Origin of the sequence: Streptomyces albireticuli, from assembly GCF_021228125.1 — a bacterium.
Lineage (GTDB): Bacteria > Actinomycetota > Actinomycetes > Streptomycetales > Streptomycetaceae > Streptomyces > Streptomyces albireticuli.
In genome coordinates, this window is sequence record NZ_JAJQQS010000028.1 from 1 (window position 1) to 53,662 (window position 53,662).

Sequence of the window (53,662 nt, forward strand, 5' to 3'; positions counted from 1 at the left end):
TCCAGGCCGGTCACGGATCCGCCGGAGGACTCCACGGCCGTGGTGATCTGACCGACCGAGGTCCCGCTCGCGGGAACCTCCAGCCGGACCGTCATCGAGTACGAGACGCTTGGCGCCGTTGCCATGGGAGAACTTCTTCTTTCCTGTGTCGCTGAGTGGCGCGGGACCGCCGGATCCGCTGGATCCGGCGGTCCCGCACTGCTGATGGGCTGATGTGCCGATGCGCCGACGAGGCCGGTCAGGCGTCGACGGCCGCGGCGGCCCGGCCGTGGGGGCGGGCGAGGTTGTCCGGGTGGAGGATCTCCTGGAGCCGCTCCTGGGTGAGCAGGCCCTTGGCCAGCACGAGGTCGTGCACCGAGGCACCCGTGGTGAGCGCCTCCTGGGCGACGGCGGTGGCCTGCTCGTAGCCGATGTGCGGGTTGAGCGCGGTGGCCAGGCCGATGGACCGGGCCACGAGGTGGGCCAGGTGCTCGCGGTTGGCGGTGATGCCGGTGACACAGCGCTCGGCCAGGGTCAGACAGCCGGCCCGGAGGTGGGTGAGGCTCTTGAGGAGGCTGTGGGCGATGACCGGCTCGAAGGCGTTGAGCTGCAACTGCCCGCCCTCGGCGGCGAACGTGACGGTCACGTCGTTGCCGATGACCTCGAAGGCGATCTGGTTGACGACCTCCGGGATCACCGGGTTCACCTTGCCGGGCATGATGCTCGAACCCGCCTGGACCGGCGGCAGGTTGATCTCGGCGAGCCCGGCACGCGGACCGCAGGACAGCAGCCGCAGGTCGTTGCAGGTCTTGGAGAGCTTGACGGCGATCCGCTTCAGCACGCCGGAGAGCTGGACGAACGCGCCCATGTCCTGCGTGGCCTCCACCAGGTCACCGGCGACGGTGACCGGGATGCCGGTGAGCGAGCCGAGGTGGCGGCAGGCGAGCTCCGGGTACGCGGGGTGGGCGTTGAGGCCGGTGCCGATCGCGGTGCCGCCCAGGTTGATCTCGCGGAGCAGCGCGCACGCCTCGGCCAGGCGCGCCCGGTCCTCGTCCAGCATGACGGCGTAGGCGGCGAACTCCTGGCCCAGCGTCATGGGCACGGCGTCCTGGAGCTGGGTGCGGCCCATCTTGAGGACGTCCGCGAACTCCAGCGCCTTGGCGGCGAACGCCTCGCGCAGTACCTCCATGGCCTCCAGCAGGCGGACGGCGGCGAGCTGGAGCGCGAGGCGGACGGCCGTCGGGTAGACGTCGTTGGTGCTCTGCCCGGCGTTGACGTCCTCCAGCGGGTGGAGGTGCTTGTAGTCGCCCTTGTCGTGGCCGAGGAGTTCGAGCGCCCGGTTGGCGACGACCTCGTTGGCGTTCATGTTGGTGGAGGTGCCGGCGCCGCCCTGGATGACGTCCACGACGAACTGGTCGTGCCACCGCCCGGCACGGATCTCCTCGCAGGCCCCCACGATCGCGTCCACCTTGGGGCCGTCCAGCAGGCCGAGGTCGCGGTTGGCGAGGGCGGCGGCCTGCTTGACCGCCGCGAGGGCGGTCACCAGGTCGGGGTAGGCGGAGATGGGCGTCCCGGTGATGGGGAAGTTCTCCACGGCGCGCAGGGTGTGGACGCCGTAGTACGCGGCGGCGGGGACGTCGCGGTCGCCGAGGAGGTCGTGCTCGGAGCGGGTGGGGCCGGGGACGGAGGCCGACATGGGGGGATCCGATCGGGTTGAGTGGGGGCGTTCAGGCGGCGGGCGGGGCGGGGGAGGGCGTTCAGGCGGCGGCGGGCACGCTGACGGCGGGGGCGCCGACGAGGTCGCGCAGCACGCGCGTCCGCCGGTCCGTCTCGTCCGTGCCGTCCGTGCCGTCCGCGCCGGGGGCGGTGAGGGCGGCGGCGAGTACGGCGATACGGGCCTGGCCCGCGCGGAGGGTGCCGGTCAGCACGGCTCCGGCGGCCGCGAGGTCCACGGCGCCGCCCTGGGTGTAGATCTCGGCGACCGCCCCGGCGGGGACGCGGGTGGTGAGGGCGACGAGCACGCCGCGCGAGACCGCCGCCGCGACGGCGTCGACGACCTCGGGAGTAGCGTTGCCCGCGCCCGTCGCGACCAGGACGATGCCCTGGGCGCCGGCCCCGACCGCGGCGTTCAGCAGCAGCGGGTCCGCGTCGCAGTGGTGCGTGACGACGTCGACCCGGGGGAGGGCACCGGCGTCGGCCGGCAGGGGCAGCGGCGCCGGGCGCTCGGGCCGCCGCCGGACGAGGACGCGGCCGTCCTCGACGTCGGCGACGGGGCTGCCGGACGGGTCCGCGAACGCGTCGGCCGCCAGGGTCTGCACCTTGATCGTGCCGCGGGCGGCGTGTATCCGCCCGTCGAAGGCGACCAGGACGCCATAGCCGCGCAGCTCGGGCGAGCCCGCCGCCAGCAGGGCGTCGTGGAGATTGCGCGGGCCGTCGCCGTCCACCGCTTCGAGCGGGAGCTGGGCGCCGGTGAGGACGACCGGGCGGGGATCGTCGTGGTGGAGGTCGAGCAGGAAGGCCGATTCCTCCAGGGTGTCCGTGCCGTGCGTGACCACGATGCCGTCGACGCCGGGATCGGCCAGCACCTCGTGCACGGTGCGCAGCAGGGCGAGCTGGTCGCGGGTGGTGAGCCGGGCGCTGTTCACGCTCATCAGGTCGACGACCCGCACCCGGACGCCCTCGGGCACCGCGGCCGTGGCCAGCACGTCCCCGCCGCGCGCGTCGGCGGCGAACCCCGACCCCTGCCAGCGGCTGGCGATCGTTCCGCCCGTGCTGATGACGACGACCTGTCCCACGTCTGCCCGCCCTTTCCCGAGATCAATACGGCCGTCCACGGGGGAGTGGCGGCCAGGCAGGGGAAGAATAGGATGAATCGCGCGCAATTGGATCGCTGATCGGAGCGCGATCGCGCCGATATGTGGTGGATAATCGCGCGGTGGACAGCATTGACAGAAATATCTTGCGTGAGCTCCAGAACGACGGCCGCCTGACCATCCAGGAACTCGCCCACCGGGTCGGTCTGACCTCCTCCCCGTGCATGCGCCGCGTCCGTCAGCTCGAGCAGGACGGCGTGATCCAGGGCTATCGGGCGATCGTCGACCCCGAGGCCGTCGGCCGGGGCTTCGAGGTCCTCGTCTCCGTCGAGGTCAAGCGCGACCGCGAGGCGGTGGAGGCGTTCGAGGCCGCCCTCCAGGACATCCCCGACGTCATCGAGGCGTACCGCCTCTTCGGCAGCCCCGGCTGCATGCTCCGCATCGCGGTCGCCGACCTCACCGCGTACGAGCGGCTGTGGATCGAGCGGCTCACCGCGCTGTCCGGGATCACCGAGGTGAACTCGCAGATCGTCATGAAGCGCGTCAAGCAGTCGAAGGGCCTTCCGGTCGGACCGTGAGTCGAAGGGCCTCCTGGCCGTACCGCTCCGTACCGCGAGCCGGGGCCGCCGCCTTGCCGCCCGTACCGCTTCCGTGTGCATCCGTCCGCGTCCGTCACGGGGAGAAAGCCCTGTTCATCCTCCCCGTGTGAAGCTCCGCTGTTGCCGCGCTTAAGAAAACCTCGATGGACTTGAGGGCCGTGAATTGGGCACATTGGTGCGCGCAAAGGATCACCACGGCGGCCGTCCGCCCTGGCGGCAACCCGTCGGCGCCGCCGTACCCGGTCAGCGCCCCACCACGCCTGGAGCGGCATTCATGAAGGCACTCGTCAAGCACAAGGCCGAGCCCGGGCTGTGGCTCATGGACGTTCCCGAGCCCGAGACCGGCCCCGACGACGTCCTGATCAAGGTGCTGCGTACCGGAATCTGCGGCACCGACCTGCACATCCGCTCCTGGGACGGCTGGGCGCAGGGCGCGGTCAGCACCCCGCGGATCCTCGGTCACGAGTTCGTCGGCGAGGTCGCGGCCGTGGGCGCGGACGTCCGTGACATCGCGGTCGGCGACCTGGTCAGCGGCGAGGGCCACCTGGTGTGCGGGAAGTGCCGCAACTGTCTGGCCGGCCGCCGTCACCTCTGCCGCAGCACGGTCGGCCTCGGTGTGGGCCGTGACGGCGCGTTCGCCGAGTACGTCGCCCTGCCCGCCTCCAACGTCTGGGTGCACCGCACGCACGTCGACCTCGACGTCGCCGCGATCTTCGACCCGTTCGGCAACGCCGTCCACACGGCCCTGTCCTTCCCGCTGGTCGGCGAGGACGTCCTGATCACGGGCGCGGGCCCGATCGGCATCATGGCGGTGGCCGTGGCCCGCCACGCCGGCGCTCGTAACGTCGTCATCACCGATGTCAGCGAGCCCCGCCTGGAGCTGGCCCGCAAGGCCGGCGCGACCATCGCCCTCAATGTCGCCGAGGCGAAGATCGCCGATGCCCAGCGCGAGCTGGGCCTGCGCGAGGGCTTCGACATCGGCCTGGAGATGTCCGGCCGTCCCGAGGCCATGCGCGACATGATCGACAACATGACGCACGGTGGCCGGATCGCGATGCTGGGCCTGCCGGCCCAGGAGTTCCCCGTCGACTGGGCGAAGATCGTCACCTCGATGATCACCGTCAAGGGCATCTACGGCCGTGAGATGTACGAGACGTGGTACGCGATGACCGTCCTCCTCGAGAGCGGCCTCGACCTCAGCCCCGTGATCACCGGCAGGTACTCCTACAAGGACTTCGACAAGGCCTTCGACGAGGCCGCTACCGCGCGCAGTGGCAAGATCATCCTCGACTGGACCGCCTGACCGCCTGACCGCCTGACCAGCGGCGCCAGCGGCACCGGCAGGGCTTTCAGAGCCCCGCCCGGTTCACCGGGCCGCCGGCCGGCAGCCCGTCAGTCGGCCGGCCGGCGGCACCGCCGCCCCACTTCCTTCCTCCTCAAAGGAGCCCCCGCATGTACACGTCCGTCCGTGACGACCTCCGCGCCACCCTCGACGAGATCCGCGAGGCAGGCCTCTTCAAGCCCGAGCGCGTCATCGGCACCCCGCAGAGCGCCTCCGTCAACGTCACGGCCGGCGGCGCCCCCGGCGAGGTGCTGAACTTCTGCGCCAACAACTACCTCGGTCTCGCCGACCACCCCGAGATCATCGGCGCCGCCAAGGAAGCCCTCGACCGCTGGGGCTACGGTCTGGCCTCCGTCCGCTTCATCTGCGGCACGCAGGACGTCCACAAGGAGCTCGAGGCCCGCCTGTCGGCCTTCCTCGGCCAGGAGGACACGATCCTCTACTCCTCCTGCTTCGACGCCAACGGCGGTGTCTTCGAGACCCTGCTCGGCGCCGAGGACGCCGTCATCTCCGACGCCCTCAACCACGCCAGCATCATCGACGGTATCCGCCTCTCCAAGGCCCGCCGCTTCCGCTACGCCAACCGCGACCTGACCGACCTCGAGAAGCAGCTCCAGGCGGCCGACGAGGGCGGCGCGCGCCGCAAGCTGATCGTCACCGACGGCGTCTTCTCCATGGACGGCTACGTCGCCCCGCTGCGCGAGATCTGCGACCTCGCCGACCGCTACGACGCCATGGTGATGGTCGACGACTCCCACGCCGTCGGCTTCGTCGGCCCCGGTGGCCGCGGCACCCCCGAGCTGCACGGCGTCATGGACCGCGTCGACATCATCACCGGCACCCTCGGCAAGGCCCTCGGCGGCGCCTCCGGCGGCTACGTCGCCGCCCGCGCCGAGATCGTCGCCCTGCTGCGCCAGCGCTCGCGCCCGTACCTCTTCTCCAACTCCCTCGCGCCCGTCATCGCGGCCGCCTCCCTGAAGGTCCTCGACCTCCTGGAGTCCGCCGGGGACCTGCGCGACCGCCTGAACGCCAACACGGCGCTCTTCCGTACCAAGATGGCCGAGGCGGGCTTCGAGATCCTGCCGGGCGACCACGCCATCGCCCCCGTCATGATCGGCGACGCCGCCGAGGCCGCCCGGATGGCCGAACTCCTCCTGGAGCGCGGGGTGTACGTCATCGGCTTCTCGTACCCCGTCGTCCCCATGGGTGCCGCCCGTATCCGCGTCCAGCTCTCCGCGGCGCACTCCACGGCCGACGTCGAGCGGGCCGTGGCCGCGTTCGTCGACGCCCGCGAAGCCCTCAAGGGCTGACGTGGGTGGTCCCAGGCGCGGCGCTCCGCGCCCGGGACCACGACCGTGTACGGACCCGTTCCCGGGTCAGGGTTCGGCCCGGGGACGGGTCCGGCGCGCTGTGCGCACCTGTTCCGGCGCGGCCGCCGGCCTGCGTGATTGCTGGCAAAATGGCCGGGTGATCGACCCCCGACGGCTGCGCATCCTGCGTGCCGTGGCGGACCACCGCACGGTGACCGCCGCGGCCGCGGCCCTGTACCTGACCCCCTCGGCCGTCTCCCAGCAGCTCGCGGCGCTGGAACAGGAGACCGGCCACGCCCTGCTGACCCGCAGCGGCCGCGGCGTACGTCTGACAGCGCCCGGTGAGATCCTCCTCACCCACGCGCACGAGGTCCTCGCCCAGCTGGAACGCGCAGAGGCGGAACTGGCCGCGTACGCCGGGGGCGCCGCCGGCGAGCTCACCGTCGCCGCCTTCGCCACCGGTATCGCCGAGGTGCTGGCGCCGGTCGTCACCCTCCTCGCCGACCGCCACCCCGGCATCCGCCTGCGCGTGCGGGACGCCGAGGGCGACGAGAGCCTGCGCCTGGTCCTCGACGGCGGGGCCGACGTGGCCCTCGCCGTCGAATACCGCGGGGCGCCCCGCGAGGACGACCAGCGCCTGGCCCGGGTCCCCCTCTACGCCGAACCCTTCGACGCCGTCCTGCGCGCCTCCCATCCCCTCGCGGGGGAACCCCACATCCGCCTGGAGGCCCTCGCCGACAGCGACTGGGTGGGCCCTTACCCCGGCAACCCGTGCCATGACGTCATGGTCCTGGCCTGCGAACTCGCCGGGTTCCAGCCCCGCTTGGCGCACTCCTCCGACGACTTCCGCGCCGTGGTCGCCCTGGCCGGCGCGGGGGCGGGCGTGGCTCTCGTACCCCGCTCGGCCCTGCGCGGCATCGAGCTCAAGGACACGGTCGTCCGTCCCGTCGAAGGCCGGACCGCCACGCGCCGTGTCTTCGCCGCGGTCCGCCGGGGCTCCGAGGAGCACCCCCTCATCCGGCCGGTCCTCGACGCCCTCAAGGAAGCGGCCGGTCGCCTACCCACGGACTGAAGCTCACCGTTCGCCCTTCCGTGGACGGAGCGCATTCCTCGATGAGGAGGATGTTCCCCCACGCTGGAACTTTCGACGTGCCACGTCGACACCACGGAATCGCTCTGTCCGTCGGACCGCGGGCGGCTCATCCGGCCGCCCGGACGGCCCGCCGGCGGGTGGTCAGGGGCCGGCGACGAGCCGGCTGAGGCGCGGCGCGAGCCAGGGCTTGCGGCCGCCCGCCCGGATCCCGCCGCGCGCGATCACTTTCCAGAGCGGCGTGCGCCGGAACGCGACGAGGAGGAACGCGGCCGGCGCCGCCGAGATCCGGCAGTCGTAGCTCCGGGGCGGCGCGTCGCGGGTCACCGTGGCGGTGCCGTCGCCGATGACGACGGCCAGGCGGGGCCCGCCTCGCACGGCGAGGTTCCTGCGCCCGTCGGCGTCGAACAGGCCGATCGACTCGGCGTTCACGCGCGTGATCCGCTCGATGAACGGGCCGTCGCCGGGCGGCAGGACGCCGTCCCATTCTTCTAACTCATGGGTGAAGGCGGAGCAGTACGCGAGGTAGACGGTGCCCACATGCGCACCGACGTCCCCCACCGTCCACACCGGCACCCCCGAGGGCGCCCCGAGGTCAGGCACGTCGCGCAGCAGCCGGGTCAGGCGCGGGAGAGCGGCCCGCAGCGCGGCGCGGGTCCTCTCGTGCTCGGCGAACGGATTCGAGCGGCTCTCGGCAACGCGCACGTCGCACTCTCCTCGCTGCGGGCGGGCGCACAGATTACCGCTGGGTACCGAAGGGTGATACGGCTCGGGCGGACAAGTGAATCTTCATCCTTTGTCGTGAATCGGGGGATAACGAGGGTCGGTGCGTGCGGGTCGGGCAGGCGGATGATAAAGCCGTCTGCCGCCCAGGCTCACGGCCATGACCCCCGAGGTCATAGGTGCGCACCACGCGCCCCGGGCGACGTGGTCCGGAACGAGGAGATGAAGGGGTATGGCGACGGACCCCTCGGCAGGACTGCAAGGGATCGACCCAGGAGTCTGGGAGGAACTGGCCCGGGCCGTCAACGAACGGAAGTCGGGCGGCGAACCCGATACGACGGCCGAGGAGCTGAAGCGGCACTACATCGCGGAAGCCCAGAAATTCGAGGACCGGGGGGTGGAACTTCCGCAGGTCACCCGGAGCCTCTCCGGCGCGGTCGGCAAGTGGGACCCCTGGGAGATCACCGTCATCGGCCCTCTCAGTGTGTACGGGGGCATCGAGTTCTCCGGCGGCGAGGACTGGGTGGCGCGCGCGGAAGTGGGAATCAAGCTCTCCGGCAAGGTCATCTGGTCGGAGGGCTTCAACCTCAACTCCAAGATGCACAGCGTCAGCTGGGAGAAGAGCTTCGGAGTGGTCTGGGGCAAGCTCACCGTGGGCATTTACGGCGACAGGAAATGCCTGAAGGTCAGCGGCGAAGGATGCTACTGGTGGGGCAGGTGGCACTGCGCGGGTTTCGAAGAAACACCCGGCTGCTTCGTCTGACACCGCACGCGCCGACGGTTCACCGGCCCGTGTCGGACCCGCGAAAGCGGTCCGGTACGGGCCGATGAAGCGTCACCCCGCGCCCTCAGGCCCCGCTCCCCGCTGACGGCTGCCGGTCCGCGGAGAGGATTTCCGCCAGGACGCGCCAGATCTCCGCCGCCAGGTCGATGTTGGATCCCGGGTGGGTCCGGTCGCCCAGTGCGCGGAGGTTCTCCGCGGCCTCGTCGACGCGGCCCTCGTGGGCGAGGAGGCGGTTGTACAGGACGTCCAGTTTGATGCGGTCGCGGAAGGTCAGGCGCAGCTGTGTGCCCTGGAGGGTGTCGTGCAGGGCGCGCGCGTCCTCGAAGCGGCCCTCGTGGAAGGCGAGGTGGGCCTGGAGGGTGCCCAGTTCCTGGCAGCGCAGGGCGGTGCCGATCAGGCCGAGCACGGGCTCGACCTCCTCCAGGCGTTCGCGGGCCGCCTCCGTGGCGGGCGGGGTGAGCTGGAGGTAGAGGGAGGCCGCGGCGAGCCGCAGGCGCATCCACAGCAGGAGGTCGTCGTGGCTGCTCATGCGATCCAGGGCCGTTTCGAGCAGCTCGCGGGCGGTCGTGTGGTCGCCCTGCCGGAAGCGCACGGTCGAGGCGGTCCACATGGCCTCGATGGGTAGGGTGCCGGTCAACTCGTGTGTCAGTTCGCACAGTTCGTCCGCGTGGGCCCGCGCGTCCGGCAGGCGCCCGGCCTCGGCCTCCACGGACACCAGCGCCAGCAGGGCGCCCGCGGTGTCGCGTACGGACGACGCGTTGTCGCGTGCGATGCGGTACGCGGTCGCCGCGGCCTCGCCGGCGCGGGTGATGTCGCCCATGGAGCGCAGGCACTGGGCGAGCTTGGTGCGGGCGCGGGTGCGCAGTTCGGGGAGGCCGAGCTCGTCACCGAGTTCGACGAGCTCCTCCAGGTGGCCGAGCTCCTCCGCCCGTTCGCCCTGCTTGTGCTTGGTCCTGGCCAGCAGCCACAGGGCCTGCCAGCGCAGGGCCCGGTCCCCTTCGCGGCCCCGGCCCAGGGTTCCGGCGAGCTCCAGGATGGCGTCGTCCGTCTCGGCGGACGTCGCGACGGTCAGCGCCTGGGCCAGGGAGTCGGCCTTGGGTTCCGCGAAGTCGGCGGGCCGTACGCCGAGCCGTCCGGCCAGGAAGGCGACGGCTCGTTCGGTCGGCTGCCGGGCGCCGGACTCCAGCCGGGACAGATAGCCGGTGGACATTCCGTCACCGACGAGCGCCGCCTGGGACAGGCCGCGCTCGGTCCTCAGTTGCCTGAGCCGTCGTCCGAAGGACGGCTGTTCGAGCATGTGATCAATCCCCAGCGGTGGTCCGGACCGGCCGCGGCCCCGGCCCACGGCGATCGTTGAGATCGCAGGCTAGCCGACGGCCGACATTTGACAAAATGTTGCCTGGTGTCAGGTCGACGCCATCTGCCTGGTCGGTGCCGATCGAGGGCGTCGACGGTCCTTGATGTTCGGGGGGTTGAGAAATGCCCCGGTGGGGGTTGCGTGGTCAACGGAGGGGATTCATTGAACTCGCTTGCCAAGGACTTGGCAAGATCTTGCCTGCCGTTCAGGGAATCCACTAGCTTGCTGGGCGGTTGGAGGCGACAGCCTGGCAATCCCGGGGGCGTCTCTTGGATGCTCCACAATCCCAGGGGGAAGCAGTGCAGAAGATCCTGCGGTACGCCCGTGTGCCCGTCGCCGTGTCCACGGCCGTCGGCGCGGCCGCCCTCGCCGCCGCTCTCAGCGGACCCGCCGGGCCCGGCATCGACTGGCCCGGCCCCGGCCGTTCCACCGTGGCCATCGACTGGCCGGTGGCCGGTTCCGGACAGCCCGGTCAGTCCGGACCGGCCGTCGTCCACCCGCCGGCCACCGCCTGAGCGGTGTGAGCCGGCCGCTCCCGGGCCCTTCCCACTCCTCTCTCCCCTGACGACTCGGCCGGGGGCGGGGCGGGGCCCCGGCGGCGCGGCTCCGCGGGCCTCACACCCGCGGACCCGCGCGCCCCGCCCGTACCCGTGACGCTCCGGCGGAGAAGTCACGACGGGCCCACGCGTCATGACGGGACGCGCCTCGACAAGCCGGACGCCGTGACGGGTACGGATACCGAGGCACCCCGGAACACCTCACCGCCCCGCGCCGAAGCCATCCCCTCCGGTGGCCCGCACGGCGGCGCCCGAAGGGGGCCCGCGCGTACCCGCGCGTACGGACACCCACCACGGGACACCCCTCCGGCATCCCTTCCCTTTCGTCGATTCCTTTCGCCGATTTCCTTTCGCCGATGAAGGCGGCGGCCCCCGTCGCGCCCCTCCCTCGGACTTCGACCGACCTTCTTCGCCGGTCCGCGCCGGCATTCGCGAGGAGCATCGAACACCGTGCCCATCAAAGTCCTGATCTGTGACCAGCTCCCCCTCATGCGCGACGGATTGCGCACCCTGCTCGGCTCCCTGCCCGACATCGACGTGGTCGCGACGACCGACAGCGCCATGGAGACGGTGGTGCTCACCCGCACCCAGCGCCCGGACGTCGTACTGATCGGCTTCGCCGAGCTCGAACCCGCCCTGGACCTGATCCGCCGCCTCGGTGTGGAGGACCACCCCCGCGACAACCCCCCGCACGCCGTCGTCTTCCACTCCGACTACACCGACGCCATGGTCGCCGACCTGCTGTGCGCCGGCGCCAAGGGACTCGTCAACCGCGACGCCACCAGCGACGAAGTGATCGCCGCCACCCGGACCGCCGCCCGCGGCCGCACCGTGCTCGGCCCCGAGCTCGTCGACCGCCTCGTCGACTGGTTCCGCGAGCGCGGCGCCGCGCCGCGCGCCGACGAGCGGCCCGAGGTCGGCGGACTGACCCGGCGCGAGCGCGAGGTGCTCCAGCTCATCGGCCGCGGCATGTCCATCGACGACGTGGCGGGGGAGCTGTACATCGGCATCAGCACCGTACGCACCCACCTGCACCGCATCCGCCACAAGCTCGACCTCAAGGACCGCGCACAACTCGTCGCCTTCGCCTACCAGACCGGCCTCATGCGCGAGGCGGCCTGAGCCCGCCCCCGCACCCGTACAGGAGACCCCGCCCATGCCCGTAGCGCCCCCCGACGACGACGCCACCGTCACCTTCACCGTCCCGTCCCGCTTCAACGGCCCGGCCGACTCCGCGAACGGTGGCTACGCCTGCGGCCTCTTCGCCGGCCTCGGCGCCGCCCGGCACGGGCGGGACGTCGCCGTCACCCTGCTCGCCCCGCCACCGCTCGACACGGACCTGGAGTTCCGTCCCGGGGGGCGCCGCTCCCGGATCCAGCACGGCGACCGGCTGATCGCCACCGTCACCGCGGACACCGGCGAGCCGCCCGTGATCGAACCGGTGTCCGCCACGGCGGCGGCCGAGGCGTCCCTGCGGTTCGCCGGAGAGCCGGGCCACCCCTTCCGCACCTGCTTCGTCTGCGGCGTCGACCGCGAGGAAGGGGACGGGCTGCTGCTCACCCCCGGCCCGGTGCCGGGCCTGCCCGGCACCGTGGCCTGCCCGTGGACACCCGGCCCCTCCGTCACCGACGACGAGGGATACGCCGAACCACCCGTCCTCTGGGGCGCACTGGACTGCCCCGGAGGCTGGACGGACGACCCCGCCAGGGAACCCATGGTGCTCAGCCGGATGACCGCGCGGATCACCGAACGGCCACGGCTGGGCCACCCGTACGTCGTCGTGGGCCGGCGGGTAAGGCGCGCCGGCCGCACCGCCGTCAACGCCACCGCCCTGTACACCGAGGACGGACGGCTCCTCGCCCACGCCTCCGCCGTATGGGCCGCCGTCAACGACACGACTACCTCCGGTGCGTTGCGCGTCCACAGCTGAACCCTCCCGGAATCCATCACCGCGTGGACGCGGTACCGCCTTCCCGGCACATAGCTTTTCCGCGAAACGTGCCGTGGAAGGCGGATACCCGCAGCAGAGAGGGAATCGCGATGACAACAGCCGAGGAAGCTGATTCCACCACCTGCGCCGTCGTCGTCAACGACGAGGAGCAGTACTCCATCTGGCCCGCCGGGAATCCCGTTCCCGCCGGCTGGCGCCCCACCGGATTCCAGGGCGGAAAAGCCGAATGCCTCGCCCACGTGGCGGAGATCTGGCTCGACATGCGTCCGCTGAGCCTGCGCCGGGCGTCCGCCGACGCCGCCTGACCGGGCACTCGGCCCCCGGTATCCGAATTCCCGCGGAGAAGGATTCCCCGATGACCACCACCGCAGACGCCGGCGCACCCGCCCGCAGCGGGAACGCACAGACCGTCCACGAGCTCTTCGAGAGGCGGGTGGCGCTGACCCCGGACGCCACCGCGCTCAGCCGCGGCGCCGAGCGGATCGGCTACGCCGAACTCAACGCCAGGGCCAACCGGCTCGCCCACCTGCTGCGCGAGCGCGGCGTCGCCCCCGGCAGCAACGTCGCCGTCTGCGCCGAGCGCTCGCCCGAGGTGATCGTCGCCCTGCTCGCCGTGCTCAAGGCGGGCGGCGCCTACGTCGCCCTCGACCCCAAGCAGCCCTACGAACGCCACCGCACCCTCCTCGCCGACTCCGGCGCCAACGTCCTGCTCACCCAGGAACACCTCCTCGCCGGACTGGACGGGTTGCCGGAGCCGGTCGGGCACCCCGTGCTCCTCGACCGCCCCGACCCCTCCCTCGCCGACCGGCCCGCCACCGACCCCGGCCTGCCCGGCGATCCCGAGCGCCCCGCCTACATCGCCTACACCTCCGGCTCGACCGGCACGCCCAAGGGCGTCGTCGTCCCGCACCGTGCGGTGCTGCGCCTGGTCACCGAGCCGAACTTCCTCACCATCGGCCCCGAGGACGCGGTCCTGCAGTTCGCGCCGGTCGCCTTCGACGCCTCCACCCTGGAGATCTGGGCCCCGCTCCTCAACGGCGCCCGCCTCGCGGTCGTCCCGCCCGGCGAGCCCGGCCTCGACCAGCTCGCCGAAACGGCAGAGAACGAGGGCGTCACCATCATGTGGCTGACCGCCGGACTCTTCCACCAGATGGTCGACGGCCCCCTGCACCGCCTCTCCGGCGTCCGCCAGCTCGTGGCCGGCGGCGACGTGCTCTCCGTCACCCATGTGAACAAGGCCCTGGCCATGCTCCCCGGCATCCGCGTCGTCAACGGCTACGGCCCCACCGAGAACACCACCTTCACCTGCTGCCATGTGATGACCGAGCCCGTCGAATCCGACACCGTGCCGATCGGCGTGCCCGTCACCGGCACCCGGATCCAGATCCTCGACGAGCAGGGGCGACCGGTCACCGGCGAGGAGCCCGGCGAGCTCTACACGGGCGGCGACGGCGTGGCCCTCGGCTACCTCGGCCGCCCCGAGCAGACCGCCGAGCGCTTCGTCCCCGACCCCACCGCCCCGGGCCGCCTGCTCTACCGCACCGGCGACCTCGTACGCCGCCGCGCCGACGGGGTCGTGGAATTCCTCGGCCGCGCCGACCACCAGGTCAAGATCCGCGGCTTCCGCGTCGAACCGGGCGAGATCGAGGCCGCGCTGCTCGCCCGGCCCGAGATCACCGACGCCGCCGTCGTCGCCCAGGAGCACACGCGCACGGGCCGCCGGCTCGTCGCCTTCTACGTCGCCGACCACGGCCTGTCCGTACCCGAACTGCGTCGCGGCCTCGCCCGGACCCTGCCGCCCTACATGGTCCCCGCGGCCTTCGTCCGGCTCATGGCCATGCCGCTGACCCTCAACGGCAAGGTCGACCGCGCCGAACTCCGCAAGGACGTCAACCGCGACCGCCCCGACCTGGGCAGCGACTACCGCGCCCCCGAGGGTGAGGTGGCGGAGGCACTCGCGCTGATGTGGGGCGACCTCATGGAGATCGACGGGATCGGCGCCGACGACGACTTCTTCGAGCTGGGCGGCCACTCCCTGATGGCCACCCAGATCACGGCGGACATCGCCACCCTGTGGGGCGTCGAGGTCCCGCCCCGCGCCTTCTACGAGAACCCCACCGTGGCCGAACTGGCCCAGGTCGTCGAGGAGCTGAAGCGGTGAGGATCAGCGTTCCCGTCGAGGGCCAGGACATCGACCTGGACACCGTCGACCTCTTCGACCCCCGGCTCTACGCCACCGGCGACCCGCACCCCGTCTGGCACGCCCTGCGGCGGCGGGCCCCCGTCCACCGGCAGACCCTGCCCGACGGGCGCGCGTTCTGGTCGGTGACCAAATACCACGACGTCAACGACGTACTGCGGGACCACACCCGCTTCACCTCCACCAAGGGCACCCTGCTGAGCATCCTCGGCGCCCAGGACCCGGCCGGCGGCAAGATGATGGCCGCCAGCGACCCGCCCACGCACACCGCGATGCGCGAACCGCTGATGAAGGTCATGTCCCACCGTGCCCTGAAGGACCGGCAGCCGCAGATCCGCCGGATCGTGCACCGCCGCATGCTCGCGCACCTGCTGGACGGCGGCGTCTGGGACATCGCGACCACGGCCGCGGACTTCCCCATGGCCTTCACCGGCTCCCTCATGGGCCTGCCCGAACGGGACTGGCCGCGGCTGACCAAGCTCACCACCATGGCCGTCGCCCCCACCGACTCCGAGTTCCAGGAGGGCAGCGGCCACGGCACCCTCGTCGCCGCCCACCACGAACTCTTCGACTACTTCTCCCGGTTCGTCCGCCGGCACCCCGGCGGGGACGACGACCTCGTGGGCTTCCTCACCGGCATGGAGGCCGGCGGCCGCCGGCTGCGTCACGACGAGATCGTCTACAACTGCTACAGCCTGCTCCTGGGCGCCAACGTCACCACCCCGCACGCCATCGCCTCGACCGTTCTCGCCCTCATCGAGCACCCCGAGGAGTACCGGCGGCTGCTCGCCGACCCCTCCCTGGTGCCCGGCGCCGTCGACGAGGGACTGCGCTGGTCCTCACCCGCCAACCACTTCATGCGCTACGCCGTCCACGACCTCGAACTGCGCGGCGTGTCCATCAAACAGGGCGACGCGCTCGTCACCTGGCTCGGCTCGGCCAACCGCGACGAGGACGTCTTCCCCGACCCGTACCGCTTCGACATCACCCGCCGCCCCAACCGCCACGTGGCCTTCGGCTTCGGCCCGCACTACTGCGTCGGCGCGCCCCTGGCGAAGATCGCCCTGAACCTCCTCTTCGAGGAGATCGTGCGCGTGGTGGAGCGCTTCGAGGTCGCCGGCCCCGTCGAGCACCTGGAGTCCAACTTCGTGGCAGGCATCAAGCACCTGCCGCTCACCGCCCGGCTGCGCGACGGGGCGGAAGAACTGCTGCGGGACGCCGCCCGGGACGGACTGGTCGAAGCATGAGCGCCGACACGAAGCACCCCACCGCCTTCCCCTCCGACCCGGTCGGCATCGCCCAGCGGCTCATCCGGTTCGAGACCGTCAACCCACCCGGCGCGGAAGCCGCCTGCGTGCACTGGGTACGCGACCTCCTCGACGCCGCCGGACTCGACACCCGGCTGCTGGCCAAGGACCCCGCCCGGCCCAACCTGATCGCCCGGCTGCCCGGCCGGGGCCTCGTGCCGCCGCTGCTGCTCCACGCCCATGTGGACGTCGTCCCGGTGGCCGGGCAGGACTGGACCAGGGACCCCTTCGGCGGCGACGTCGTCGACGGCGAGCTGTGGGGGCGCGGCGCGGTCGACATGAAGGGCCACCTGGCCATGATGCTGGCCGCCCTCCTCCGGCTCGCCGCCGCCGGGACCCCGCCGGCCGGGGACGTCATCCTCGCGGTCGTCGCCGACGAGGAGGCGGGCAGTGCCACCGGGGCCCGCTTCCTCGTCGAGGAACACCCCGGGCTCTTCGCCGGTGTGCGCCACGCCATCGGTGAGGACGGTGGCGCCGAACTCGGCCTCGGCCGCCAGGCGCGGCTGCACCCCGTCGTGGTCGCCGAGAAGCGCGCCGTATGGGTCCGCGCGACCCTCTACGGCACACCCGGCCACGCCTCCCGCGCCGCCGGTCCCACCGGCGCCGCGCACAAGCTCCAGCGGCTGCTCACCGCCATCGACGGCGGCGGCCTGGGCACCCTCATGACACCCGCCGTCGACCGCATGCTCCAGGAACTGGCGGCGGCCCTGCCACAGCCCTTCGGCGGCCGCGTCGCCGCCTTCCGGGCCGACCCCGGCGACCCCGCCGCCCTCGCCGGCATGGACGAGACCGACGCCCGGTACCTGCGCTCCCTCGTCCAGCACACCGTCAACGCCACCGTCGTCCACGGCGGCACCGCCACCAACGTCCTGCCCGCCCGGATCGACGTCGAGCTCGACGGCCGGCTGCTGCCCGGCGACTTCGGCCGCGAGGACTTCCTCCGGCAACTGCGCGAACGCGTCGGCTGCGACATGGACCTGGAGGTCCTCGTCGAGGGCGACAAGATGCCCGCGCCACGGCTCGACGGGTTCTACGAACGGCTCGCCGGCATCCTCAAGGCCAAGGACCCCGAAGGCGTCCCCTTCCCCATGGTGACGACCGCCTCCACCGACGCCCGCCTCTTCCCCCGGCTCGGCATCCAGTGCTACGGGTGGTTCCCCCTCCTGCACGACCTCGACCGTTCCTACCGAGGCCGCCTGCACTGCCCGGACGAGCGGATCGCCGTCGGCGCCCTGGAGTTCGGGGCGGACTGCTTCCACGAATTGCTGATCGGCCATGACTGAACGGGCCCCGCGGCCGGACCCGGCGACCGGCCTGAGTGTGGTCGCCCTGACCGCCGGGCAGGTCCTCGCCGCCGGCCGCTCGGACCGCATCGCCGCCCTCACCAGAGCCGCCTACCACGGCTCCGACCCGCTGCCCGGCCTGCCCGTCCCCGACGGCGCCGCCGAGACCGGGGCCCGGGTCCGCGCCGACGTGGCCCGCGGCGCGACCGTCTGGCTCGCGCGCGACCGCGCCGGCGAACCCGCCGGAACCCTGCGTGTCCACGCCCGGCCCGACGGCGCCTGGGAGATCGGCCGGGTCTCGGTCGGCCCGGCCGCCCGCGGCGGGGGAGTGGCCCGGGCCCTGCTGCGCGCCGTCGAGAACACGGCCGCCGCACACGGCGTGCCCGTGCTACGCCTGGACGCGGTCGTCGAACGGTGCCTGCCCCCGCTCTACGCGCGCCTGGGCTTCACACCCGTACACCACTGGCCGAGCGGCGACAAACCCCTCACCGAGGTCACCATGGAACGCCGCCCGGGCGCGCCCGCGGACCCGCGCACACCACCCTGGGCCGCGCCGGACCCGGACGCCCTGTGCGTCCACTGGCTGACCACCCCGGCGGCCCTCGTCGCCGTCGTCGGCGACGACCCGGCCACCGTCCCCGGCGCCCGCCTCGCCGGTCTCGACGTCTGGCACGGCGCGACCTCACCGGAGCGGGCCCGCCTCACCGAACGGCTCGCCGCGCTCGGCCGCCGCGTCGGCGACACGGTCATCGCCTTCCCGTCCGCACGCGCCGCGACGCGCGCCCACCTCATGCCCCGCACCGTGGAACCACGCCTGCACGCCTGGTGCCGCTTCCGGCCCGGCGCGGAGCCGCCCCTGCGGGCCCTGCCCGCCGTCCCTACTGCCGCAGTCAGGTGCACTTGATGGATCGACTTCCCGACCGGGCCGACCGCCGACAGACCGAGGCCGTCCCGGTGAACCTCGCGGAACACGCCGACAACACCGGCATCACCCGCGCCGACACTCTCTCCGCGGGCGCCTTCAACATCTGGGGCAACACCTTCCCCGCCGACGAACTGCCCGCCGGCGGCCCCGTCGTCGTCGACGGCGTGCCCTTCCTGTTCCCCGAGGCCGCCCCCGGCCGGCCCGACAACATACGCTGCGCGGGCCAGCTGATCGAGGTGCCCACCGGGCGCTACGACTGGATCCAGCTGCTCACCGCCGCCGAGCGCCGCACCGAGGACCAGGTGCTGCTGCACTACGCCGACGGCTCGGTCGACCCCGAGTGGCTGCGCGTGCCCGACTTCTGGCCGGAGACCGGCTCCCGCGTAGGCGGCAGCCCCGCCTTCACCTGCACACGCATGCACTACCCGCGCCACGTCGAGCGCAAGATGGGCCCCGTCATCTGGCGCCACCGGGTGCCCGTGCCCCGCGAGAGCGACCTCGGCGCCCTGCGACTGCCCGACAACCCCGCCGTCCACGTCTTCGCGATGACCCTGCTGCCCGGCGCCCCGCTGGAGGTGGCCGCGTGAAGGCCCTGCTGGAGAACGTCCGCCCCTGGCGCCATGACCTCGGCGGCTGCCTGCACGGCTGCCTGGCCACCCTCCTGGAACACCGCGGCGTCCCCGCGCTCCCCGTCCTCGGCGCGGCCTGGACCTTCCGCCACTTCCCCGGCGGCGTCCGCCGCGAGGAGTACTACTACCCGTGCGCCGACGGCGAATCGCTGCTGACCGCGCTCGCCCCCCACCACCCCGTACGCTCCGTCTGGCACGAGCCCGCCGACGCGGCGACCGGCTGGGAGCAGGTCAGGGACGCGGTGGCCGCCGGCACACCCGTCGCCGTCGCCGTCGACAACTACCACCTGCCGTTCCGCCCCGCCTACCGGGACGTGCACTCCAACCATTTGGTCGTCGTGCACGGCTACGACGAGGAACGCGGCACCGTCCGCGTCCTGGACGCGGTGCCCCCCGCCTTCCACGGCGACATCACCCTCGCCGAACTCACCGCCTCGCGCGACTCCGGCAACGAGCTGGTCCACGAGCGCGACATGTTCTTCACCGGCGTCCACATCGACAACCGCTGGCTCTCCCTCGAACTGGACGCCGCCCCCGGGGACTTCCCCGCACTCGACCGCGCCGAGGTCGCCCGGGTCCTCGCCCTCAACCTCGCGCACTTCGCCGCCCCGCCCGACGGCGACGCCTGCACCGGCCTGGCCGGCCAGCAGGCCTTCCTGGAGGGCACCGTCAAACGGCTGACCGCCGGCGAGGACATCCGCGACGAACTGTTCGTCGCCGCGGGTGCCGCCCTCGCCTGCACCGCGGTCCACGCCGACTGGCTGGCCCTCGCCGGGCGCACCCTGGACCTCCCCGGCCTCGTCGAACAGGCCCGGTCGGTGGAGCGCGTCGCCCACCACTGGTCCGCCGTCCGCATCATGGCGGCGCTCACCCGGGACGGCGGACTCACCCCCCGGCGCCTGGCCGGCCGCGTCCACGCACTCCTGAAGGACCACGAGAGCGCCCTCACCGCGCTCGACGACGAGAGGGCAGAACTGTGACAGCACAGCGGCCGACCGACCCCGCGAGCCGCCTCGCGATGCTCGGCGGCACCCGGGCCGTACCCAAGGACCTGCGCATCGCCGCCTGGCCACGGGTCACGGAGCAGGACGAGGAGGCCGTACGCCTGGCCCTCGCCTCCGGCCGGTACACCACCGCCTCCTCCGGCGAGCGGGAGATCCCCGGCCTGGAGGAGGAATGGGCGCGCCACACCGGCACCCGCCACGCCATCGCCGTCAGCAACGGCACCGCCGCGATCACCGTCGCCCTCGGCGCCCTCGGCATCGAACCGGGCGACGAGGTCATCGTGCCCGCCCTGAGCTTCGTCGCCACCGCGGCCGCACCCCTGCACCTGCTCGCCGTGCCGGTCTTCGTCGACATCGACCCGCGCACCTACAACATGACCCCCGAGGCGATCGAGGCCGCGATCACCCCGCGCACCAAGGCGATCGTCGTCGTCCACCTGCACGGCCTGCCCGCCGAGATGGACGAGATCACCGCACTCGCCGCCCGCCACGGCATCGCCGTCGTCGAGGACGCCGCCCAGGCGCACGGCGCCGAATACCGGGGCCGCCGGGCCGGCTCCATCGGCGCGATCAACACCTTCAGCCTCAACGTCAGCAAGAACCTCGCCACCTGCGGCGAAGGCGGTCTGATCACCACCGACGACGACCGGCTGGCCACCCGCGCCACCATGCTGCGCCAGTTCGGCGAGCTGATCCCCGAGCGCGGCGAACGCTCCTACGTCGCCCACTTCCTCGGCTGGAACAACAAGCCGAGCTCCCTCCAGGCCGCCTTCACCCGCAGTCAGCTCACCCGCCTGCCCGAGGAGTCCGAGCGGCGCGACGAGAACGTACGGCGGCTCCTGGAGCGCGTCGCCGCACTGCCCGGCTTCCTGCCGCCGGTCGTCCCCGACGACCGTACCCACGCCTGGCACATCCTGCGCTTCCGTGTCGACCCGGCCGCCTTCGGCCTCGCCGACCACCTCGCCGGACCGTTGCGCGCCACCGTCCAGCGCGCCCTGCGCGCCGAGGGCGTGCCCGCCGCCCCTTACCAGCTGATGCCCCTGCCCGCCCAGCGCGTCTTCCGCGAGCGCCTGGGCCTCGGCGGCTACCCCTGGGCCCTGCCCGGCGTCCCCGAACGCCCCTACCGCGAGGAGGACTTCCCGGTCACCCACCGCGTCATCGACGACTCCTTCGCCCTTCAGAAGGCCCATCTGCACCCGGACGCCGGCCCGCTGCTCCAGCGGTACGCCGACGCCTTCGAGAAGGTCTGGGAGCACCGCGACAAGCTCACCAGGATCGCCGCGTCCATGCCCTACACCCACCCCTGGGAACAGGCCGAGAAGATCGCGGAAGCCGAGTGGGACGCCGCGTTCGGCACACCGGAGGGACGGGCATGAGCACCGGCGCACAGCTCCGCCAGGAGCTCACCGACATGTGGCAGGACATCTTCGCCGTCCCCGACGAGGAGTTCGACAGCGAGGAGAGCCTCTTCGAGGCCGGCGGAACCTCCCTGCAGGCCGTCCAGCTCATGACGCGCATCGAGGAGTCCTACGGCGTCCAGATCCCGCTGCCCGTCGTCTTCGCCGAGGGCAGCGTCGACCGGCTCGTCGAACTGGTCGAGGAGGGGCTGCTCGCCTCCCTCGGCGAGCTCTCCGAGGAGGAGGCCCTGCGCATGCTCCAGGAGGAGACCGAGCGGGCCGCGCGCGATGCCTGAGCGGCTGGCGGTCGTCTACGACAACGGGGCGGTCAGCCCCGTGGAGATCGCCCACGCCGCGACCGGCCTGTGCGACATCGTGCTGGTCGTGAACCCCGGCTCCCCGGCGGTGGCGGCCTCGCTGCCCGTACTGGAACGCGCCGGCACCCTGGTGGAGCACACCGACGACACCCCGCCGGACGCCACGGCGCGGCGGCTGAGGGAACTCGGCACCGTCGGCGTCACCACCTTCACCGACGCCCGCCTCGAACTCACCGCCCACCTCGCCCAGGCCCTGGGCCTGCGCTTCCACACCCCCGAGGTGGCCGCGGCCCTGGGCGACAAGCTGCGCCAGCGCACCCGGCTGGCCGCGGCCGGCGCCCCGGTGGTGAGGTTCGCCGAACTGTCCCGCTCCGAGGACACCGAGGAGGCGCTGGCGGCCGTCGGACTGCCCGCCGTCCTCAAGCCCCGGCGGGGCGCGGGCAGCCGGGCCACGTTCCCCGTCGGCTCCGTCGCCGAGTTCCACCGGGTGGCCGCCGAACTGCTGGCGGCCGGCGAAGGCCCGCTGATCGCCGAGGAACGCCTTCTCGGCGACCCCACCGTCGCCGGCCCCCGCTGGGGCGATTACGTCTCCGTCGAATCGGTCGTCGACGGGGACCACGTCACCCATCTCGGCATCACCGGCAAGCTCCCCCTCGTCGAACCCTTCCGCGAGAGCGGGGTGTTCTTCCCCAGCACCCTGGACGAGCCCGCCGCCGCACGCGTCCTGGCACGCGCCGAGGAGGCGCTGAGGGCGCTCGGCGTGACCTCCGGCGTTACCCACACCGAGTTCAAGCTCACCCCGGACGGCCCGCGGCTCATCGAGGTCAACGGCCGCCTCGGCGGCTTCGTCAACGACCTCGTCGGCCGCGCCACCGGTGTGAACGTGCTCCGCCTCGCCCTGGAGAACGCCCTGGCCACGGGCGCCCCCGTACCGAGCCGGCTCGACGCGCCCGCCGCGACCCGGCGCGTCACCTTCCAGCGCTTCGCCCCGCCCCCCGTCACGGCGACCACCGTGACCGGCCTCAGCGGCCGCAAGGAGGCCCGGCGCCTCCCCGGCGTCGCCCGCGTCGAGATCGTCCGGCGGCCCGGCGACCCCGTCGACTGGCGGCAGGGCACCCAGGCGTTCACCGCCATCGTCTACGGGGAGGCCCCCGGCCACGAGGCCCTCGGCGAGACCCTCGCGGCACTCGACGACACCCTCCGCGTCGACTACGACGCCTGACCGCCGCACGACGGCGGGCCCGGTCGGTCAGCACGGTGTCCACAAAGCGGGGACGGCGGCTCCACACCCGTGTGGACGCGCCGTCCCCGGCCTTCTCACTAGCGTCTGGATCCAGGGTCGTCCTGCCACGACCGGATCGGCAGAACCGGTTCGCGGGACCGGCGGAACAAGGTTCGAAGGGATCGAGGATGAGCATGACGGGACCGGGCGAGACCTCCACCGGGACGGCCAGTCTTTCCGACATCAAACGCGCGCTCCTGGACGCCAAACTCACCAGGCAGCGCGCCGAGGCCGCGGAACGCAACCGCATCGCCCCCGTGCCCCGCACCGGCCGGCTCCAGGTATCCGACCAGCAGCGCCACCTGTGGACGCTGCACCAGCTGGCGCCCGGACAGCCCGTCTACAACGTGCCCTTCGTCCTGCGCCTGCGCGGCACCCTGGACACCACCGCCCTGGCCGGCGCCCTGCGCGGCCTCGTCGCCCGCCACGAGGCGCTCCGCACCCGCTTCGGCTCCGAACACGGCGTGCCTTACCAGAGCGTCGACGACACGCCCGCCTCCTGGCCGCTGCCCGTGACCGACCTCTCCGGCCTCCCCGACGGCGAACGCGACGACCGCTCCCGGGCCCTCGTGGAATCCCGCGCCCGCGCCCCGTTCGACCTCGAGAACGGCCCGGTCTTCCGCACCGACCTGCTCCGCCTCGCCGCCGACGACCACCTCCTCGTGCTCTGCCTGCACCACATCGTCACCGACGGCTGGTCGGTGGGCATCGTCACCCGGGAGCTGGCGGCCCTCTACGGATCAGGGGACGCCTCCCTGCCCGAACTCGCCGTGCAGCCCGCCGACCACGCCGCCTGGCAGCGGCGCCGGCTGTCCGGCGACGGCCTGCGGAACCAGATCGACTACTGGCGCACCACCCTCGCGGGCGTCCCCGCCATAGACTTCCCCACGGACCGCCCCCGCCCCACCCAGCCCACCTGGAACGGCGCCGAACTCGAACTGGACCTGCCCGCCGAACTCGGCACGGCCCTGCGCACCTGGGTGCGCGAGGAGCGCGTCTCACTGCTCGCAGTCCTCCACGCCGCCTTCCTGACCGTCCTCTCCCGCTACACCGGCGAGGACGACCTGGCGGTCGGCTCGGTGTTCTCCGGCCGCACCCGCACCGAGGTGGAACCGCTGGTCGGCTTCTTCGCCAACACCCTGGTCCTGCGCACGAGCACGGCCGGCGACCCCACGTTCCGCGAACTGGTCGACCGCTGCCAGCGCACCGTCCTGGGCGCGATGGAACACCAGGACGTCCCCTTCGGCACTCTCGTCGAGGAACTCCGCCCCGAGCGCACCCCCGGCCGCAACCCGCTGTTCCAGATCAGCTTCACCCTGCTCACCGGCGCCATGGTCGGCGAGTTCGGCCTCGGCGACCTGGCCGTCGAGCCGGTACCCGTGGAGAACGGCACCGCGCGCTTCGACCTCGCCTTCCAGGTCGACGAGGCCACCGACGGACGACTGCGCGTATGGATCGAGTACTCGACGGAGCTGTTCGACCGGGCCCGGATGGAGCGGCTGGTCGGGCATTTCCGGACGGTGCTCGAACAGGCCGTGGTGGACCCGGACCTGCGGGTGGGCGCGCTGGGCCTGCTGGACGCGGACGAGCGCGAGCAGCTGCTGTCGGGCCGGAACCCGTCCCCCGTGGCGCGGGAAGAGGACGGGGCGCTGCTACATGAGCTGGTGGAGCGCTGGGCGGCGGCGGACGTTTCGGCGCCCGCGATGCGCTTCGAGGGTGCCGAGCTGTCGTACGGGCAGTTGGACGCGGCGGCCAACCGGCTGGCCCACGTCCTGCGCGCGGACTTCGGTGCGGGCCCGGACGTGGTGGTCGGCGTGCTGCTGGAGCGGGGCCTCGACCTGCCGGTCGGCCAGCTCGCGGCACTCAAGGCCGGCGGCGCGTGGCTGCCGCTGGACCCCCAGCACCCCACCGAACGCCTGGCGTCCTACCTCTCCGACGCCCGGGCCGCCGTCGTGGTGACCACAAGCGCCCTGGCACCGGCACTGCCCGCCGACGTACCACGGCTGATCCTGGATGACCCCGAGCAGCGCGAACGACTGGCCCGCACGGCGGATACACCGCTCACCGGCACCACCGGCCCCGACCACCTCGCGTACATCATCTACACGTCGGGGTCGACGGGTGTGCCGAAGGGGGTGATGGTGTCGCATCGGGCGGCGGTGAATTTCGTGCTGAACGCGCGGGAGTTGTTCGGTATCGGTCCGGGTGATCGGTTGTTGCAGTTCGCGAATCCGGCGTTCGATGTGTCGGTTTTTGATTTTTATGGTGCGTTGGGTTCGGGTGCGACGGTTGTGGGTGCGTCGCGTGAGGTGTTGTTGGATCCGGATGCGTTGCAGGGTCTTCTGGTGCGGGAGCGAGTGTCGGTGGCGGATGTGCCGCCGGCGGTGTTGAGGTTGCTGGATCCGGGGCCGTTGTCGGATTTGCGGGCGTTGTTCGTGGGTCTCGAAGCGTTCCCGGCGGAGCTGGTGAACCGGTGGGCGAACGAGAGGCGTGAGTTCCACAACGGTTATGGTCCGACCGAGGCGACGGTGGCCTGTGTGGATTATCGGTGTCCGCCGGGTGGTCTGACGGCGTCGCCGCCGATCGGTCGCGCGATGGCGAATCACCGCGCGTACGTCCTGAATGCCGCCACTTTCGAGCCGGTGCCCGTGGGTGTTCCCGGTGAGTTGTTCGTGGCGGGTGCGGGGTTGGCCCGTGGTTATCTGAATCGTCCGGATCTGACGGCGGAGCGCTTCGTCCCGGATCCGTTCGCGGGGGCCGGTGAGCGGATGTACCGCACCGGAGATGTGGTGCGGTGGCGTGAGGACGGCAACCTCGAATTCCTCGGTCGCGCGGACCGGCAGATCAAGATCCGTGGGCTGCGCATCGAACCCGGCGAGATCGAACACGCGCTGACCACCAGCCCCGGCGTCGCCCAGGCCGTCGTCACCGTCGACCGCCCCGGCACACCCGAGGCACGCCTCATCGCCTACGCCGTCGCCGAGGCGGGCGAGGCGCTGGACGCCGACGCCCTGCGCACCGCGCTCATGGACCGCCTTCCCCAGCACATGGTCCCCGCCCGGCTGATGGTCCTCGACGCCTTGCCGCTGACCCCCAACGGCAAGGTCGACCACACCAGGCTCCCGGCGCCTCAGGAGGGAGCGGCTCGCGTCCACGTCGCACCGCGCGACGCCACCGAGCGGGACCTCGCCGCGATCTGGCACGGGCTGCTCGACGTGCCCCTGGAATCCATCGGCGCGTACGACAGCTTCTTCGACCTGGGCGGCAACTCCCTCCAGGCCACCCGCCTCATCTCCCGCATCCGCGACACCTTCCACACCACGCTCGAACCACGCCTCCTCTTCGCCCACCCGGTGCTCAAGGACCTCGCCGTCCGCATCGGCGAGGAGCTCACGACGGCCGCCGCGGAGGAGACGGACCTCGAAGCGGAGATCGCTGGGCTGTCCGAGGAGGAGCTGGACCGACTGCTGAGCGAGGAATCCTGATGACCGACGCCATGTCCCGGCAGACGACGATCGAGGAGAAGCGGCGCGCCCTGCTGGCCCTGCGGCTGAGGCAGAAGCGCGCGGCGGAGGCCGGCGCCGACCGCATCCGCCCCGTTCCCCGCGACGGGCGGGCGCTCGTACCCTCCTACCAGCAGGAGGGCCTGTGGTTCCTGCACCAGATGGAGCCGGGATCCCCGGTCTACAACGTACCGTTCGCGCTGCGGCTGCGCGGCCCCTTGGACGTCGGCGCCTTGCGTGAGGCGTTCCGGCTGCTGGTGGCGCGGCACGAGGCGCTGCGCACCCGCTTCCCGGGCGACGGCGGCGAACCGCGGCTGGTCGTCGAGGACGCGCCCGCTTCCTGGCCGCTTCCGGTGACCGACTTGTCGGACCTGCCGGAGTCGGCCCGGGAGGAGTTCATACGGAACCGGGCGCAGGAAGAGGCCGTACGCCCCTTCGACCTGGCCACCGGGCCCCTGCTCCGGACGAGCCTGTTGCGGTTGTCCGGCACCGACCACGTCCTGCTGATGAGCCTGCACCACGTGATCACCGACGGCTGGTCGACGGGGATCATCGTCCAGGACCTCGCCACGCTCTACGACGGTGGGCAACTCCCGGCACTCGACCTCCGAACCGCCGACTTCGCGGCCTGGCAGCGCGAGCGGCTGACCGGGGAGGCCCTGGAAGGCCAGCTGTCCTACTGGCGCCGCACGCTGGCCGACCTGCCGGTCGTCGACTTCCCCTCCGACCGGCCCCGCCCCGTGGAACCGACGTCCTCCGGCGCCACCCTGGAGACGAGCCTGCCGCGGGAACTGGGGGAGGGGCTGCGTGCTCTGGCCCGTACGGAGGGGGCGTCGTTGCTGGCGGTGCTCCAGGCGGGGTTGCTGACGGTGTTGTCGCGGTACACGGGTCAGGAGGATCTGGCGATCGGGTCGGTGTTCTCCGGGCGCACACGCTCCGAGGTCGAATCGCTCGTCGGCCTGTTCGCCAACACGCTCGTTCTGCGGACGAGCACGGCGGGGGATCCGTCGTTCCGTGAGCTGGTGGGCCGTTGCAAGGAGACGGTCCTCGGTGCGCTGGATCATCAGGACGTGCCGTTCACGATGGTCGTCGACGCGCTCAAGCCCGAGCGTGTCCCCGGCCGTAACCCCCTCTTCCAGATCAGCCTCACCCTCCAGGCCGCCGGCACCAGCGGCCGCGGCTTCGCTCTGCCGGGCGTGGAGGCCGAACCCCTCGCCTCCCACGAGATCAGCTCCCGCTTCGACGTCGGCGTCACGGTGATCGAGACACCGGAAGGCGGCCTGGACGTCGTCATCGAGTACGCGACGGAGCTGTTCGACCGGCCCCGCATGGAGCGGCTGGCCGGTCACTTCCGTATGGTCCTGGAGCAGGCCGTGACCGCTCCCGACTCCATGCTGGGTGAGTTGGAGATCCTCGACGCGGCAGAGCGGGAGCAACTGCTGTGGGGGTGGAACCCCGAACCCGTCACGCGGGAAGAAGACGGGGCGCTGCTGCATGAGCTGGTGGAGCGCTGGGCGGCGGCGGACGCCTCGGCCCCGGCGATGCGCTTCGAGGGCGCCGAGCTGTCGTACGGGGAGCTGGACACGGAGGCGAACCGGCTGGGCCACCTCCTCCGCGCGGATTTCGGGCTGGGCCCGGACGTGGTGGCGGGTGTCCTGCTGGAGCGTGGCACGCGGCTGCCGGTGGCACAGCTGGCGGTGCTCAAGGCCGGTGGCGCCTGGTTGCCGCTCGATCCGCAGTACCCCGTGGAACGCCTGGCCGGCCAGCTCGCGGACGCGGGCACACGCGTCGTCGTGACCACCCGGGCACTGTCCGCGGCACTGCCGGCGGACATGCCTCGCGTATGCCTCGACGAACCCGCCACCGCGCAACGCCTGGCGCGGACACCCGACTCACCCCTGCCCGGCGGAACGACGCCGGACAACCTCGCCTACCTGATCTACACATCGGGGTCGACGGGTGCGCCGAAGGGTGTCATGGTGTCGCACCGGGCGGCGGTGAACTTCGTCCTCAACGCGCGGGAGCTGTTCGGTATCGGTCTCGGTGACCGGTTGCTGCAGTTCGCGAATCCGGCGTTCGATGTGTCGGTCTTCGACTTCTACGGTGCGTTGGGCTCCGGGGCCACGGTCGTCGGCGCGTCGCGTGAGGTGCTGCTGGATCCGGATGCGTTGCAGGCGTTGATGGTGCGGGAGCGAGTGTCGGTGGCGGATGTGCCGCCGGCGGTGTTGAGGTTGTTGGATCCTGTGGAGTTGGTGGATCTGCGGGCGTTGTTCGTGGGGTTGGAGGCCTTTCCGGCGGAGTTGGTGAACCGTTGGTCGAGTGCGAAGCGTGAGTTCCACAATGGTTACGGTCCGACCGAGGCGACCGTGGCGTGTGTGGATTATCTGTGCCCGCCCGGTGGGTTGACGGCGTCGCCGCCGATCGGTCGCGCGATGGCCAACCACCGCGCGTACGTCCTGCACGGCGGCACGTTCGAGCCGATGCCGGTGGGTGTTCCGGGTGAGTTGTTCATCGCGGGTGTCGGTCTGGCCCGGGGCTACCTCGGCCGCCCTGACCTGACGGCGGAGCGTTTCGTCCCGGATCCCTTCTCCGGCTCGGGTGAGCGGATGTACCGGACGGGTGACGTGGTGCGGTGGCGTGAGGACGGGAATCTCGAATTCCTGGGCCGCGCGGACCGGCAGATCAAGATCCGTGGGCTGCGCATCGAACCCGGCGAGATCGAACACGCCCTCGCCGGCTGCGAAGGGGTCCGGCAGGGCACCGTCGTCGTCCACGACTCCGGCACCCCCGCCGCGCGACTGATCGGCTACGTCGTGCCGACCGCCGCCGGAGCGGCCGACGCCGACGGCATCCGCGCGGCGCTGACGGACCGGCTGCCGCTGCACATGGTCCCGGCTCAGGTGATCGTGATCGACGCGCTTCCCCTGACCCCCAGCGGAAAGCTCGACCGCGCCCGGCTCCCCGCCCCGCGCACCGCCGCGGAGTCACGGAACGAGCCGCCGCGCACCGCCACCGAACGCGCCCTCGCCGACATCTGGCACACCCTGCTCGACGTGCCCCTGGAGTCCATCGGCGCGCTCGACGGCTTCTTCGACCTGGGCGGCAACTCCCTCCACGCCACCCGCCTCACCTCCCGCATCCGCGACACCTTCCACGTGTCCCTCGCTCCCCGCGTCCTGTTCACGCACTCCGCCCTGCGCGACCTCGCCGCCCGTGTCGACCAGGCGCACACCGCCGCACCGGCCGGTCAGGACGGCGCGGCCGACGACACCGACCGGATCCGCCCCGTCCCCCGCGACGGGCGGCCGCTCGTGCCCTCGTACCAGCAGGAGGGCCTGTGGTTCCTGCACCAACTCGACCCCGAATCCCCGGTCTACAACATGCCGTTCGCGCTGCGGCTGAGCGGCCCCCTGGACGCCGGCGCCCTGCGTGAGGCGTTCCGACGGCTCGTCGGGCGGCACGAGGCGCTACGCACCCGCTTCTCGGGCGAAGGGGAGGAGCCACGGCTGATCGTCGACGAGGCCCCCGCCTCCTGGCCGCTGCCGGTCACCGACCTGACCGGTCTGCCGGAACCGGACCGGGAGGAGCGCGTGCGACAGCTCGTGGACGCGGCGGCGGCACGGGCCTTCGACCTGGCCGCCGGTCCTCTGCTGCGCACGGAGTTGCTGCGGCTCGCCGACACCGACCACGTCCTGCTGATGAGCCTGCACCACGTCGTCACCGACGGCTGGTCGACGGGGATCATCGGACAGGAGCTCTCCGCGCTCCACGCCGGTACCGATCTGCCCCCGCTCGCCGTACAGGTCGCTGATTTCGCGGCCTGGCAGCGCGAGCGGCTGACGGGGGAGGTTCTGGAGGGCCAGTTGTCGTACTGGCGGCGTACGCTGGCGGATCTGCCGGTCGTGGACTTCCCTTCCGACCGGCCCCGCCCTGTGGAGCCGGCGTCCTCCGGTGCCACTCTGGAGGCGAGTCTGCCGCGGGAACTGGGGGAGGGGCTGCGTGCTCTGGCCCGTACGGAGGGGGCGTCGTTGCTGGCGGTGCTCCAGGCGGGTCTGCTGACGGTGCTGTCGCGCTACACCGGCCAGGACGACCTGGCGATCGGGTCGGTGTTCTCCGGGCGCACACGCTCCGAGGTCGAATCGCTCGTCGGCCTGTTCGCCAACACGCTCGTCCTGCGCACCAGCACGGCCGGGGATCCGACGTTCCGTGAGCTGGTCGGTCGCTGCAAGGAGACGGTCCTCGGTGCGCTGGATCATCAGGACGTGCCGTTCACGATGGTCGTCGACGCGCTCAAGCCCGAGCGTGTCCCCGGCCGCAACCCCCTCTTCCAGATCAGCCTCACCCTCCAGGCCGCCGACGCCGCCGACGCGCCCTTCCGGTTCGGCTCCACCACCGGCGAGTACGTCGGGACCACCGGCACCCGGGCCCGCTTCGACCTGGCCGTCAGCGCGAGCGAGTCGGCGGACGGCGCCGTCGCCCTGCAACTGGAGTACGCCACCGAGCTCTACGACCACGACCGCGTGGAGCGGCTCGTCGACCACTTCCGCACGGTGCTGGAGCAGGCCGTACGGACCCCTGACGCGCCCATCGGCGGCCTCACCCTCCTCACCGCGGAGGAACAGCGGCGGATGACGGCCTGGAGCACCGCCCGGCGTACCTGTTCCGCCGACGTCTCCCTGTACGCGCTCTTCGCCGAGCAGGTACGGCTGCGGCCCGGGGCCGTCGCCGTCGTCGACGGCGCGACCCGGCTCACCTACCGTGAGCTCGACGCCCACGCCGGACGGCTGGCCGCCCGGCTGCGCGAGCGCGGGGTGCGCCGCGGCGACCTCGTGGGCCTGTGCGGCACGCGCTCGGCCGCCTTCGTCGCCGGCGTCCTGGCGATCCTCCGGGCCGGCGGCGCGTACGTACCGCTCGACCCCGGACACCCGGCCGAGCGACTGGGCTACATGATCAAGGACTCCGGCATCGGCGTGCTGCTCGCGGACAGCGCGGCGGAGCTGCCGGACGGCCCGTACGAGCGTGTCCCCCTCGACGTCGGGCGCCCCGCCGACGGCGACCCCGTACCCGAGCCGGTCACCGTCGGCGGCGACGACCTCGCCTACCTCATCTACACCTCCGGTTCCACGGGTCGCCCCAAGGCCGTGATGGTCCCCCACGGGAACGTCGTCCGGCTGCTGGCCTCGACCCACGAGTGGTTCGGCTTCGACGAGCGGGACGTGTGGTCGCTCTTCCACTCCTTCGCCTTCGACTTCTCCGTCTGGGAGCTGTGGGGCGCTCTCGCCCACGGCGGCCGGCTCGTCGTCGTGCCGTACTGGGAGAGCCGCACACCCGAGGCGTTCTACGAACTCCTGGAGCGGGAGCGGGTGACCGTCCTGAACCAGACGCCCGCCGCCTTCCGGCAGCTGGTCGCCGTGGACGAGGAACGCGGCGCGGACCTGGCCTTGCGCACGGTCGTCTTCGGCGGCGACGCGCTGGACGTCGACGCGGTGCTGCGCTGGTTCGACCGGCACGGCGAGGACGCGCCCCGGCTGGTCAACATGTACGGGATCACCGAGACGACCGTGCACGTCACCTACAGCCCCCTCACCCGGGAGCTGCTCACCCGCTCGCCCGGTCCGATCGGGGTGCCGATCCCCGACCTGTCGGTGTGGGTCGTCGACCGGTCCGGGCAGCTCGCCCCGGCCGGTGTGCCGGGCGAGATGTGGGTGGGCGGACCGGGCGTGGCCCGGGGCTATCTGGGCCGACCCGACCTGACCGCGGAGCGCTTCGTCCCCGACCCGTTCGGCGGCGGCGCGGGCCGCCTCTACCGCTCCGGCGACCTCGCGCGGCGGCTGTCCGACGGCACCCTGGAGTACCTGGGCCGGATCGACCAGCAGGTGAAGATCCGCGGCTTCCGCGTCGAGCCCGGCGAGATCGACGCGGCGCTGGCCGCGCACCCGGAGGTCACCGACGCGTTCACCACCGTGCACGGCACCGGCGACGGGCGACGGCTGATCGGCTATGTCGTGCCCGCCCCGGGCGCCGGGCCCGACCTGTCGGCCCGGCTCCGCGCCCACGCGGGCACGGAGCTGCCGGACTACATGGTGCCGGCGGTGGTGGTGCCGCTGGAGCGCATCCCCCTGACGGACAACGGCAAGGTCGACCGCAAGGCACTGCCCGCTCCCGAACTCACCGTAGGCGCGCGCTTCGTGGCGCCGCGCACCCCCACCGAGCGGGCCCTCGCCGCCCTGTGGGCGCGGATCCTGGACGCCACCCGGGTCGGCGCGCTCGACGGCTTCTTCGACCTGGGCGGCAGCTCCTTGGACCTGATTCGCCTGCGGTTCGCGGTGCGCGAGTCCTTCGGCGCCCTGCTCGACGTGCGCGCGCTCTACGCGGCGCCCACGGTCGAGGCGATGGCCCGGGCGATCGACGCGCGCACCCCCGCCGCACCGGTCGCGCGGACCGGAGCCGGGGCGACGCCGCTGGTGACCCTGCGGGCCGAGGGCGGGCGGCCACCGCTCTTCCTCGTGCACGCCGTGGGCGGCGCGGTCGTCCCCTATGTTCCGCTGGCCCGCCTGCTCGACGCGGACACCCCCGTCCACGCCCTGGAACACCCGGGGTTGCACGACGACGTCCACCACACACCACCGGACCTGGGCGCATTGGCCGACACCTATCTGGCCGCCGTGCGCCGCGCGTGGCCCTCCGGCCCGTACCACCTGGGCGGCTGGTCGCTGGGCGGTGCCGTCGCCCTGGAGATGGCCGCCCGGCTGCGGGCCGCCGGTGCGGAAGTGGCAACGGTGACCCTCCTCGACACCGGCTTCCCGCCAGGGGCCGCCGAGGCGCCCGGCGAGGCCGAGCTGCTGGCCGCCTTCGTTAACGACCTTGCCGGGCTCCAGGGCGTCGAAGCGCCCGTGGCGGACCTGGACCGGCCGGCCACCGTACCGGCCGGTGAACTGAGGGAAGAGCTCCTTTCGCTCCTGGAACGCACCGGGCTGATCCCCACCGGGGTGCGCGACGAGGTCCGTACCCGCGTGGCCGTGTTCCTGGCCAACTCCCGGGCGTTCCACACGCATCGGCCCACCCCGTACGACGGCCCGATCACCTTGCTGAGCGCCGGGGCGGAGCTGGATGATCAGGTCGACCGGTGGCGGGCCTTCGCGACCGGCGGCCTGGACCACCACGTGGTCCCGGGGACCCACCACACCATGCTTCAGCACCCGCACCTGCCGGCGCTCGCGCGCACGCTGCGGCGGGTCCTGGGCCACGAGAAGTGAGGATACGGACGACATGGGCGAAGCACCGGCCGACGAACGGCCGAGGGGACTGTGGCGGGACGCCGACTTCCTGAAGTTCTGGTCCGCGGAGAGCCTGTCGATGTTCGGCGCGCAGATCTCCGTCCTGGCGATCCCGCTGCTGGCCGCCACCACCCTGGACGCGACACCTTTCGAGATGGGCGTCGTCAACGCCGCCCAGTTCGCCCCCTACATGCTCTTCACCCTGCTCGCCGGGGTGTGGATCGACCAGAACAGACGGCGGCCCATCATGATCGGGGCCAACTTCGGCAGGGCGGTGATCCTCGGGCTCATCCCGCTGCTGACCGCCCTGGACGTGATGGGCATCGGGCTGCTCAGCGTCATCGTCTTCCTCGCCGCCACGCTCACCGTCCTGTTCGACCTCGCCTATCAGGCGTACATACCCTCCCTGGTCGGGCGCGACCATCTGATAGAGGGCAACGGCAAGCTGGAGGGCAGCCGTTCGCTCGCCCAGGCCAGCGGGCCCGGTCTGGGCGGTGTGCTGGTCGGACTGGTCACCGCACCCGCCGCGGTCCTCATCAACGCCTGCACCTACCTCGTCTCCGCGGTGTCGCTGCTGTTCATCCGCCGCCGCGAACCGGCACCCGCGTCCACGGCCACCGAGGGCTCGGTGATCTCCCGCATCGGCACCGGCCTGAGGCTGGTCGGCACCAACCCCTACCTGCGGGCCATAGCCGGTGAGGCCGCCACGTACAACCTGTTCAACCAGGGTCTGTGGGCCGTTCTCATCCTGTACTTGACGCGCGAACTGCACTTCACCCCCATCACCTTGGGCGTGGTGATGGCGATGACCGGCATCGGCGCCTTCCTGGGCAGCCTGGTCGCCGGGCGGCTGGGCCGCCGGTGGGGCATCGGCCCCACCATCATGGGGACGATGGTGATCGCCTGTGCCGCGCCGCTGCTCATACCGGCGGCCGGCGGCGGGCGGATCCTCAGCGCCGTCGTCGTCGGCCTGGCCCTGCTGATCAACGGCATGGGTGTCGTCATCAGTAACATCCAGGTCATCAGCCTGCGTCAGACCGCCGTGTCGTCGGAGATCCTGGGCCGGGCGAACGCCGGCTACCGCTTCCTCGTCACCGGCACCGCCGCCCTGGGAGCCCTGCTCGGCGGCTGGCTCGGCGGACTCATCGGCCTGCGCGCCACCCTGGTGGTCGTCGGCCTGGGCACGCTCAGCGCGCTGGTCTTCATCGCCCGGTCCCCGCTGCCGCGGCTGCGCGACCTGTCCGAGGTCGTGCCGGACGACGGGCGGCGCGGGGAGCGCGGACCGGGCCCCGCCCCCGTCGTGGAGGCGGGCGACCCCCGCTGATCCCGCCGATCCCACCGAGAACGACGTACCGCCCGGTGCCGGGCATACCGGCACCGGGCGGTACGTGCGTAATATCTGGCCCGGCCCACGGTCCGCACGACCGGGGGCCGTGGCCGCAGGCAATCCGAGAGAACGGAAGACCATGGGTATCCAGCTCCAGAACGTCGTGATCGACGCGGCCGACGCCGGCAAGCTCGCCGGTTTCTGGGCGGCCGCCACCGGATGGGAGGCGGCCGACTGGTCCAGCGCGGAGGAGGCCGTCGTCCGCAACCCCGCCGGCGGGCCCCACCTCTACTTCATGCGCGTCCCGGAGGAGCGGGCGGGCAAGAACCGTGTCCACCTCGATGTCGGCCCGACCGAGGGGAGCTCGGCGAGCCGGGAGATCGAGCGGCTGACCGTCCTGGGCGCCCGCGTGCTCTCCGAGCACGAGAGCCACACCGTGCTCGCCGACCCGAACACGTCTAAGTAGCAGTTCTGAGGATACCGGGGCCGCTCAGGACATGAGGAAGCCCCGGCCAGCACTCGGGGTGAATGCCGACCGGGGCCAGTTGCGGGAGCGGCTACGCGCTACGGAGCGGTACCAGGTTGCCCGGGGAGTCGAGCCAGGCCCGTTCCCCCTCGCTGCTGACGGTCAGGCCGAACCGCTCGAAGTCAGGGCGGCCCTGGCCGACCCACCACCGGTAAGCGGCCTCCGTCTCATCCCACAGCTTGCGCGGGCCGGACTGGACCACCTCGAAGCTGTCGGCGCCGGGCTCGTAGTCGGCAGACGCCCACGAGTCGGAATCGGCGTCATAGGTCCACAGCGTGTACGCCTCCGGATTTTCCTCGTCGCTGCGCTCCACGGACCAAAACGCGCCGGGCACCTGTAGCCCGATGGCGAACTGAACCACCCAATCGCGGACGCTGGCGGGGGACAGCGCCGACGTGCTCCGGATGCCGTCAGCGGGCCAGGCCACGCCCTTGAGGTAGGTGTCATGGGCGGGGAAGTCGGCGCGGTGCTGGCGGAGCCTCATAAAGGCACTGGGGCGCGTGAACGGGCCGCTTGCCGTCTCGCCGTCCACGGTCAGCCTGACGATGGCCTCACCGCCGTACAGCGCCGCCCACGGGGCCAGGATCACCCCGCCGGTCACCGTCTGCTCAATCCACGCTCGGGGTACCTCCCCGATGGAGCAGGTAGCAATGACTCGGTCGTACGGAGCACCCCCGGCGTAGCCGAGTCGCCCGTCTCCGACGATCACCAGCGGGGACAGCCCAGCATTGCGCAGGTTCTCGCTCGCCCCCTTGGCAACCTCCGCGTCGAACTCGACTGAGACCACGTTCTCACCGCCGAGCCGGTGCGAGAGTAGACCCGCGTTCCACCCGGTTCCGGTGCCGATCTCAAGGGCACGTTGTCCGTCCCTGACATCGAGATCGGCGAGCATCGAGAACACCATGAGCGGGCGAGAGTTTGAGCTTGTGGGCATCGTGCCGATCTCATCGGCGGTGTGCTGGCCGTCGTCCCACTGCGTGGTTAGGGGGATGTCGGAGTACACCGCCTTGAGCCAGGCGTCCGGGTCCGTGTCACGGTCCACCACGTGACTCTGTTCGGTGCCCGCAGGGATGCCGGGCCAGACACGGGCGGGTACGAACATGTCCCGGGGGACTGCCCTGTACGAGGGCAGCCAGTCAGATTGCAGAGCGCCCGCCTCAACGAGCGCAGAGGCGAGCCCCGAAGGGCCCACCTCCTCTTTGCGCGCGGTCATCCGGCGTTACTTCTTCGCGGGGCCGGAGCCGTCGGAGGAGTTGCCCCCACTGCCCGTGTCGGTACCGCCTCCGCCGTGTCCTCGCCCGCTGCTGCCGTCGTCCTGCTGGCTCCCCCCCTGCCCGGAGCCGGTACCTCCGCCGTGCTTGCCGCTCATGTACAAGATGGCGTCCATGGCGTTTCTCCTTCACTTGGTTGGGTGTGGGGGCTTGCACTTACTGACCCGCCCTGGCGGGGGCAGGGGGACTTTGGGTCACGCGGTCGCGCGTGCGTGCTCCTCAGCAGACGGAAGTGGGGGCATGTCCGGCTGCCCCTCGTTCAGCTCCAGGCGCCGCACAAGGGCAACGTCCTCATAGGTCCGGGTGAACGTCGGATGCCCGTGCAAGCCCGTGTGAGTCATCATCGCCGTGTCGGCAGCCTTCAGGTCCGCCGTAGCTATGAGCGACCACCCGCAACCCGCGTCAAGGCAGCGGGCCGTAACGGTGATCTCCCCGAGCGGGTGAGTGTCTATCTTGTGCGGCACATGACGGATGACGGCGCGGGGGGTTGTCACTTCTTCTTCGCCCCCTTCGGCGCAGGGGCACCAGGGACGCACGCGCGGTGCCAGTAGGCCACGACCGGGGAGGCGTCGCGACGGGCGAGCATCCCCCGGCGGCACCCCTCAAGCGGGTCGAGCGGCTTAAGGCACTCGGGGCACGTCTCACCCTTCGGGGCGTACGTGTCGTACTCGGCCATGCGTGCATCGGTATCGGCCGCCGTGTTCACCATCGTCTCGCCGTCCCCTCGTAGGTCGGCAAGGACCATAAAGGCACGGCGAGTTGGCGACGGACCCAAACTGTCCCCCTACCCGTTTGGGTGACTACGCGGCGACCCCCACAGACTCAGCCAGCGCCACAGCATCGGCCTTCAGCGGACCGCTCGCAGCCTTCGCGAGATCCCGCGCCAGCGCACGGGCGAACGGCACGTACCGCACCCCTTCCGGGCTCACCCGGTGTGCCGCTGACAGGTAGTGCACTCCTGCCGCCGTCTCGTGCCGCTGATGGTGCCCCGCAGCGATGTCCAGCAGCAGACGGGAGCGCCGTTCCAGCGAGCCGACCGTTTCCGGCGTGATCGACTCGGCGCGTCGCAGAGCCTCACCAGGGGTCAGCAGCCCCACGCCGACGCTGACGCCGTGAATGGCGACGTTGGACGCGTCGAACGCTGAAGGGGTGTGCGAGTAGCCAGCGGGCAGACGTCGGGCCGTGCGGTCCGCCTCAGACAGGTACCGCTCAGCATCCCCGGACCGTCCGTCCAGACCACACGAGATCGCCGCTTGCAGGTTCAACGCCCCGTAGACGCCCAGGACTTCAGCCGATCCGTCTTCCAGCAGATCACGCAGCAGGGTCATACCGGCCTCGTCGGTCTGCACGGCCTCTTCCCCGAAGCCTGCCGCCCGCTGGCCGATCGCCGTAGACCACGCCGCCAGCGCCAGGGAGACGGGGTTGTCGGACTCCTCGCTGTGGGCCCGGCCACGGTCCAGCGCGAGCCAGTACAGCTCAGGCTCGCAGATGTGCGCGAGCAGCCTTTGAACGAGCCGGTACAGGTCAGCGGTAGCAGCGTGAGCGGCCCTCCGGTCGTCGCCCCGGTGAGCCCTGACGCAGGCGTGCGCGTCGCGGATCAGGTCAGGCAGCAGCGCGCCCACTTCGGTCCGCTGGTGAGTGCTGCCGTGCCAGAGCCGCCACGCGCCCTCTACGCGGCCCCTCAGTGCCTCCGGGGTCACCGTGCCCACAGTCGGCGTGCCAGCGAACGAGACCCCGTGCAGGGCCGCCCGGATCGGCGTCACGGACGCGTGCGACAGCTTCCCCACAGAGTCAGCAGGGATCGCCAACTCGTCCCCCGTCAGCGTGGCCACGTCCGGGACGTGCAGCGCGTGAGCCAGCCGCACAAGGTGCGTGATCGACCTGATGTCCCGTTCGCCGTTCTCGATCTTCTTCAACCAGTCCGACGACCGGCCGACCAGACCAGCGAGCACGGCCCGCGTCATCCCTCGGCGTTCCCGAAGGATGCGGATGCGCTCTCCGGTCGTCAGCTCTGCGGGCAGGTCAGTCATGGTGCACGCTCCCTTGACAGGTAAGGCTGTGATACCCGCAGAGTACGCCCGGCCACCGCCCCCGGACACGCCAAAAAGCCCCGCACCCACCCAGCGAAGGGCAGGCACGGGGCCATGGATCTGAAGGCAGGCAACTGCCGTGCGGGACAAGGGTTCTACGGGCCAGAACCCCGCAGCCGGCCAGCGGCACTACGGCCGCCCGTAGGCGCTGTATAGCTCCATCAGCACACAGTGCGGCCAGAAGGACAGCCCCGGCCTCATGTCCAGCAGGCGAGCCAGACCAGCGAACAGACGCCCATCCCGCCCAGCGTCACGGCCCCAACCGGCCCCACCCTCACTGAACGCCGTGTGCGCGCGGGTCCAGCACATGCAGTTGCCCGAACAGAACGGCTGTAGGCCACGCCCCGAAGTCATCGGCGCCCGCTCCCGCTCACAGCCGGGCCGCTTACACATCTTCACCACCTGGCAGACACCCCCCGAACCAGCGGCAGCAGGGACAGCGCGCGAGTCTCTAGCCGGTCATCCTCGAACACGTCGCGCATGTCGTGATCCCGAAGGCTCCGACCGCCCGCGCTGACTTCCTGGTACTCGACCATCAGACGGGCTAGCTCCAATTCCTCGTCGGTCGCGAGTGCATCCGGCTCGATCCACTCAGCCACGGTCACCCCATCGGCTATTCGATGCCTTCTTGGCGATCTCACGGCGCGATGCGGGCGGGGTCGTCGTCGGCTTCTGCACCCTGGCCAGCAGCTTGCCCGCCTCTGTGCGGCACATACGCGCTTCGGTAATGGCCGGATGCAGGACCATGACCTTCCCGTACCCGAGGATCATTCGGCCCTCGCGGCGCACGAGATCGTCAAGGCTCTCAGCCTGAGCCAGATGCTCAGCGGCCAATTCGATATACCGGGCCTCGAACCCGGACAGGGCGATACCGGCAGCCCGGTAACGGTCGGTGATATCAGCGGCCATACGGTCCGCCTTGCTCTTCTTCACAGGGATATCCCCCTCTCAGTACATGGCAGATCACAGGCTCCACCCCCTCTGACCTGCGGTTTTAGCCCGCTGAAGGGCGAAACCCAGGGCGATTCGGGATGCACCCGGGGTTAGTTGCTATACGCTTGCGATCTTTTGGACCTCTCAGGGGGAGCCCCTCCCCTCCTCGATCCGGTAACAGCGAGTGACATCACGCGGCGTGAACCTATTCAGTCGCAGACTTCGCGAATGCTCTTGCCATCTGCGCAGAAGGATCACGCTCCTGATCCCACACCCGACGCCATGCGTCCCACTGCTCTATCTCATCCGGCGTCACACCAGGAATCATCTGCCAAGCAGCCTGCGGCGGAACCTGAAGCATCGTCACAGCCTTACCCAGCGCGTCAACAGTCGCCGGGAAACTGCGAGGCGTACAGTCACGCCACACAATCACAGCATCCCGAATAGCCTCTTCCGGCGACGGCTCACCCTCACCCAGCGGACCCCACAGCTCCATGATGATCCGGAAAACCAGCTTCCAGGAATTCCCGAATACGCGCTTACGGTCCTCGATCTTCTGCTGTAGCGAAGCCTCAGCGGCCATCAGAGCCTCAGCGGACAGATTCACCATGTCGCCGGTCACGAAATGCGGCGGCAGCGCCGCAACCGTCGCTAGGTACTTGATCTGACTCTGATACGCCGACAGATACGGCGTGATATCCGTAGCGTCGAACTGCCCGAACTTCGTGTCGGGGTCCTTGGACACCACGAGCCGGGACGCACTGAACTTGACGTGCTTCGCTTCCTGATGGTTACGGAAAAGCATCTTGCTCAGCGCGCCCGTAATCGGGTGACGCGCCGTCTCTTCCGTCCACTCATTGCTCTTATCCGGCCCCAGGTCGATACCCGTAGCCCAGCGCTGACGAAACGCGCCATACTGCATCGCCACAGCAGTCTCTAGAGCAATATCGTTCAACCGGTCCTGAATAGGGATGATCGGCTCAACCTCACCCAGCGACGGCACATACGGCGACGTCGTTGCCCGATTCCGGAAACGGACGATCGGACAGAAGTCCAGACCATGAGAGAACGAGTCGAAAAGCTCGAATTCCCCGGCGGCCGGCATGTCCTCAGCGTCCCCCGTAACCTCCTTCTTGGAGATCAGGCGGAACACCTTCCGGTCGTCGTACAGGTCAATCAACGCCCGACGCTCGCCGTCCACAAACTCATAACTGTGCACCGCGCAAACCTGCGGGAACGAGTCATGCGGACGCTTATAGACAGCCGTCACGCTCAGCGGAGACAGCGGCTCAATCTCCGGGAAACCATCCGAGCCAGGAATGACACGCACATACGCCTCACCGTACGCCAGCGCATCGAAATGCACCGCAGACTGAACGGCGTGCATGTTGTTCGCTTCCCACGTCGCCCAAGCCGGAAGATTCCCGCCCCCGCTGGCCGGACGGAAACCATCCACAAACAGGTTATCCGAGACCGCGCTAACCACCAGCGGACAGAAATTCGTGATACTCCGCTCACGGAAGTGCGCTAGGTCAGGATCAGCAATAGACGGCATGAACGCAGGCTTATGCTGGCCATTCAGATACTGCTCAACACGAACCAACTTCGGATGCGTGCGCCGGTACTTGTCCAGCACAAGACCAAGCATCCTGCCGAATATCGGAGAGTCGATAGCATCCGGGCCGTCAGACTCCGAAGACCGGGCATCCGGAGAACGCCACGCATGTAGACCCATCAGAACTCCACACCGCCCAGCTTACGAATCCGCCCCACCCTCGCGTCAACCTCAGCCTTCTTCGCCGCATTACGATCCAGCGAGAACGGGCGACGATTACGCGAATTCGCGCGGCGGTCTAGCCAGTCGTCAACATCGCGAGCAACAGACTTCGTGAAATCAGGAATCATCGCGTCAAGAGTGATCCCGTGGACCGGGTGAGCCATCGGCATACCGGCCTCGCCATCAGCGGCATGGGAGCGCTGCCGATACTCGTTCTGCCAAGCCTTCGCGTGCTGGTCAAGAATCACAGCAACACCCTTCGGCATCGGGTCGTCGTCATCATCGAACAGGTCCAGCTCATCCATGAGACGAGATCGGATCTCCCGACGCGAAGGACCATGCGTGAAACGCTTCTCAGCTAGCGCCGACTGCTTACCCGCAATCTCGTTCAGCTCAGCGCGCAGACGGCCAGCAGCAGACTGTAGATCCTTCTCCTGCGCCTCCCAATCCTCCGGCTCAACATCCGAAAAATCGGCAGGGTCCGTACCCTCAAGAAAACTCATCATTAGCTCCAGTAGTCGTTATGGTTGCGGCCCGGCGTAATCTGCCTCCGCACACCCAGGTCAATGCCAGCGTCGATAGCGACGGAACGCAGCGGATTACGCCCCAGGAAACGGGCAACCTGCCGCTTCTCAGTCTCCGTCAGAGCCAGGCCGGCTGCGGATTCCCCAGCAATTCGATAGCTGTACTCGCCCGCCTGCTCAGAAACGAACCCATCCGGATTACGGACCACGCGAGTAACCAGCTTCGCGGCCAGCGAAGCAAAGAAATACGGCAGAGGATCAGGGCGAGGCGGAAAACCAGCCTCAAGGTCAACGAGCTGCGAGGCATCAGCGATCAGCACGCCGACCATGCCCCGCTCGCCCTCATCCAACAGACGCCCTAGACGGGCCTCCACGTCCTCCGCAGAGCACATGGGCGGGTAAGTCGGTGTCGTCACCGTTCAGCCTCCTTAGCGGCCAGCAGAGCCCGCATAGCGGCAATCCCGGAATCCCCATCCGTGGACACACCCGAGATATCAGCGACGCGCGTACGCATAAACGTCAGGATCAGTTCCCACGCGTCCACGTGATCGCTGGCCAGCGAACGGGCTAGTTCGTCATCGACTCGAAAGGCGATCAGATGCACGCGCAACCCTTTCGATCCCAGCGCGAGCCATATAGCGGCGCTGCGCTTCCGTCTGCGCCTCACGACGGCACAGCGGCGAGCAATAGCCAGGCGGGCGGCCGGTCGCCCTGATGTCGCAGAACTTCACGCGACAGCCCTTACATGTGATCCGGCGAAAAGACGGAGTGGTCATAGCAACCCTCGCCCCTTTCCATCATTTGAAAGCAAACAAAAAGCCCGCTCAGGGAGCCTTGCAATCAAGAAGGCTGCGCGGCCCTGAGCGGGCCTGTGCGGGGGATCGCGGAGAGAATGCGTACCGCCCCTGGGGAGTTAGTAGAGGATGCATTCCCGTTCAGCGCGGGCCGGGTGCGGGCTCAGCGGTGACAGGGTGACATCTTCGGGGCCCATTCTTTTTGCCCTTAGAGTTTTCTATATAGAAAAACTTTTGTGTCTAAAGTCATCACTACATCACTAAACCCCAGGTCAGAGGGTGTTTGATCTAGTGACGACTTCACCGGCGAGTGACGCTCACCGCTGAAACAGCGCGAAGCCCCCGCCCGCTCCGCTGGGGAGTGAACGGGGACCACAGTCCGGCCCTATTAGAGCTCTGCGCGCTGGCGCTGCCGGTATGCCGCCTTGCGGCACTTGTCGGTGCAATATTTCGGCGGTCGCCCGTTGCCTCCCCAGGCCAGCGGCTCAGAACAAGCTGCACACATGCGCGTGGTCTCCCGTCCGTGCTGCATTGCCCGACGGCATCGAGCGGGTGTATCCGGGTGCGCGGGGTCGTGAATTACATATCCAGGGTGTTCGGGCCGGAACGTCTCACGGCATATTCGGCAGAGTTTCTTGCGCATAGTTTCGTCCTCAGCTTGGCCTACGAGGGTGCACTTACATCCCCTCGGCCGGAATGACCCGATGGGTTTCGTCCCTCGCTTAGTCGGTAGAGGGCAGGTTTCCGACTTCACCTCCCGCCCTGTGCGTCAAGCGATTCCCATATGCCCGTCAGCGTCAGGCATCCACAGGTGGCCTGTCAGTCGCTCCATAGCTGCACAGCCCGTATCCGCTACGAACGCTGCCGCTACCCCAAGGATCATTGCTGCGTCGTCCTCCGCCTCGTTCTGCGGATACCCGTGGAGAGTGACCAGCTCCATTACGGCCGACTCGCAGCCAGAGTTGAACACATCCTCAGGGTCAGCACTGCTCAGGCCACAGCGGATGTCCGAGAGCTGCGCTTTGAGCTGTTCGGCGTGATCTGTAAGGGCCTGGAGTGCAGCCCTAGCGGCCTCGGGGTTGGTCTCGGACAGGTTGGCGCTGTAGGTGCTCATGCTCTTGTCTCTCCTGCTGTTCTTGTCGCTGCGGCGGCTTCTGAGGAGTCAGAGGGGGATGGATTCCCGCCCATGCCAAAGGGCCGCCCCCGGGTCTCCCCAGGAACGGCCCTCGGTGGCTCTGTGCGCGCCTTACGCGGCCTCGGCGTAGGTTTCCTCCGCCCGGATCTCTTCCAGCCTCTCGGCGGCTTCCATGTGGTCCAGCTCGTGCACGCCGAACCCGATCCGCCGGGTGTCTAGCGAGCGCCACCCGCCGCGCGTTCCGCGCTTGACCGTGAGGATGGCTCCAGCGCTGGTGAGCATCCGCCGTCGTGCTGCCGTGTCCGACTCTGCCCACAGATCCGCGTACGTCTTCCCGGTGCGGATGACCTCCCGCTGAGCCTCCCGCTTCGGGGTCGCTTCCAGGGCGTTCAGACGAGCATTCAGGGCAACGGTACGGTCCTCCCAAGCCGCAACGGCTGACTTCGCGGTGAAGAACTTGCGAGTAGGCATGTGCTCTGCAATCTCCGCCGTGACTTCCGCGATCTCCGGGGCCGGGTCATAGCCGGGCGTCTCGATTGTGCGCGTCACGTGCAGCGAGCCGAGCAGGGCCAGGAACTCCCGCTCCACGTAGTCGTCTACCCAGTCGCCGCGCACGTTGGCCGGGGCCTCGCACAGGTCCCCGCGCCCGTGGCTGTTGCACTTGTACGTGGGCTGCCTGCCGTCCTGCACGCTGAGGTACATCCGGCCCCCGCAGTGGTCGCAGTGGATCACGCCGAGCAACAGCGCGTTGGTGTCCTTGCGCTCCTTGCTGGGGGTCTGCGCCCGCTCCTCGAACAGCGCGCACACGGCGTCATACTCGGCGCGCTCCATGATCGGGCTGTTCGTCGCCATGACGGGGTTGCCGTCGGCGTCGCGGACGGGCTTGCCGTTGTGGAGCTTCTGGCCCAGCATCGCCAGCGAGGTAAGCACCTTGCGGATGACGTTCGGGGTCCACTTGAACCGCTCGCGCTGGACGGCTTCCTTCCCGCGCTGGCCCTTGGCTCCGCCGGTCTTCCCGCCGGTCTTGCGGCCCTGCTTCACGGCCCAGTAGTCGCGGGGCGACAGCACCCCTTCGGCGTTCAGCTCAGCGGCGAGCAGGCTTGCTGTCATGCCCGCCATCAGGTCCCGGATCATGCGCTCGATGACGGCGACGGCGTCCGGGTCGGGAACGAGCGTCCAGCCCCCGCCCTCCAGCTCTACGGGCATGTAGCCGTACGGCGGACGGGAGCCACGCCAGCGAAGCGGCATCACGCGCATGGCGGCCTGAGCGCCGAGGACGCGTTCCTTGATGGCCTGCGCTTCCATCTGCGCCGCGAACGCGAACAGCGTGACCATGAGCGAACTCATGGGGTCCAGCGGGTTGCGGAAGTCGAGCACGAGCCGCCCGCCGGGGCCCTCAGCGAAGACGATGACCTTTCGGTGGTCACGGGCCCACTTGGCCAGCTCGTGCATGTCGTCCATGGACCGAACGGCACGGTCGAAGCGCCAGAACACGAGCGCGTCGAACTCGTCCGGGCGACGGAGCCAGGCCCCCAGTTCCGGGCGTTCGAACGGGGTCGTCTTGGACGCGCTGACGCCCAGGTCTACGGCTTCACGGTCGGCAAGGTCGATGCCCTGTGCCAGGGCCGCTATGTCGGTCGCTTCCCGCTGTCGCTCGGGGCTTGTGGTCTCGTCGGTAAGGACGCTGAGGCGGACAGCGCGGACGCCCCGCAGAAGTGCAGTAGTGGTCACGGGGGTGTCCGAGGGGGATGGATTCCCGGTGGGGCGGTTGGCCAGCGCGGTTGCCGACATGACGTGACTCCAGAACTTCTAGATTCACGTGCTCGGAGACCCCGAGGGCAACGAGTTCTGTGTGACGGGCGAGCGCGGCTGACGACGCGTACGCGAAGGGGCCCGGCCGTTCGGCCGGGCCCCTTCCAGGTGTTGTACGGGGGTTCTGTGTCGGTGCGGGTGTGACGGGTCCTGCCGCGTCCCGTGCGTACGGGCGGGCCGGGACCGCACGTCGCGGTCCCGGCCCGCCCGGGTGGACGACGAAAGGGTCAGCGACGGGACAGCGCCCGCCGCGCCCGGTCGGCCACCGCGGCGGCGGTGATGCCGTTGCGCTCCAGCAGATGCCGCTGCCCGCCCGTACCGGCGGCGAAGGAGTCACCCACCGCCACCCGCAGCACAGGGCAGCCCGCGCCCAGCTCGGCGACGACCTCGGCGACGGCCGAGCCCAGACCGCCCGCGGCCCAGTGCTCCTCGACCGTGACCACGGCACGGGTCGTCCGCGCCGCCGCCGTCAGCGCCGCCGTGTCCAGCGGCTTGACGGTGTGCATGTTGAGCACGGCCGCCTCGACACCCTCCGCGGCCAGCTCCTCGGCGGCTTCCAGGGCGGCCAGCACCGGGTAGGGGCCGGTGGCGACCAGCGTGACGTCATCGCCCTCGCGCAGCCGCTGGGCCCGCCCCACGCGCAGCGGCTCCGCGCCCGCCGGCAGGTCCTCGGTGGCCCCGCGGCCCAGCCGCAGGTACACCGGCCCCGGAATGCCCGCGCAGGCCCGCACCAGCTCCTCCGTGGCCGCCGCGTCCGCCGGCACCAGCACCGTCATGTTCGGCAGCATCCGCATCACCGCCAGGTCCTCCAGCGAGTGGTGCGTCGAGCCCAGGTGCCCGGCCGACAGCCCGCTGTGCGTGGCGGCGATCCGCACCGGAAGATCGTTCAGCGCGATGTCCAGCTTCACCGCCTCCACCGCCCGGGTGGAGGCGAACGTGGACATCGTGTTGACGAAGGGCACGCGCCCCGACTTCGCCAGCCCCGCGGCCACGCCCATCAGGTTCTGCTCGGCGATGCCGAGATTGACGTAGCGGTCGGCCGCGGTGCCCCAGTCCACACCCGAGAACAGGCCCGTGTCGCTGTCCAGGCACACCAGCCGCTCGTCAGCAGGCATCAGCCCGGCCAGGACGTCGCGGTAGACCTCCCGGTTCGGCCGCGGCGGAGGTGCCTCGCTCCGTACGTCCGGGCTCTCCGGCTCGGCAACCGTCACGCTCATGCCGTCGTCTCCGTTCTCCCGCTCCGGGCCCGCAACACCGCGAGCGCCCGCTTGTGCTGCCGGCCGGCCAGCCGGGCGTAATGACTCCGGGCCTGACCCTCGACATACGGCAGGCCCTTGCCCTTGACCGTGCTCGCGAGGACGACCGTCGGCCGGCCCGGCACCCGCGGGGCGTCCCCGAGGGCGGCCCGCAGCGCCTCCGTGTCATGGCCGTCGACCTCCAGCACCGTCCACCCGAAGGCGCGCCAGCGGTCGGCCAGCGGCTCCAGGCCCACGGCGTCCTCGGTGGACCCGGTGATCTGAAGACCGTTGCGGTCCACGACGGCCACCAGCCGGTCCAGCCGGTGCGCGGCGGCCGCCATCGCGGCCTCCCACACCGACCCCTCCTGGAGCTCGCCGTCGCCCAGCACCACGAAGCACCGGCGGTCACTGCCCGACAGCCGGAAGTCCAGCGCGAAGCCCACCCCCAGCGGCAATCCGTGCCCCAGCGACCCCGTGGGCATCTCCACCCCCGGCACCGCCGGGTTGGGGTGCGCGGTCAGCACACCGTCCGGCGTGCCGTACGCCGCGAGCTCCTCCTCGGGGAAGAACCCACGCTCCGCCAGCGCCGCGTACAGCCCGATCGCCCCGTGCCCCTTGCTGAGCACCAGCAGATCCCGGCCCGGCGCCTCCGGCTCGCGCGGATCCAGGCGCAGCACCGAGTGGTAGAGCGTCACCAGGATCTCCACCATCGACATCGAGCCGCCCAGATGACCGCCCTCCGGGTTGGCGCACATGTCCACGATCAGCTCCCGGACCCGCTGGGCGTGCTCCTCGAGCGTCCGCCCGTCCGCCGCCACCGTTCCCGTACCCGTCTCCGTCGTCACGCTCCACCGTCCGTAGTCGCCACCGGCCGGGCCGGAAGGGACGGCACCAGCGACAGCCGGTGCCGCGGGCCCAGGCGCTCGCCCAGATCATGGAGCGCGTGGGTGAGCACATCGATGCCGCGCAGGAAGTCGCTGAGCGCGATGTGCTCGTCGTCGGCGTGGTCGAGCCGGCTGTCCCCGGGGCCGTACGTGGCCATCGGGACGTCCCACTCCTCCGCCAGCGTGTTCATGTCGGACGTACCGGTCTTCACCTTCATCACCGGCCGCGCCCGCTGCGCCCGGATGCCGGCGGACAGCGCCCGCACCACCGGGTCGGTACGGCCCACCCGGCACGCCGCCACCGAGTTGACCACCTCCAGCCGCCCCGGGAGCCGCTCGGCCAGCCGCTCCACCAGGCCCGCCGCGTCGTAACCGGGCGGCGTCCGGACGTCGAACTCCGCCTCCGCCTCGGTCAGGTCACCGCGGATGGACACCAGCGTCGCCCCCGGCACGTCGAACCCGCCGTGGCCCGCCTGCGGGCCCAGCAGCTCCAGCAGCACCGGCCAGGCCGCGCAGGCCAGTTCGGACGCCTTGGGAACCGGGTTGCTGGGGTGGGTCGGCGGGCACTCCACCCGGTAGCGCAGGTCGAGCTTGCCCTTGTAGCCGAGCACGGCGGTCTGCCAGCCGCTGGGCTCACCGATGACCAGCGCGTCCGGCGCGGCGTGCGTGCGGCGGATGTGCACCGCGCCCCGCGACAGCGGGGTCTCCTCCTCCACCGCGCCGACCACCACGATCCGGCCGCGGAAGTCCACGGCGTCGGCGGCCGCGCAGACCATCGCCGCCAGCGGCCCCTTGGCGTCCACCGCGCCCCGGCCGTAGAGCCGGCCGCAGTCGATGCGCACGGGGATGTCCCCGGGCACCGTGTCCATGTGCCCCAGCAGCATCACCGTGGGCCCGTCCCCGCGCGAGATCTCCCCGACCGCGTTGCCCGCCTCGTCCACGTACGCCGAGAAGCCCATCTCCCGCATCACCCCGACCAGGTGGGCGGCGAGCCTGCCCTCCCCGTAGGACGGCGAGGAGATCTGGAGCATGCTGCGCAGCAGCCCGATCGCGTACGGCTCCGAGCGGGCGCACGCCTGACCGGTCTTGTCGAACCGGCTCTCCGTCGTCATCGCCCCGCTCCGATCGCGGCGTCCGGCGCGACGGCGGTCGTGCCGCCCTCCAGGACCACCTCGGTGGCCGCCCCGGCGAGCGCGGCACCCACCGGGTCGCGGCGCCGCCCGTCGGCGATCAGCACCCGGCCCACCCCGCCCTGGAGCGCCTCTCTGGCGGCGACGAGCTTCAGGCCCATCCCGCCGCCGGTGAACGGCGGCGTGCCCGAGGGCGCCACCGCGCACACCGGCAGCACCGAGCCCTCGTCCGCCGGGTCCGCGAGCACGCCGGGCGCCCCGGTCAGCAGGACCAGCGTGCCCGCGCCCAGACCCGCGGCGACCGCGGCCGCCGCCCGGTCCGCGTCGGTGTTCACCGGGCGGCCGTCCTCGGCCACCGCCGGCGGCGAGACCACCGGGACGTGACCCGCGGCCAGCAGGGTCCGCAGCAGCGCGTCGTTCACCTCGGTGACGCGGCCGCTGTGGTCGTCGCGGACCACGATCCGCCGGCCGTCGACGACCGCCCGGTGCGCGGTCTTGCGCCGCGCCCGCAACAGCCCGCCGTCCAGGCCCGTCAGACCCACGGCCGACACCCCGGCCGAGGCCAGCGCGGTCAGCAGCCGGGGCTTGGCGAGCCCGGCCAGCGCCAGGTGCACCACCTGGAGGGTCTCCGCGTCGGTGTGACGCGCCGACACCCCGTCGGGGGCGGTGAGCCGGCGCGAGGCCACCCCCATCCGGGCGGCCAGGCCCTCGATGTCCGCCGAACCGCCGTGGACCAGCACGACGGGACGCCGCTCGCGCGTCAGCCCGGCGATGTCCTCGCACACCGCCAGCGGGTCGACGGCGGCGTTGCCACCGCACTTGACCACGATGGTCTCTTGCATTCTCGTCCCCTGCCTCGCTCGGCCTCGACTTGGTCAGTGAGGTGCCGGTCCGGACGGCCGCGGCGCGCGGCCGTCCCGTGACCGGTTCGGATGATCAGTTCGGGTGCAGACCGGTGAATTCCAGACCGGTCTCCTCCGGCCAGCCGAAGCGCACGTTCAGGCACTGCACCGCGTTGCCCGACCCGCCCTTGACCAGGTTGTCGAGCGCCCCGACCAGCGACGCGCGCGCCCCGTCCACCGCGAACCCCACATCGCAGAAGTTCGAACCGGCGAGGATCTTCGGCTCGGGCAGCCGGTACGCCCCGCGCTTGTGCGCCACGACGCGTACGAACGGTTCGTCCGCGTACGCCTCGCGGTACGCCGACCGCACGTCCGCCTCCCGCGTCCCCTCGGCCAGCCGCACCCGGCACAGCACCTGCACCCCGCGCACCGCCTCCACACCCGTCGCCGTCATCCGTACCGGCAGCCCTGTGGCCTGGGCGATCTCCGCCTCGTGCCGGTGCCGGGTCGGCGCGAACAGCCGCATCGCGCCACTGCGCTCGGCGTGCAGATTGGACGAACCGGCCGAGACCCCCGACCCGCTGGACCCCGTCCGCGCGTCGATGTCCACCGGGCCGTCGATCAGCCCGGCCCCGGCCAGCGGACGCACCGTCAGGATCCCCGCGGCCGCCATACAGCCCGGCACCGAGATCCGGTCGGCGCTCCGCAGCTCGTCCCGGTGCCATTCGGGCAGCCCGGTGGTGAAGGAACCGAGGAGACCGGGGGCGGTGTGCGCGGTCTCGTAGTAGTCGGCGAAGACCTCGGCGTCGCGCAGCCGGAAGTCGCCGGACAGGTCGATGACCGTGCCGGCCAGCTCCAGGTACCGGGCCATCCGCCCCATGGTCTGCTTGTGCGGCATGGCCAGGAACAGCACGTCGTACGAGCCCGCGCGCTCCTCCAGGGCGTCGTGCGCCGCGAACGACAGGTCCGTCCGGCCCCGCAGGTTGGGATGCGGACCGTCCACCCGGCGCCCGGCGAAGGTGTTCGACGTGGCCAGGACGGTCTCGACCCGGGGGTGGCCGAGCAGCAGCCGCAGCAGTTCACCGCCGATGTACCCCGAAGCACCCGCGACCGCTACTCGAAGCATGACTGTGACCTCGCAATAAGGTGATCGACGATGCGGTCGGCCACCGGGACCTCCGGCCCGACCGCGCGCTGGAAACCCGAGAACTCCACGCCGTGGTTGACCTCCAGGACCAGGAGGTCGCCGTCGGTGTCCTCCACGAGGTCCACCCCGGCGATCTCGGCGTGCACACACTGCGCGGCCGTGACCGCGAGCTTCGCCAGCTCGGGGGTGAGCGGGCAGCGCCGCGTCTCCGCCCCCCGGGCCACATTGGTGCGCCAGTCGGCGCTGCTGCGGTACGTCGCGCCCAGCGCCTCGTCTCCCACCACGACGACCCGGATGTCCCGGTCCGGCTTGGGGACCAGCTCCTGGACGTAGACGATGTGCGACACCGGCGAGGGCAGCGCGGCGATGTACTCCATCACCGTCTCCGCCACCTCCCGGTCGGGCAGCTTCGACACCAGCCGGCCCCACGAGCCGGTCAGCGGCTTCACCACCGCCGGATAGCCGATGGCCTCCAGCGCGTCCAGGGCGGCTTCGGGGGTCAGCGCGAGCGCGGTACGGGGCGTGGGCAGCCCGGCGTCGCGCAACGCCACCGACGTACGGTACTTGTCCCCGCAGACGTCGACGGCCCGCGCCGGATTGACCACGGTCGCGCCGGCCGCCTCCAGGGCACGCGCCGCGTACAGCGCGCGCGCCTGGCCGATCTCGCGGTTCAGCACGAACGACCAGGGCGTGCCCGACTGCTGGAGCTCTCGCCACAACGCCCGGCTGTCGACGAACTCGTACGGCAGTCCACGGCGTTCGAAGGCCTCCAGAACGCGCTTCTCATCGGCGCGCAGCCGTGAGGCGACGACCGCGAACGGCGCCGCGGACGCCGGGCGCGTGGCGGCGGTCACTCGCCCCAGTCCTCTTCGACGTCGGGGGCGAGCGCGACCTGGAGGGGGTCCACCGTCAGGACCTCCAGCTCGCTGGAGCAGTCCCCGCACTCGATGATCTCGTTGACCTTGGGGGGTTCGGCGAGAGCCACGGAGCTCTCGCACTCGGGACAGATGACCATTCCGCTGTTCCTTTCCCAGACCACCCGGACCCGTCGCCCGGGCTCCGGCCTCCACCGGATCGCTGGACAGTAGATCCGCCCGGCCACGGCGGCTGCGTCCATCGCGGTGATGAACGGGCTCCCGAACTCCGTTGACGCCCCACGGCGCCGGCCCCAACGGGTGTCGACACGCGTCCCCGCCGGATCGACGCCACGTCGACACCCCGTCGCTCTTTGCCGCACCCGGCCGCCCCGGCCTTTACACCGCTCGCCGGGGCGTGCGTTGCTTGCCCCGCAGCGGCCCGCCGGCCGCGAGCCGGCCCGTGGGGACCCGCGGAGCACGTGGAGCCTGTGGAGGGAAAACCTGTGAGCGACCTCGGCACCCGACCGAAGATCCTGGCGCTGTGGAGCGCGCCGCGCAGCCGGTCCACCGCGTTCTTCCGCATGATGTGCGAGCGCGGCGACTTCCAGGTGCTGCACGAACCGTTCTCCTACCTCGCCGAGTTCGGGCAGGTGGAGGTCGACGGCGCGCAGCGCCGCACGGAGGCGGACGTCCTCGCCGCCATGCGGGCCACGGCCGAACGGTCGCCGCTGTTCTTCAAGGACACCACCGACGAGCGCTACCCCGGCGTCCTGGCGGACCGGCGCTTCCTCACCGAGGACGCCGCGCACACCTTCATCATCCGCCACCCGGCCGAGACCATCGCCTCCTACCACGCCGTCAACCCGGACGTACGACGGCACCAGATCGGCTTCGAGGCGCAGTACGAGCTCTTCCAGGCGGCCTGGGAGGCGACCGGCCGGACCCCCGTGGTCATCGACGGCAACGACCTCGTCGAGAAGCCGGAGGCCGTCGTCGAGGCGTACGCGCGCGCCGTCGGCATCCCGTACCTGGAGAAGGCCCTCAACTGGCAGCCGGAATCCCGCGAGGAATGGCGGCCCAGCGAGCGCTGGCACTCCGACGTGAGCACCAGCAGCGGCTTCACCGCCGAGCGGCGCAAGCACGACGTCGACGTCGAGACGCACCCCGTGCTCGGCGGCTACCTGGAGCACCACCTGCCGTTCTACGAGAAGCTCCGCGCCCACCGGCTGGCCGTGTGAACACGGGAGCGGGAAACGCGACGAGCACCCCGCCCGCACCCGGCGGGGCCACCATCTGGCTGACCGGGCTGCCGAGCGCGGGGAAGACGACGATCGCGCGGGCGCTGGCCGGGCGGCTGCGGGGCGAGGGGCGGGAGGTGGAGGTGCTGGACGGTGACGAGATCCGGGAGTTCCTCTCCGCCGGCCTGGGTTTCTCCCGGGAGGACCGCGACACCAACGTGCGGCGGATCGGTTTCGTCGCCGAGCTGCTTGCCTCGCACGGTGTGGCGGTGCTGGTCCCGGTGATCGCCCCCTACGCCGACGCCCGGGAGGCGGTGCGCAAGCATCACCAGGAGCACGGCACCGCGTATCTGGAGGTGCACGTGGCGACGCCCGTGGAGGTCTGTTCGGTACGGGACGTGAAGGGCCTGTACGCGAAGCAGGCGGCGGGCGAGATCTCCGGGCTCACCGGGGTCGACGACCCCTACGAGGAGCCGGCGGACCCCGAAGTGCGGATCGCGGCACATGA

47 protein-coding genes are annotated in these 53,662 nt (G+C 71.2%); 24 read left to right on the forward strand and 23 right to left on the reverse strand.

Annotated features, from left to right (window positions below; genetic code table 11):
* Positions 1-238: 238 nt before the first annotated feature.
* Together aspA and LUZ64_RS34025 are read right to left on the reverse strand one after the other, a co-directional pair.
* A complete protein-coding gene (aspA, locus tag LUZ64_RS34020) occupies positions 239-1,675 on the reverse strand; it encodes an aspartate ammonia-lyase (protein WP_095578462.1) in 1,437 nt (478 codons plus the stop codon).
* A 61-nt stretch (positions 1,676-1,736) separates the two neighbouring features.
* Positions 1,737-2,774, reverse strand: a complete 1,038-nt coding sequence (locus LUZ64_RS34025; RefSeq protein ID WP_232399037.1) for an asparaginase — start codon at positions 2,772-2,774, stop codon at positions 1,737-1,739.
* 140 nt (positions 2,775-2,914) lie between these two features.
* Here LUZ64_RS34025 and LUZ64_RS34030 point away from each other — a divergent pair, with 140 nt between their 5' ends.
* From LUZ64_RS34030 to LUZ64_RS34045, 4 genes are all read left to right on the forward strand, one after another.
* Positions 2,915-3,370: an Lrp/AsnC family transcriptional regulator gene (locus LUZ64_RS34030; protein ID WP_095584436.1), complete on the forward strand. Its 456-nt coding sequence runs from the start codon at positions 2,915-2,917 to the stop codon at positions 3,368-3,370.
* A 295-nt stretch (positions 3,371-3,665) separates the two neighbouring features.
* Entirely contained in the window at positions 3,666-4,694 is a 1,029-nt protein-coding gene (gene tdh, locus LUZ64_RS34035; RefSeq protein ID WP_095584435.1) for an L-threonine 3-dehydrogenase, read from the forward strand.
* 149 nt (positions 4,695-4,843) lie between these two features.
* The gene (locus LUZ64_RS34040) at positions 4,844-6,043 is read left to right on the forward strand and encodes a glycine C-acetyltransferase (protein WP_095584434.1); all 1,200 of its coding nucleotides are present in this window, start codon (positions 4,844-4,846) and stop codon (positions 6,041-6,043) included.
* A gap of 157 nt (positions 6,044-6,200) precedes the next feature.
* On the forward strand, positions 6,201-7,115 hold the full coding sequence (locus LUZ64_RS34045; RefSeq protein WP_095584433.1) for a LysR family transcriptional regulator: 915 nt from the start codon (positions 6,201-6,203) through the stop codon (positions 7,113-7,115).
* 162 nt (positions 7,116-7,277) lie between these two features.
* Here the strand turns inward: LUZ64_RS34045 and LUZ64_RS34050 are convergent, their stop codons facing one another.
* A complete protein-coding gene (locus LUZ64_RS34050) occupies positions 7,278-7,838 on the reverse strand; it encodes a hypothetical protein (RefSeq protein WP_095584432.1) in 561 nt (186 codons plus the stop codon).
* A 250-nt stretch (positions 7,839-8,088) separates the two neighbouring features.
* On the opposite strand from LUZ64_RS34050, the gene LUZ64_RS34055 reads away from it, so the two are divergent.
* Positions 8,089-8,619, forward strand: coding sequence for a hypothetical protein (locus LUZ64_RS34055; protein ID WP_095584431.1), 531 nt, complete (start codon positions 8,089-8,091; stop codon positions 8,617-8,619).
* Positions 8,620-8,704: 85 nt separating this feature from the next.
* Here LUZ64_RS34055 and LUZ64_RS34060 read toward each other — a convergent pair whose 3' ends face one another.
* Positions 8,705-9,937 (reverse strand): helix-turn-helix domain-containing protein, encoded by a 1,233-nt coding sequence (locus LUZ64_RS34060; RefSeq protein WP_095584430.1) that lies wholly within the window; start codon positions 9,935-9,937, stop codon positions 8,705-8,707.
* Between the two features lie 359 nt (positions 9,938-10,296).
* Here LUZ64_RS34060 and LUZ64_RS34065 point away from each other — a divergent pair, with 359 nt between their 5' ends.
* From LUZ64_RS34065 to LUZ64_RS34145, 17 genes are all read left to right on the forward strand, one after another.
* Positions 10,297-10,512, forward strand: a complete 216-nt coding sequence (locus tag LUZ64_RS34065; RefSeq protein WP_095584429.1) for a hypothetical protein — start codon at positions 10,297-10,299, stop codon at positions 10,510-10,512.
* A gap of 492 nt (positions 10,513-11,004) precedes the next feature.
* On the forward strand, positions 11,005-11,676 hold the full coding sequence (locus LUZ64_RS34070; protein ID WP_087929905.1) for a response regulator transcription factor: 672 nt from the start codon (positions 11,005-11,007) through the stop codon (positions 11,674-11,676).
* A gap of 34 nt (positions 11,677-11,710) precedes the next feature.
* Entirely contained in the window at positions 11,711-12,484 is a 774-nt protein-coding gene (locus LUZ64_RS34075) for a hypothetical protein (RefSeq protein ID WP_095584428.1), read from the forward strand.
* 110 nt (positions 12,485-12,594) lie between these two features.
* Positions 12,595-12,810, forward strand: a complete 216-nt coding sequence (locus tag LUZ64_RS34080) for an MbtH family protein (protein WP_095584427.1) — start codon at positions 12,595-12,597, stop codon at positions 12,808-12,810.
* Between the two features lie 50 nt (positions 12,811-12,860).
* Positions 12,861-14,666, forward strand: a complete 1,806-nt coding sequence (locus LUZ64_RS34085; RefSeq protein WP_095584426.1) for a non-ribosomal peptide synthetase — start codon at positions 12,861-12,863, stop codon at positions 14,664-14,666.
* Positions 14,663-15,952, forward strand: coding sequence for a cytochrome P450 (locus LUZ64_RS34090; protein ID WP_095584425.1), 1,290 nt, complete (start codon positions 14,663-14,665; stop codon positions 15,950-15,952). The genes LUZ64_RS34085 and LUZ64_RS34090 overlap by 4 nt, the downstream gene beginning before the upstream one ends.
* Positions 15,949-17,295, forward strand: a complete 1,347-nt coding sequence (locus LUZ64_RS34095; protein WP_095584424.1) for a M20/M25/M40 family metallo-hydrolase — start codon at positions 15,949-15,951, stop codon at positions 17,293-17,295. The genes LUZ64_RS34090 and LUZ64_RS34095 overlap by 4 nt, the downstream gene beginning before the upstream one ends.
* Positions 17,288-18,199, forward strand: coding sequence for a GNAT family N-acetyltransferase (locus LUZ64_RS34100; protein ID WP_095584423.1), 912 nt, complete (start codon positions 17,288-17,290; stop codon positions 18,197-18,199). Before LUZ64_RS34095 ends, LUZ64_RS34100 begins: the two co-directional genes overlap by 8 nt.
* A complete protein-coding gene (locus LUZ64_RS34105) occupies positions 18,199-18,807 on the forward strand; it encodes a beta-sandwich domain-containing protein (RefSeq protein WP_095584422.1) in 609 nt (202 codons plus the stop codon). Before LUZ64_RS34100 ends, LUZ64_RS34105 begins: the two co-directional genes overlap by 1 nt.
* Positions 18,804-19,829 (forward strand): BtrH N-terminal domain-containing protein, encoded by a 1,026-nt coding sequence (locus LUZ64_RS34110; protein WP_170116933.1) that lies wholly within the window; start codon positions 18,804-18,806, stop codon positions 19,827-19,829. The genes LUZ64_RS34105 and LUZ64_RS34110 overlap by 4 nt, the downstream gene beginning before the upstream one ends.
* The gene (locus LUZ64_RS34115) at positions 19,826-21,229 is read left to right on the forward strand and encodes a DegT/DnrJ/EryC1/StrS family aminotransferase (protein WP_095584420.1); all 1,404 of its coding nucleotides are present in this window, start codon (positions 19,826-19,828) and stop codon (positions 21,227-21,229) included. The genes LUZ64_RS34110 and LUZ64_RS34115 overlap by 4 nt, the downstream gene beginning before the upstream one ends.
* Positions 21,226-21,546 carry an acyl carrier protein gene (locus tag LUZ64_RS34120; RefSeq protein ID WP_095584419.1) on the forward strand — a complete coding sequence of 107 codons (321 nt, stop codon included), beginning with the start codon at positions 21,226-21,228 and terminating at the stop codon, positions 21,544-21,546. The genes LUZ64_RS34115 and LUZ64_RS34120 overlap by 4 nt, the downstream gene beginning before the upstream one ends.
* Positions 21,539-22,789 (forward strand): ATP-grasp domain-containing protein, encoded by a 1,251-nt coding sequence (locus LUZ64_RS34125; protein WP_095584418.1) that lies wholly within the window; start codon positions 21,539-21,541, stop codon positions 22,787-22,789. Before LUZ64_RS34120 ends, LUZ64_RS34125 begins: the two co-directional genes overlap by 8 nt.
* 188 nt (positions 22,790-22,977) lie before the next feature.
* Positions 22,978-26,334 carry a non-ribosomal peptide synthetase gene (locus LUZ64_RS34130; RefSeq protein WP_232399039.1) on the forward strand — a complete coding sequence of 1,119 codons (3,357 nt, stop codon included), beginning with the start codon at positions 22,978-22,980 and terminating at the stop codon, positions 26,332-26,334.
* Complete coding sequence (locus LUZ64_RS34135; protein WP_095582789.1) at positions 26,334-33,608, forward strand: non-ribosomal peptide synthetase; 7,275 nt, start codon at positions 26,334-26,336, stop codon at positions 33,606-33,608. Before LUZ64_RS34130 ends, LUZ64_RS34135 begins: the two co-directional genes overlap by 1 nt.
* Positions 33,609-33,621: 13 nt before the next feature.
* A complete protein-coding gene (locus tag LUZ64_RS34140; RefSeq protein ID WP_095582788.1) occupies positions 33,622-34,953 on the forward strand; it encodes an MFS transporter in 1,332 nt (443 codons plus the stop codon).
* A 142-nt stretch (positions 34,954-35,095) separates the two neighbouring features.
* Positions 35,096-35,422 carry a VOC family protein gene (locus LUZ64_RS34145; RefSeq protein WP_095582787.1) on the forward strand — a complete coding sequence of 109 codons (327 nt, stop codon included), beginning with the start codon at positions 35,096-35,098 and terminating at the stop codon, positions 35,420-35,422.
* A 91-nt stretch (positions 35,423-35,513) separates the two neighbouring features.
* Here the strand turns inward: LUZ64_RS34145 and LUZ64_RS34150 are convergent, their stop codons facing one another.
* The 19 genes from LUZ64_RS34150 to LUZ64_RS34235 form a co-directional block, all read right to left on the reverse strand.
* Entirely contained in the window at positions 35,514-36,695 is a 1,182-nt protein-coding gene (locus LUZ64_RS34150) for a methyltransferase domain-containing protein (protein ID WP_095582786.1), read from the reverse strand.
* 6 nt (positions 36,696-36,701) lie between these two features.
* Entirely contained in the window at positions 36,702-36,869 is a 168-nt protein-coding gene (locus LUZ64_RS34155; RefSeq protein ID WP_170116836.1) for a hypothetical protein, read from the reverse strand.
* A gap of 78 nt (positions 36,870-36,947) precedes the next feature.
* Positions 36,948-37,352, reverse strand: coding sequence for a DUF7848 domain-containing protein (locus LUZ64_RS38125; RefSeq protein WP_443729036.1), 405 nt, complete (start codon positions 37,350-37,352; stop codon positions 36,948-36,950).
* A 201-nt stretch (positions 37,353-37,553) separates the two neighbouring features.
* The gene (locus LUZ64_RS34160) at positions 37,554-38,783 is read right to left on the reverse strand and encodes a helix-turn-helix domain-containing protein (protein WP_095582783.1); all 1,230 of its coding nucleotides are present in this window, start codon (positions 38,781-38,783) and stop codon (positions 37,554-37,556) included.
* A 455-nt stretch (positions 38,784-39,238) separates the two neighbouring features.
* The gene (locus tag LUZ64_RS34165; RefSeq protein ID WP_143593313.1) at positions 39,239-39,442 is read right to left on the reverse strand and encodes a hypothetical protein; all 204 of its coding nucleotides are present in this window, start codon (positions 39,440-39,442) and stop codon (positions 39,239-39,241) included.
* Positions 39,435-39,776 (reverse strand): hypothetical protein, encoded by a 342-nt coding sequence (locus tag LUZ64_RS34170; RefSeq protein ID WP_095582781.1) that lies wholly within the window; start codon positions 39,774-39,776, stop codon positions 39,435-39,437. The genes LUZ64_RS34165 and LUZ64_RS34170 overlap by 8 nt, the downstream gene beginning before the upstream one ends.
* 205 nt (positions 39,777-39,981) lie before the next feature.
* A complete protein-coding gene (locus LUZ64_RS34175; protein WP_170116837.1) occupies positions 39,982-41,412 on the reverse strand; it encodes a phage portal protein in 1,431 nt (476 codons plus the stop codon).
* A 98-nt stretch (positions 41,413-41,510) separates the two neighbouring features.
* The gene (locus LUZ64_RS34180; protein WP_095582779.1) at positions 41,511-42,056 is read right to left on the reverse strand and encodes a hypothetical protein; all 546 of its coding nucleotides are present in this window, start codon (positions 42,054-42,056) and stop codon (positions 41,511-41,513) included.
* A 2-nt stretch (positions 42,057-42,058) separates the two neighbouring features.
* The gene (locus LUZ64_RS34185) at positions 42,059-42,493 is read right to left on the reverse strand and encodes a hypothetical protein (RefSeq protein ID WP_143593311.1); all 435 of its coding nucleotides are present in this window, start codon (positions 42,491-42,493) and stop codon (positions 42,059-42,061) included.
* Entirely contained in the window at positions 42,490-42,681 is a 192-nt protein-coding gene (locus tag LUZ64_RS34190; RefSeq protein ID WP_095582777.1) for a hypothetical protein, read from the reverse strand. The genes LUZ64_RS34185 and LUZ64_RS34190 overlap by 4 nt, the downstream gene beginning before the upstream one ends.
* 959 nt (positions 42,682-43,640) lie before the next feature.
* Positions 43,641-43,985: a hypothetical protein gene (locus LUZ64_RS34195; protein ID WP_095582776.1), complete on the reverse strand. Its 345-nt coding sequence runs from the start codon at positions 43,983-43,985 to the stop codon at positions 43,641-43,643.
* Positions 43,986-44,117: 132 nt separating this feature from the next.
* Complete coding sequence (locus LUZ64_RS34200; RefSeq protein WP_095582775.1) at positions 44,118-45,797, reverse strand: recombinase family protein; 1,680 nt, start codon at positions 45,795-45,797, stop codon at positions 44,118-44,120.
* 248 nt (positions 45,798-46,045) lie between these two features.
* The gene (locus LUZ64_RS34205) at positions 46,046-47,035 is read right to left on the reverse strand and encodes a transketolase family protein (RefSeq protein ID WP_095581758.1); all 990 of its coding nucleotides are present in this window, start codon (positions 47,033-47,035) and stop codon (positions 46,046-46,048) included.
* On the reverse strand, positions 47,032-47,901 hold the full coding sequence (locus tag LUZ64_RS34210) for a transketolase (RefSeq protein WP_267897177.1): 870 nt from the start codon (positions 47,899-47,901) through the stop codon (positions 47,032-47,034). The genes LUZ64_RS34205 and LUZ64_RS34210 overlap by 4 nt, the downstream gene beginning before the upstream one ends.
* Entirely contained in the window at positions 47,898-49,052 is a 1,155-nt protein-coding gene (locus tag LUZ64_RS34215) for a M20/M25/M40 family metallo-hydrolase (protein ID WP_095581757.1), read from the reverse strand. The genes LUZ64_RS34210 and LUZ64_RS34215 overlap by 4 nt, the downstream gene beginning before the upstream one ends.
* Entirely contained in the window at positions 49,049-49,912 is an 864-nt protein-coding gene (locus LUZ64_RS34220) for a [LysW]-aminoadipate kinase (protein ID WP_095581756.1), read from the reverse strand. The genes LUZ64_RS34215 and LUZ64_RS34220 overlap by 4 nt, the downstream gene beginning before the upstream one ends.
* Positions 49,913-50,006: 94 nt before the next feature.
* Positions 50,007-51,038, reverse strand: coding sequence for an N-acetyl-gamma-glutamyl-phosphate reductase (gene argC / locus LUZ64_RS34225; protein WP_095581755.1), 1,032 nt, complete (start codon positions 51,036-51,038; stop codon positions 50,007-50,009).
* Positions 51,026-51,913: a lysine biosynthesis protein LysX gene (lysX, locus tag LUZ64_RS34230; RefSeq protein ID WP_095581754.1), complete on the reverse strand. Its 888-nt coding sequence runs from the start codon at positions 51,911-51,913 to the stop codon at positions 51,026-51,028. Before lysX ends, argC begins: the two co-directional genes overlap by 13 nt.
* Positions 51,910-52,074: a lysine biosynthesis protein LysW gene (locus tag LUZ64_RS34235; RefSeq protein ID WP_087929928.1), complete on the reverse strand. Its 165-nt coding sequence runs from the start codon at positions 52,072-52,074 to the stop codon at positions 51,910-51,912. The genes lysX and LUZ64_RS34235 overlap by 4 nt, the downstream gene beginning before the upstream one ends.
* A 345-nt stretch (positions 52,075-52,419) precedes the next feature.
* Here LUZ64_RS34235 and LUZ64_RS34240 point away from each other — a divergent pair, with 345 nt between their 5' ends.
* Together LUZ64_RS34240 and cysC are read left to right on the forward strand one after the other, a co-directional pair.
* Positions 52,420-53,154 carry a sulfotransferase-like domain-containing protein gene (locus LUZ64_RS34240; protein WP_211305042.1) on the forward strand — a complete coding sequence of 245 codons (735 nt, stop codon included), beginning with the start codon at positions 52,420-52,422 and terminating at the stop codon, positions 53,152-53,154.
* Positions 53,151-53,662: adenylyl-sulfate kinase (gene cysC, locus LUZ64_RS34245; protein WP_232399042.1), on the forward strand; the 512-nt coding region annotated here is incomplete at its 3' end. The genes LUZ64_RS34240 and cysC, both read left to right, overlap by 4 nt.

Bases quoted from the DNA above. Each gene is read 5' to 3' on its own strand.
- aspA (WP_095578462.1), bottom strand. From the start codon at position 1,675: ATGTCGGCCTCCGTCCCCGGCCCCACCCGCTCCGAGCACGACCTCCTC.
- tdh (WP_095584435.1), top strand. From the start codon at position 3,666: ATGAAGGCACTCGTCAAGCACAAGGCCGAGCCCGGGCTGTGGCTCATG.
- LUZ64_RS34040 (WP_095584434.1), top strand. From the start codon at position 4,844: ATGTACACGTCCGTCCGTGACGACCTCCGCGCCACCCTCGACGAGATC.
- LUZ64_RS34055 (WP_095584431.1), top strand. From the start codon at position 8,089: ATGGCGACGGACCCCTCGGCAGGACTGCAAGGGATCGACCCAGGAGTC.
- LUZ64_RS34060 (WP_095584430.1), bottom strand. From the start codon at position 9,937: ATGCTCGAACAGCCGTCCTTCGGACGACGGCTCAGGCAACTGAGGACC.
- LUZ64_RS34075 (WP_095584428.1), top strand. From the start codon at position 11,711: ATGCCCGTAGCGCCCCCCGACGACGACGCCACCGTCACCTTCACCGTC.
- LUZ64_RS34080 (WP_095584427.1), top strand. From the start codon at position 12,595: ATGACAACAGCCGAGGAAGCTGATTCCACCACCTGCGCCGTCGTCGTC.
- LUZ64_RS34085 (WP_095584426.1), top strand. From the start codon at position 12,861: ATGACCACCACCGCAGACGCCGGCGCACCCGCCCGCAGCGGGAACGCA.
- LUZ64_RS34095 (WP_095584424.1), top strand. From the start codon at position 15,949: ATGAGCGCCGACACGAAGCACCCCACCGCCTTCCCCTCCGACCCGGTC.
- LUZ64_RS34100 (WP_095584423.1), top strand. From the start codon at position 17,288: ATGACTGAACGGGCCCCGCGGCCGGACCCGGCGACCGGCCTGAGTGTG.
- LUZ64_RS34105 (WP_095584422.1), top strand. From the start codon at position 18,199: ATGGATCGACTTCCCGACCGGGCCGACCGCCGACAGACCGAGGCCGTC.
- LUZ64_RS34120 (WP_095584419.1), top strand. From the start codon at position 21,226: ATGAGCACCGGCGCACAGCTCCGCCAGGAGCTCACCGACATGTGGCAG.
- LUZ64_RS34125 (WP_095584418.1), top strand. From the start codon at position 21,539: ATGCCTGAGCGGCTGGCGGTCGTCTACGACAACGGGGCGGTCAGCCCC.
- LUZ64_RS34130 (WP_232399039.1), top strand. From the start codon at position 22,978: ATGAGCATGACGGGACCGGGCGAGACCTCCACCGGGACGGCCAGTCTT.
- LUZ64_RS34135 (WP_095582789.1), top strand. From the start codon at position 26,334: ATGACCGACGCCATGTCCCGGCAGACGACGATCGAGGAGAAGCGGCGC.
- LUZ64_RS34140 (WP_095582788.1), top strand. From the start codon at position 33,622: ATGGGCGAAGCACCGGCCGACGAACGGCCGAGGGGACTGTGGCGGGAC.
- LUZ64_RS34145 (WP_095582787.1), top strand. From the start codon at position 35,096: ATGGGTATCCAGCTCCAGAACGTCGTGATCGACGCGGCCGACGCCGGC.
- LUZ64_RS34150 (WP_095582786.1), bottom strand. From the start codon at position 36,695: ATGACCGCGCGCAAAGAGGAGGTGGGCCCTTCGGGGCTCGCCTCTGCG.
- LUZ64_RS34155 (WP_170116836.1), bottom strand. From the start codon at position 36,869: ATGGACGCCATCTTGTACATGAGCGGCAAGCACGGCGGAGGTACCGGC.
- LUZ64_RS34160 (WP_095582783.1), bottom strand. From the start codon at position 38,783: ATGACTGACCTGCCCGCAGAGCTGACGACCGGAGAGCGCATCCGCATC.
- LUZ64_RS34180 (WP_095582779.1), bottom strand. From the start codon at position 42,056: ATGAGTTTTCTTGAGGGTACGGACCCTGCCGATTTTTCGGATGTTGAG.
- LUZ64_RS34195 (WP_095582776.1), bottom strand. From the start codon at position 43,985: ATGAGCACCTACAGCGCCAACCTGTCCGAGACCAACCCCGAGGCCGCT.
- LUZ64_RS34200 (WP_095582775.1), bottom strand. From the start codon at position 45,797: ATGTCGGCAACCGCGCTGGCCAACCGCCCCACCGGGAATCCATCCCCC.
- LUZ64_RS34205 (WP_095581758.1), bottom strand. From the start codon at position 47,035: ATGAGCGTGACGGTTGCCGAGCCGGAGAGCCCGGACGTACGGAGCGAG.
- LUZ64_RS34215 (WP_095581757.1), bottom strand. From the start codon at position 49,052: ATGACGACGGAGAGCCGGTTCGACAAGACCGGTCAGGCGTGCGCCCGC.
- LUZ64_RS34220 (WP_095581756.1), bottom strand. From the start codon at position 49,912: ATGCAAGAGACCATCGTGGTCAAGTGCGGTGGCAACGCCGCCGTCGAC.
- argC (WP_095581755.1), bottom strand. From the start codon at position 51,038: ATGCTTCGAGTAGCGGTCGCGGGTGCTTCGGGGTACATCGGCGGTGAA.
- LUZ64_RS34235 (WP_087929928.1), bottom strand. From the start codon at position 52,074: ATGGTCATCTGTCCCGAGTGCGAGAGCTCCGTGGCTCTCGCCGAACCC.